54 protein-coding genes (2 of these 54 only partly in view) are annotated in these 57,671 nt (G+C 47.8%); 29 read left to right on the forward strand and 25 right to left on the reverse strand.

The genetic code is table 11. The features are described from left to right. The 3 genes in view from dgoD to LQ567_RS13600 are tightly spaced (at most 12 nt apart) and all read right to left on the reverse strand, a layout consistent with a single transcriptional unit that may run on beyond the window. A protein-coding gene (dgoD, locus tag LQ567_RS13590) for a galactonate dehydratase (protein WP_231005061.1) crosses the window boundary here: on the reverse strand, positions 1 to 631 show its 5' portion. 518 nt of this gene lie to the left of the window's left edge; the window shows 631 of its 1,149 coding nt (coding positions 1–631); its start codon is at positions 629 to 631; its stop codon lies beyond the left edge, outside the window. A gap of 10 nt (positions 632 to 641) precedes the next feature. Next, the gene (locus LQ567_RS13595; RefSeq protein ID WP_231005062.1) at positions 642 to 1,265 is read right to left on the reverse strand and encodes a bifunctional 4-hydroxy-2-oxoglutarate aldolase/2-dehydro-3-deoxy-phosphogluconate aldolase; all 624 of its coding nucleotides are present in this window, start codon (positions 1,263 to 1,265) and stop codon (positions 642 to 644) included. Positions 1,266 to 1,277: 12 nt separating this feature from the next. Further along, positions 1,278 to 2,291 carry an SMP-30/gluconolactonase/LRE family protein gene (locus LQ567_RS13600; protein WP_231005063.1) on the reverse strand — a complete coding sequence of 338 codons (1,014 nt, stop codon included), beginning with the start codon at positions 2,289 to 2,291 and terminating at the stop codon, positions 1,278 to 1,280. A gap of 198 nt (positions 2,292 to 2,489) precedes the next feature. Between LQ567_RS13600 and ispG the strand changes: the two genes are divergently transcribed. Then, the gene (gene ispG, locus LQ567_RS13605; protein WP_231005064.1) at positions 2,490 to 4,517 is read left to right on the forward strand and encodes a (E)-4-hydroxy-3-methylbut-2-enyl-diphosphate synthase; all 2,028 of its coding nucleotides are present in this window, start codon (positions 2,490 to 2,492) and stop codon (positions 4,515 to 4,517) included. A gap of 208 nt (positions 4,518 to 4,725) precedes the next feature. Here the strand turns inward: ispG and LQ567_RS13610 are convergent, their stop codons facing one another. From LQ567_RS13610 to LQ567_RS13620, 3 genes are all read right to left on the reverse strand, one after another. Beyond that, the gene (locus LQ567_RS13610; RefSeq protein WP_231005065.1) at positions 4,726 to 7,530 is read right to left on the reverse strand and encodes an outer membrane beta-barrel protein; all 2,805 of its coding nucleotides are present in this window, start codon (positions 7,528 to 7,530) and stop codon (positions 4,726 to 4,728) included. Positions 7,531 to 7,798: 268 nt separating this feature from the next. Beyond that, a complete protein-coding gene (locus LQ567_RS13615) occupies positions 7,799 to 8,365 on the reverse strand; it encodes a hypothetical protein (RefSeq protein ID WP_231005066.1) in 567 nt (188 codons plus the stop codon). Positions 8,366 to 8,480: 115 nt separating this feature from the next. Beyond that, positions 8,481 to 8,873: a DUF1801 domain-containing protein gene (locus tag LQ567_RS13620; protein ID WP_231005067.1), complete on the reverse strand. Its 393-nt coding sequence runs from the start codon at positions 8,871 to 8,873 to the stop codon at positions 8,481 to 8,483. A 181-nt stretch (positions 8,874 to 9,054) separates the two neighbouring features. Between LQ567_RS13620 and LQ567_RS13625 the strand changes: the two genes are divergently transcribed. Further along, positions 9,055 to 9,567: a hypothetical protein gene (locus LQ567_RS13625; protein ID WP_231005068.1), complete on the forward strand. Its 513-nt coding sequence runs from the start codon at positions 9,055 to 9,057 to the stop codon at positions 9,565 to 9,567. 73 nt (positions 9,568 to 9,640) lie between these two features. On the opposite strand, the gene LQ567_RS13630 is transcribed toward LQ567_RS13625, so the two are convergent. The 3 genes from LQ567_RS13630 to LQ567_RS13640 all read right to left on the reverse strand — a co-directional run bounded on the left by LQ567_RS13630 (position 9,641) and on the right by LQ567_RS13640 (position 11,058). Continuing rightward, positions 9,641 to 10,180, reverse strand: a complete 540-nt coding sequence (locus tag LQ567_RS13630) for a type 1 glutamine amidotransferase domain-containing protein (protein ID WP_231005069.1) — start codon at positions 10,178 to 10,180, stop codon at positions 9,641 to 9,643. A 132-nt stretch (positions 10,181 to 10,312) separates the two neighbouring features. Next, a complete protein-coding gene (locus tag LQ567_RS13635) occupies positions 10,313 to 10,666 on the reverse strand; it encodes a TfoX/Sxy family protein (RefSeq protein ID WP_231005070.1) in 354 nt (117 codons plus the stop codon). Positions 10,667 to 10,677: 11 nt separating this feature from the next. Next, the gene (locus LQ567_RS13640) at positions 10,678 to 11,058 is read right to left on the reverse strand and encodes a nuclear transport factor 2 family protein (RefSeq protein WP_231005071.1); all 381 of its coding nucleotides are present in this window, start codon (positions 11,056 to 11,058) and stop codon (positions 10,678 to 10,680) included. Positions 11,059 to 11,156: 98 nt separating this feature from the next. Between LQ567_RS13640 and LQ567_RS13645 the strand changes: the two genes are divergently transcribed. After that, on the forward strand, positions 11,157 to 11,564 hold the full coding sequence (locus tag LQ567_RS13645; RefSeq protein WP_231005072.1) for a winged helix-turn-helix transcriptional regulator: 408 nt from the start codon (positions 11,157 to 11,159) through the stop codon (positions 11,562 to 11,564). Between the two features lie 3 nt (positions 11,565 to 11,567). Here LQ567_RS13645 and LQ567_RS13650 read toward each other — a convergent pair whose 3' ends face one another. Next, positions 11,568 to 12,461: an alkaline phosphatase gene (locus LQ567_RS13650; protein WP_231005073.1), complete on the reverse strand. Its 894-nt coding sequence runs from the start codon at positions 12,459 to 12,461 to the stop codon at positions 11,568 to 11,570. 203 nt (positions 12,462 to 12,664) lie between these two features. Here LQ567_RS13650 and nadB point away from each other — a divergent pair, with 203 nt between their 5' ends. Both nadB and LQ567_RS13660 read left to right on the forward strand, forming a co-directional pair. Then, entirely contained in the window at positions 12,665 to 14,281 is a 1,617-nt protein-coding gene (nadB, locus tag LQ567_RS13655; RefSeq protein WP_231005074.1) for an L-aspartate oxidase, read from the forward strand. Positions 14,282 to 14,387: 106 nt separating this feature from the next. Beyond that, positions 14,388 to 15,266 (forward strand): lysophospholipid acyltransferase family protein, encoded by an 879-nt coding sequence (locus LQ567_RS13660; RefSeq protein ID WP_231005075.1) that lies wholly within the window; start codon positions 14,388 to 14,390, stop codon positions 15,264 to 15,266. A gap of 61 nt (positions 15,267 to 15,327) precedes the next feature. Here LQ567_RS13660 and LQ567_RS13665 read toward each other — a convergent pair whose 3' ends face one another. Continuing rightward, positions 15,328 to 15,663 carry a cupin domain-containing protein gene (locus tag LQ567_RS13665; protein ID WP_231005076.1) on the reverse strand — a complete coding sequence of 112 codons (336 nt, stop codon included), beginning with the start codon at positions 15,661 to 15,663 and terminating at the stop codon, positions 15,328 to 15,330. Positions 15,664 to 15,913: 250 nt separating this feature from the next. On the opposite strand from LQ567_RS13665, the gene LQ567_RS13670 reads away from it, so the two are divergent. The 3 genes from LQ567_RS13670 to LQ567_RS13680 are packed head-to-tail and all read left to right on the forward strand — an operon-like array spanning position 15,914 to position 17,252. Further along, positions 15,914 to 16,489, forward strand: coding sequence for an RNA polymerase sigma factor (locus LQ567_RS13670; protein WP_231005077.1), 576 nt, complete (start codon positions 15,914 to 15,916; stop codon positions 16,487 to 16,489). Between the two features lie 11 nt (positions 16,490 to 16,500). Further along, positions 16,501 to 16,845, forward strand: coding sequence for a hypothetical protein (locus LQ567_RS13675; RefSeq protein ID WP_231005078.1), 345 nt, complete (start codon positions 16,501 to 16,503; stop codon positions 16,843 to 16,845). Between the two features lie 41 nt (positions 16,846 to 16,886). Continuing rightward, the gene (locus LQ567_RS13680; RefSeq protein WP_231005079.1) at positions 16,887 to 17,252 is read left to right on the forward strand and encodes an Hsp20/alpha crystallin family protein; all 366 of its coding nucleotides are present in this window, start codon (positions 16,887 to 16,889) and stop codon (positions 17,250 to 17,252) included. A gap of 27 nt (positions 17,253 to 17,279) precedes the next feature. Here the strand turns inward: LQ567_RS13680 and LQ567_RS13685 are convergent, their stop codons facing one another. Continuing rightward, complete coding sequence (locus LQ567_RS13685; protein ID WP_231005080.1) at positions 17,280 to 17,867, reverse strand: Crp/Fnr family transcriptional regulator; 588 nt, start codon at positions 17,865 to 17,867, stop codon at positions 17,280 to 17,282. 45 nt (positions 17,868 to 17,912) lie between these two features. Beyond that, the gene (locus tag LQ567_RS13690; protein ID WP_231005081.1) at positions 17,913 to 18,635 is read right to left on the reverse strand and encodes a ThuA domain-containing protein; all 723 of its coding nucleotides are present in this window, start codon (positions 18,633 to 18,635) and stop codon (positions 17,913 to 17,915) included. A gap of 158 nt (positions 18,636 to 18,793) precedes the next feature. Between LQ567_RS13690 and LQ567_RS13695 the strand changes: the two genes are divergently transcribed. Beyond that, positions 18,794 to 19,414 carry a DUF4332 domain-containing protein gene (locus LQ567_RS13695; RefSeq protein ID WP_231005082.1) on the forward strand — a complete coding sequence of 207 codons (621 nt, stop codon included), beginning with the start codon at positions 18,794 to 18,796 and terminating at the stop codon, positions 19,412 to 19,414. Between the two features lie 6 nt (positions 19,415 to 19,420). On the opposite strand, the gene LQ567_RS13700 is transcribed toward LQ567_RS13695, so the two are convergent. Then, the gene (locus tag LQ567_RS13700) at positions 19,421 to 20,503 is read right to left on the reverse strand and encodes a COX15/CtaA family protein (RefSeq protein WP_231005083.1); all 1,083 of its coding nucleotides are present in this window, start codon (positions 20,501 to 20,503) and stop codon (positions 19,421 to 19,423) included. Between the two features lie 221 nt (positions 20,504 to 20,724). Here LQ567_RS13700 and serS point away from each other — a divergent pair, with 221 nt between their 5' ends. The 3 genes from serS to LQ567_RS13715 all read left to right on the forward strand — a co-directional run bounded on the left by serS (position 20,725) and on the right by LQ567_RS13715 (position 23,762). Beyond that, the gene (gene serS / locus LQ567_RS13705) at positions 20,725 to 21,999 is read left to right on the forward strand and encodes a serine--tRNA ligase (RefSeq protein ID WP_231005084.1); all 1,275 of its coding nucleotides are present in this window, start codon (positions 20,725 to 20,727) and stop codon (positions 21,997 to 21,999) included. Positions 22,000 to 22,179: 180 nt separating this feature from the next. Then, positions 22,180 to 22,794: a nicotinamide riboside transporter PnuC gene (pnuC, locus tag LQ567_RS13710; RefSeq protein WP_231005085.1), complete on the forward strand. Its 615-nt coding sequence runs from the start codon at positions 22,180 to 22,182 to the stop codon at positions 22,792 to 22,794. Next, complete coding sequence (locus LQ567_RS13715; protein WP_231005086.1) at positions 22,791 to 23,762, forward strand: AAA family ATPase; 972 nt, start codon at positions 22,791 to 22,793, stop codon at positions 23,760 to 23,762. The genes pnuC and LQ567_RS13715 overlap by 4 nt, the downstream gene beginning before the upstream one ends. Positions 23,763 to 23,782: 20 nt before the next feature. On the opposite strand, the gene LQ567_RS13720 is transcribed toward LQ567_RS13715, so the two are convergent. Continuing rightward, positions 23,783 to 24,574, reverse strand: a complete 792-nt coding sequence (locus LQ567_RS13720) for a porin family protein (RefSeq protein WP_231005087.1) — start codon at positions 24,572 to 24,574, stop codon at positions 23,783 to 23,785. Positions 24,575 to 24,641: 67 nt separating this feature from the next. Then, complete coding sequence (locus tag LQ567_RS13725) at positions 24,642 to 25,421, reverse strand: hypothetical protein (protein WP_231005088.1); 780 nt, start codon at positions 25,419 to 25,421, stop codon at positions 24,642 to 24,644. Between the two features lie 231 nt (positions 25,422 to 25,652). Between LQ567_RS13725 and LQ567_RS13730 the strand changes: the two genes are divergently transcribed. Both LQ567_RS13730 and LQ567_RS13735 read left to right on the forward strand, forming a co-directional pair. Continuing rightward, on the forward strand, positions 25,653 to 25,970 hold the full coding sequence (locus LQ567_RS13730) for a c-type cytochrome (protein WP_231005089.1): 318 nt from the start codon (positions 25,653 to 25,655) through the stop codon (positions 25,968 to 25,970). 98 nt (positions 25,971 to 26,068) lie between these two features. Beyond that, the gene (locus tag LQ567_RS13735) at positions 26,069 to 26,398 is read left to right on the forward strand and encodes a c-type cytochrome (protein WP_231005090.1); all 330 of its coding nucleotides are present in this window, start codon (positions 26,069 to 26,071) and stop codon (positions 26,396 to 26,398) included. Positions 26,399 to 26,576: 178 nt separating this feature from the next. Here the strand turns inward: LQ567_RS13735 and LQ567_RS13740 are convergent, their stop codons facing one another. The 4 genes from LQ567_RS13740 to LQ567_RS13755 all read right to left on the reverse strand — a co-directional run bounded on the left by LQ567_RS13740 (position 26,577) and on the right by LQ567_RS13755 (position 31,635). Beyond that, positions 26,577 to 27,368, reverse strand: coding sequence for a glycoside hydrolase family 25 protein (locus LQ567_RS13740; RefSeq protein WP_231005091.1), 792 nt, complete (start codon positions 27,366 to 27,368; stop codon positions 26,577 to 26,579). A 63-nt stretch (positions 27,369 to 27,431) separates the two neighbouring features. Continuing rightward, the gene (locus LQ567_RS13745; protein ID WP_231005092.1) at positions 27,432 to 28,061 is read right to left on the reverse strand and encodes a hypothetical protein; all 630 of its coding nucleotides are present in this window, start codon (positions 28,059 to 28,061) and stop codon (positions 27,432 to 27,434) included. Positions 28,062 to 28,266: 205 nt separating this feature from the next. After that, entirely contained in the window at positions 28,267 to 30,624 is a 2,358-nt protein-coding gene (locus LQ567_RS13750) for an ATP-dependent helicase (protein WP_231005093.1), read from the reverse strand. A gap of 54 nt (positions 30,625 to 30,678) precedes the next feature. Next, a complete protein-coding gene (locus LQ567_RS13755) occupies positions 30,679 to 31,635 on the reverse strand; it encodes a UDP-3-O-(3-hydroxymyristoyl)glucosamine N-acyltransferase (protein ID WP_231005094.1) in 957 nt (318 codons plus the stop codon). Positions 31,636 to 32,187: 552 nt separating this feature from the next. Between LQ567_RS13755 and LQ567_RS13760 the strand changes: the two genes are divergently transcribed. The 8 genes from LQ567_RS13760 (at position 32,188) to LQ567_RS13795 (ending at position 42,344) form a co-directional block, all read left to right on the forward strand. Further along, positions 32,188 to 33,063 carry a YicC/YloC family endoribonuclease gene (locus LQ567_RS13760; protein ID WP_231005095.1) on the forward strand — a complete coding sequence of 292 codons (876 nt, stop codon included), beginning with the start codon at positions 32,188 to 32,190 and terminating at the stop codon, positions 33,061 to 33,063. A gap of 285 nt (positions 33,064 to 33,348) precedes the next feature. Then, a complete protein-coding gene (locus LQ567_RS13765; protein ID WP_231005096.1) occupies positions 33,349 to 33,822 on the forward strand; it encodes a gliding motility lipoprotein GldH in 474 nt (157 codons plus the stop codon). Positions 33,823 to 33,826: 4 nt separating this feature from the next. Further along, positions 33,827 to 34,816: a sensor histidine kinase gene (locus LQ567_RS13770; RefSeq protein ID WP_231005097.1), complete on the forward strand. Its 990-nt coding sequence runs from the start codon at positions 33,827 to 33,829 to the stop codon at positions 34,814 to 34,816. A 24-nt stretch (positions 34,817 to 34,840) separates the two neighbouring features. After that, a complete protein-coding gene (locus tag LQ567_RS13775; RefSeq protein WP_231005098.1) occupies positions 34,841 to 35,548 on the forward strand; it encodes a response regulator transcription factor in 708 nt (235 codons plus the stop codon). A 16-nt stretch (positions 35,549 to 35,564) separates the two neighbouring features. Further along, positions 35,565 to 37,967, forward strand: a complete 2,403-nt coding sequence (locus LQ567_RS13780; protein ID WP_231005099.1) for a hypothetical protein — start codon at positions 35,565 to 35,567, stop codon at positions 37,965 to 37,967. A 122-nt stretch (positions 37,968 to 38,089) separates the two neighbouring features. Next, positions 38,090 to 41,017, forward strand: coding sequence for a glycoside hydrolase family 3 N-terminal domain-containing protein (locus LQ567_RS13785; RefSeq protein ID WP_231005100.1), 2,928 nt, complete (start codon positions 38,090 to 38,092; stop codon positions 41,015 to 41,017). A 70-nt stretch (positions 41,018 to 41,087) separates the two neighbouring features. After that, positions 41,088 to 41,603: a hypothetical protein gene (locus tag LQ567_RS13790; RefSeq protein WP_231005101.1), complete on the forward strand. Its 516-nt coding sequence runs from the start codon at positions 41,088 to 41,090 to the stop codon at positions 41,601 to 41,603. A gap of 216 nt (positions 41,604 to 41,819) precedes the next feature. Continuing rightward, positions 41,820 to 42,344, forward strand: a complete 525-nt coding sequence (locus LQ567_RS13795; RefSeq protein WP_231005102.1) for a hypothetical protein — start codon at positions 41,820 to 41,822, stop codon at positions 42,342 to 42,344. A gap of 7 nt (positions 42,345 to 42,351) precedes the next feature. Here the strand turns inward: LQ567_RS13795 and LQ567_RS26180 are convergent, their stop codons facing one another. Next, positions 42,352 to 43,074 (reverse strand): LytTR family DNA-binding domain-containing protein, encoded by a 723-nt coding sequence (locus tag LQ567_RS26180; protein WP_231005103.1) that lies wholly within the window; start codon positions 43,072 to 43,074, stop codon positions 42,352 to 42,354. A gap of 395 nt (positions 43,075 to 43,469) precedes the next feature. Here LQ567_RS26180 and LQ567_RS13805 point away from each other — a divergent pair, with 395 nt between their 5' ends. The 4 genes from LQ567_RS13805 (at position 43,470) to LQ567_RS13820 (ending at position 49,692) form a co-directional block, all read left to right on the forward strand. Beyond that, positions 43,470 to 43,946: a hypothetical protein gene (locus LQ567_RS13805; protein ID WP_231005104.1), complete on the forward strand. Its 477-nt coding sequence runs from the start codon at positions 43,470 to 43,472 to the stop codon at positions 43,944 to 43,946. Positions 43,947 to 44,031: 85 nt separating this feature from the next. Continuing rightward, complete coding sequence (locus tag LQ567_RS13810; RefSeq protein WP_231005105.1) at positions 44,032 to 44,460, forward strand: hypothetical protein; 429 nt, start codon at positions 44,032 to 44,034, stop codon at positions 44,458 to 44,460. 54 nt (positions 44,461 to 44,514) lie between these two features. Further along, positions 44,515 to 45,729, forward strand: a complete 1,215-nt coding sequence (locus tag LQ567_RS13815; RefSeq protein ID WP_231005106.1) for a DUF2062 domain-containing protein — start codon at positions 44,515 to 44,517, stop codon at positions 45,727 to 45,729. Positions 45,730 to 45,855: 126 nt separating this feature from the next. After that, positions 45,856 to 49,692 (forward strand): 1-acyl-sn-glycerol-3-phosphate acyltransferase, encoded by a 3,837-nt coding sequence (locus tag LQ567_RS13820; protein WP_231005107.1) that lies wholly within the window; start codon positions 45,856 to 45,858, stop codon positions 49,690 to 49,692. 57 nt (positions 49,693 to 49,749) lie between these two features. On the opposite strand, the gene LQ567_RS13825 is transcribed toward LQ567_RS13820, so the two are convergent. Continuing rightward, positions 49,750 to 50,490, reverse strand: a complete 741-nt coding sequence (locus tag LQ567_RS13825) for an SDR family NAD(P)-dependent oxidoreductase (protein ID WP_231005108.1) — start codon at positions 50,488 to 50,490, stop codon at positions 49,750 to 49,752. 89 nt (positions 50,491 to 50,579) lie between these two features. Here LQ567_RS13825 and LQ567_RS13830 point away from each other — a divergent pair, with 89 nt between their 5' ends. Genes LQ567_RS13830 through LQ567_RS13840 form a run of 3 tightly spaced genes read left to right on the forward strand, consistent with a single transcriptional unit; the run spans position 50,580 to position 54,142 of the window. Continuing rightward, positions 50,580 to 50,966, forward strand: coding sequence for a winged helix-turn-helix transcriptional regulator (locus LQ567_RS13830; RefSeq protein ID WP_231005109.1), 387 nt, complete (start codon positions 50,580 to 50,582; stop codon positions 50,964 to 50,966). A gap of 10 nt (positions 50,967 to 50,976) precedes the next feature. After that, on the forward strand, positions 50,977 to 52,479 hold the full coding sequence (locus tag LQ567_RS13835; protein ID WP_231005110.1) for a phytoene desaturase family protein: 1,503 nt from the start codon (positions 50,977 to 50,979) through the stop codon (positions 52,477 to 52,479). Continuing rightward, positions 52,472 to 54,142, forward strand: a complete 1,671-nt coding sequence (locus tag LQ567_RS13840; protein WP_231005111.1) for a C45 family autoproteolytic acyltransferase/hydolase — start codon at positions 52,472 to 52,474, stop codon at positions 54,140 to 54,142. Before LQ567_RS13835 ends, LQ567_RS13840 begins: the two co-directional genes overlap by 8 nt. Positions 54,143 to 54,572: 430 nt before the next feature. On the opposite strand, the gene LQ567_RS13845 is transcribed toward LQ567_RS13840, so the two are convergent. The 3 genes from LQ567_RS13845 to LQ567_RS13855 form a co-directional block, all read right to left on the reverse strand. Continuing rightward, positions 54,573 to 55,856 (reverse strand): glycosyltransferase, encoded by a 1,284-nt coding sequence (locus LQ567_RS13845; RefSeq protein WP_231005112.1) that lies wholly within the window; start codon positions 55,854 to 55,856, stop codon positions 54,573 to 54,575. Between the two features lie 352 nt (positions 55,857 to 56,208). After that, on the reverse strand, positions 56,209 to 57,090 hold the full coding sequence (locus tag LQ567_RS13850) for a hypothetical protein (protein ID WP_231005113.1): 882 nt from the start codon (positions 57,088 to 57,090) through the stop codon (positions 56,209 to 56,211). An 87-nt stretch (positions 57,091 to 57,177) separates the two neighbouring features. Next, a protein-coding gene (locus LQ567_RS13855) for a M12 family metallopeptidase (protein ID WP_231005114.1) crosses the window boundary here: on the reverse strand, positions 57,178 to 57,671 show its 3' portion. Its footprint extends 298 nt past the window's final position; only the last 494 of its 792 coding nucleotides appear in the window; its start codon lies off the right edge, out of view; its stop codon occupies positions 57,178 to 57,180.

Genomic DNA, 57,671 nt, shown 5'->3' on the forward strand with positions numbered 1-57,671 from the left:
GTTCTTCGATAAACATGGGCCGGAAAGGTTCCAGTTCCTTGGCCAGGATCTTTGCCATCGGTTTGTGCACACGCCCATGAAAATCGATACCGATACCGAAGGCCGGACCCGTAGCCTCGCGCACTGCTGCCATGCGGGCCACCGCCTGGTCTATTTTATCATAGCTATCTACATACTGCAATTCTTCTGTGGCATTCATTTTTACCGCAAGAAATCCCTGGCTGGCCATCTCACGCGCTGCAGCCCCTACATCTGCCGGCCGGTCGCCGCCGATCCAGGAATACACTTTCATCGAATCATGCGCTTTGCCGCCCAGCAACTGGTGTACCGGCGCATTGTAGTATTTTCCTTTTATATCCCAGAGCGCCTGATCGATACCGGCAATCGCACTCATAAGGATCGGTCCGCCCCTGTAAAAACCCGCCCGGTACATCGTGTTCCAGTGATCTTCGATATTTAGGGGATCCTTACCTTCCAGGTATTCCATCAGCTCATCTACCGCAGCCCTTACAGTAGCCGCCCTTCCTTCAATCACCGGCTCGCCCCAACCCGTGATCCCTTCATCCGTTTCAATCTTCAAAAAGAGCCAGCGCGGCGGCACCTGGAATAATTCATAACTTTTTATTTTCATAATTTCCTGTTTAGGATTGCATCGCCTGAATCAATTTCCGGGCATTTTCCTTCAGCGTTTCGAGGTAGACATCGGTTACCGGCTGCCGGGTATCTACCAACGCGCTGCCAATACCAAATCCTACGGCCCCCGTTTTCAGATATGCACCGATATTTTCCGGTGTAATACCGCCGGTAGGTAATAAGGGAATATGTGGCAACGGGGCTCTGAGCTCTTTAATATAGGAGGGGGAGTTTGCCGGGAATACCTTTACAATATCGGCGCCCGCCCGGTGAGCCGTGTAAATTTCTGTTGCCGTATATGCCCCCGGAATGCTAACGGCACCCAATCTTTTTGTGGCAACGATAACGCTTTCATCCACTACCGGGGAAAGAATAAAACGGGCTCCGGCACTATAGGCATCTGCTGCCATTGCCGCATCCAGTACGGTTCCGGCGCCAATTACCATATCATTGCCCAGTTTACCGGCAACCTGCTCAATGGCCTGCAACGGTGCTTCCGAATTCATTGTAATTTCCAGCAGCCGGATACCGCCTTCATATAAAGCGGCGGCAATGCGAACCACATCCGAAGGATCTGCACCTCTTAAAATGGCGATAAGCTTACTACTGGTTATTTGTTGATAAACGGTCATATATTGTTCCTGTTATTTTAACGTTACTTTTAGTACACAATGGTCGGCGGTAATAAAGAGCGTGCGGTAATCTCCTGAAAATGCACAATTGGAAGTGATCAGGCTGGTTTTGATGCGGCCCAGCGCCCGGCCCTTCCTGTTGAAGATCCATACGCCTCCGGGGCCTGGTGCAAAAACAACACCGTTCTTATTGATCTTAATACCATCCGGTGTCCTATGCTCTTTTTGAAAAATGGCCGTACCGTTAAAGAAGATCCGTCCGTTGACAAGCATTCCCTGCCGATCCAGGTCGTAGATGTACCAGTGGGGTTTTTCCGGATCGGAATTCGCAATCAGCAACTGCTTTTCTCCCGGGAAAAAAGCAATGCCGTTCGGACGGGTCAGGCTGTCTGCCAGTAAGGTTACTTTCCCGTTTTTTGCGATGCGGTACACACCCTGATACGATAACTCCCTTGCAGGATCTTCAGGACCCTGTTCCAGTCCATAAGGCGGGTCCGTAAAATAGATATCGCCATTGCTCTTAACGGCCAGGTCATTAGGACTGTTGAATTTTTTGTTTTTATAGCCGCCGGCAGCTGTAATAAACACGGGCTGCGGATCTGCGAGCGCAGCCTGCATTAGGGCTATACGGCGATCTCCATGCTGACAGATCACCAATTTTCCCTGCGGATTAACAGCCAGCCCGTTGGACCCCAGTTCCTTTCCGCGCAACAGGGTTCCTGTATAACCCGAAGGTTCCAGATAAACATGAAGGCCTTGTTCCGCCGTCCATTTATAGATCCGGTTCTTTAATACATCTGAAAACAGCAGCATTTTTTCCTGCTCCACCCATAGCGGCCCTTCCACCCATCCGAAGCCGTCTGCGATCACCGATACGTTTGCACCGCTATCTATAACAGCGTCCAGATCCGGGTGCAACCGCTCAATAACCGCCACGGGTGGCTGTTGCTGTGCCGGAACTGCTCCGGCAAACAATAGCAAAAAAGCGATAAGCGTAAATACGGTCACAGGTCTTTTAATAAACATGAAGCGCATCGTTAACGAGGGGGAAAGATAAACAGAAAAGACGGAAAAGCCAATGCCCCTCCCCATCATACAGATACACTACAGAACCGAACCGGTCAATGGCCAACCAACAGGAAAACGGCGCCGGTGATGCAGCGGAAGCGCAGCAAGGCAGCAGCCCTATATGAACCACACTCAAACATTGGTTATCTTTGCACTATGGAACTATACGCAGCATCGCTCACTTCATATAAAAGACTGTTAACCAAAGAGGTAAGAATCGGAGATTTGCTATTAGGCAATCATCATCCCATCCGGGTGCAAACCATGACCACCACCGACACGATGGATACTATGGGTACGGTGGAACAATCCATCCGGTGTATCGAAGCCGGAGCTGAGCTGGTCCGCATCACAGCTCCTTCCAAAAAAGAAGCGGAGAACCTGCTCCATATCAAAAATGAATTGCATAAAAGAGGCTATAATACCCCGCTTGTGGCCGATATCCATTTTACACCCAACGCGGCTGAAATTGCAGCACGTATTGTGGAGAAGGTACGGGTGAACCCCGGCAATTATGTTGATAAAAAGAAATTTGAACAGATCGAATATACCGATGCGGAGTATGCAGAAGAGATCGACCGCATCCGCGACCGGTTTACCCCGCTCATCAAGGTGTGTAAAGAATATGGCACCGCCATGCGCATTGGCACCAATCATGGCAGCCTGAGCGACCGGATCATGAGCCGTTATGGCGATACGCCCATGGGCATGGTGGAAAGCGCGATGGAGTTCCTGCGCATTGCGCGGGACGAAAGCTATCACCAGATCGTTCTCAGCATGAAGGCCAGCAACCCCATTGTAATGGTACAGGCTTACCGCCTGCTGATCAAAACCATGGATGAGGAATTTGGCGAGATTTATCCCCTGCACCTGGGCGTTACGGAGGCGGGCGACGGCGAAGATGGCCGCATCAAATCGGCAATAGGGATCGGCACCCTCATGGAAGATGGCATCGGTGATACCATCCGTGTTTCGCTGACCGAAGACCCGGAGCTGGAAATTCCGGTATGCCGCGATATCGTGAAGCGGTATGAGGGAAATCAGCCAACGGGTTTCAATGCCGGCAAGGATGCACCGGTGCTCCCGCCAACGGGTCAGGCGATCGATTTCTCCAATTCAACCTATAATCCCTTCCAATCGAAAAAACATAAGACCACGGGTGTCGGAAACATCGGCGGAGAACAGGTACCCGTGGTCATCGCAGATCTGAGCAAGCTGGAAGCAATTACACCGGCATCATTACAGGCTGTGGGTTATACATATGATGCCGGAAATGATAAATGGCATATTGCCGATGCTGCGGCCGATTATATTTATACCGCTAAAGCCGAACTGGATTTTCCGTTACCGGGTCTCCTGAAGGTGATCACCACACCGGAGCATTGGAGCAAGGCTGCCGATGAGACAAAATATTTTCCCATATATGAGGCCGGTGCATTTGCTGCCGCGGCTGCAACAAGCGGAATCCTGAATTTTGTGATGCTGGATGCCGGCGATTTTCAGCACCTGGACGCTTTAGCCGGTAAGTCCAATATCGTGCTTTGCCTGAGCAGCCAGCAAAAAAATGCCATGCAATCGGTACGCCGCATGTGCGTTGAAATAACACAACGGGGTATGCAACATCCGCTGGTGTTTATTACAGACAGCCACTGGAGCACGGCCGATGAGCACCTGATCCATTTTGCTACAGAAACCGGCGCCTTATTCCTGGATGGGTATGGCAATGGTATTTGCCTGGGTATGCATCAGGCAACTTACCATCAATTTAACGATGCCCAGCTGAGCGGGCGCCGCTATACTTCCGCAACAGATACAGGTGCTGCCGAGCAGTTTATGAACAACACGGCCTTCAGCATTTTACAGGCCACGCGCACCCGCATCTCAAAAACAGAATATATTTCCTGTCCCTCCTGTGGCCGTACCCTGTTTGACCTGCAGGAAACCACTACCAAGATCCGTTCGGTGACCAATCATCTCAAGGGCGTAAAAATTGCCATCATGGGATGTATCGTTAACGGACCGGGGGAAATGGCCGACGCCGATTTCGGCTACGTAGGCAGCGGGCCCGGAAAGATCACCCTTTACAAAGGCAAGGATGTGGTAAAACGGAATGTGAACAGCGATATCGCCGTGGAGGCACTTATCGAGCTGTTGAAGGAGAATGAAGCCTGGATTGAGCCGTAAGGGAAGCGGGGTTTAGCTTTCAGCAGTCAGTCATCAGCAGTCAGTCATCAGCAGTCAGCGGTCAGCCATTCGCTAAAAGGCTAATCACCGGATGGCTGTTTGACGATAAAAACACAAAGACAAAATCGTCCTGGAATTTATCGCAACGGGCACATCGATCCCGTTATCTAAACCAACCTGGAATTTTAAACATTAAACCTGGAACCATTTAGAACAACAGCAGCGACTGCCCGCCTACTTTTTTCTTCGCCCCGGTTGGACGTATATTGTAGGTAAATGTAGCCATGTAATAATTACCCAGTACATTTCCCCGGCTGTATCTAAGCATATTCTGCGACAGCACGACATCCGTATTATTCATTTTCCGTAAGATATCGTAAACCCCCAGCCGCAACACACCTGCTTCGTTCTTCAGCATCGTAATGTTGAGTGCTGCATTCCAGCGTACAAACCGGCGCAACGAAGGGTCTACAATGGCGCTGTTCTGTATAAAGGCCACATTGTTCTCCAGGATAATATGCTTGGGCCAGCGCAATATCTGCTCCGAGCTGATTTCATAATTTGATACGCGGTACGACTGGAACAGGGCCGTATTGGAGTTCCGGACGCGCTGACCACCGTAATTGACATTATTGTTCCATTCAAATACATCATTCCAGTTTAACCCGATACCGGCCCAGAGGTTGGTATTGTTCCGGTATTGTTTGCTCAGTTCATTGTTATAGCTGAAAAAGTTTTCATTATACTCATAGTAAAAACCGATATTCGAGTTCATCGTAAACCGCTGCGAAAATTTATTTTGTTTATTGATGCCTCCATTGCCGGAGATGCTTTTACCACCATTGGCATTTACCGGCATAATGATCTGGGTACCGTTATCCTGCAACAGGATATTTTGGATCACGTCATTTTTAACCTTCGCTGCACGCGCCCATCCCCATACATTCAGGCTCAGCTTGGGATCATAGGTGTACATATTTACCTGCAAACTATGCCGTATCGCCGGCAGCAGGTTCGGGTTGCCATTATTGATCACATAGGGATTGGTATTATCAAAAACCGGTATCAGGTAGCGGTAATCCGGCAGGATCACCTCTTTCCGGTAATCGATGTTCAGTTTGCCCAAAACGATGCCGAGTTCCGGCAAAAAGGTATTCAACCGCTGCACCACATCTTCAGGCATTGACACGAGCCTGTTTGTAAAACGCTGCGACTGGTAGCGGACCCGCGGTGTAACAGTTAATTTTTTGTATTTGTACTCCAGCCCCATAGCGGTGGAAAGGCTGTTGCTCCTGCGTTCAAACCGGTTACTGAGATCGTTGTTCAACCGGGTAAAGCCGCCCGATCCATCGAGGTTATAGGTTTCGATCGTATTGGTGAGGTATTCATATTCATACCGTGCATCTACCCGGGCGGAAAGATTTTTAACCAGGGGTTCGCTGTAGTTGCCATTGATGCTGGCATTGAGCGTGGGCACCTTCTCATGCCGCAATTGGTCAAACAGACTGTCCTTCAGCTGCGGATACCGGTATTGGATGAGCGAATGGGTAGTGGCTGCATTATCCCGCAGCTGCCAGATGAGCTGGTGGTTTATAGTAAACCGGCGCCCCTTGCGCGTGCGGGATAACCGGTTATAATTTATGTAATGGCGGTAATTCCTGCTGATGTTATCGCGGTCCAGGTCTATCCGGCCGTCGCTCAGGCTGCCCAGTACCGAGTGCGTGCTTTGCGCCAGCGTATAGCGGTCATCGACCGTATTCCCCGTCATATAATTGATGCCGGCCTGGATATTGGTTACAGAATCCGGTCGCAGCTTGGCCCCCAGGCCTATATTGTGCGCGTTGATCAATACCTTGGCCTTTTCATCTTCGGTTCTTTTTAAGAGCGTATCCCCATTGTTGTATTCCGTATAGCCGTCATTTTTTACATCCACTTTTACATTCCCGTAAAAATATTGCCCAAAGATCGATTGTTTACTATTTGGAGAATGGTTAATGTTCAAGCCCAGTCCCGAACTGGTACTGATGCCGCCGTACTCTGTGATACCGCCAAAATTGATATTATTGATCCGGATGCCCGTACCGCCGCTGGCATTGCGCCAGATACTCACACTGCGATTGCTGTTTACATCAGAGTTGCGTTGCATGCCACCGGTCTGCATCAGCTCAGAAAAGCTGAATCCCGCACGGTTGAGGTTATTGGTATAGCCCAGTGCGCTTACCTGTAACGTATCTCTGAATATATTGGCAATGGCCCCTGCTTCATAGGTACCTTCTGTACCACCGCCTGCATAAGCTTTTCCAAACATGCCCTTCTTTACGCCCTTTTTAAAAGTAAGATTGATGACCTTGCCCACGTTATTGAGATTATCATCGCCTCTCCGCAACAACTCTTCTTTGTCATCGGTTACCTGCACCTTATCAATTACGTTGGAAGGGAGATTGCGTGTGGCCATTTTCGGGTCATCGCCAAAAAAGGCTTTACCATCTACGGTAATACGGTTGACCGGTTTTCCGTTTACCGTAATATTACCATCACGGTCCACCTGTACCCCCGGCAGTTTTTTCAACAGGTCTTCCACCAGTGCATTGGGCAGCGTTTTAAATGCCGCTGCATTAAATTCAATGGTATCCTTGCGTACCGCCATCGGCGGGCGCTCGGCCACTACCAGTACTTCATCCAGTGATGTACTGTCGGGTGCCATCCAAAGCGTGTCCAGGTTAAGGGCGCCCGAGGTCAAGGTAAAATCTTTTCGCAGTACTTTATACCCGGTAAAGGTAGCAATGAGGCGCAGCGGTGTGTTCAGCGGCAGACCCGGAACCTTAAACGCTCCGTCGGTAGCTGACAACCGGTAGGTGATAATACTGGTGTCTGCAGCTTTGTATACGGTAACGGTGGCCAGATAAAGCCCTTTTTTGGTTTGAGTATCCAGCAGCGTTCCGGTGATGCTGCCCTGTGCCTGTACCCATAGGGCGGCCATCAGCAGGAAAACGATCATTCCTGTTTTCTTCATGAGCATTCTTTTAAGCAAGGTTATTAAAAAACACCTCCCGCTGTTTGTACCCTGTGACGAAACGGCAAAACAATGGTATCAACTAAAGAAAGTGCCGTGCGAAAATATACGACATTATTCGTATTAAAAAATCGTAGATGCTTTTTAGGAAATCAATAACATTTTCGCCTGATCCTTACCGGATCCATTGAAAGTGCGAAGTATGCCCTTATTTTAGGTAATAAATGCCTGCAGCGCCTGGTATAGATAACAGCGGGATACGTTATCCTTAAAAGAAATAATGCCGGAGGATATAGGAAACTTCATACAGGATGAAAAGCAGCGCCAGTGCATATTGAAACCGGATATTGTTAAACCGTATGCCCAGCAGGCATAGCAGAATGTGAACAAGATTGCGCACAGGGTATTCCCAATGCAACGACAGGAAATATTGTTTTCCCTTTAAAAGCGTATCCGCAAAGTCTGCAACAAAAATGACGATCAGGAATGAAAAAAACCATTGCTTTCGTGAAAAGAAATAATCCTGGTATCCCTTATAGTCACTGATACTGTCGGGAAAGATCAGTACAGACAAGGCAAAATACATGGTTGTATAAAGGATCAGGAACAGGTATTCCAGGAAATTCCAGCTCCCCACACCGGTTAACCGCGCTTCCCACCACCAGAAGTGAATGATCAGCAAAAATGTATACCCCACCCACAGTAAATGCAGCGGACTGGGCTTGGGTCCTTTACGAAGATCGATCAACTTCACTGCATTTTTAAGCAACTGGGCGATCCCGAATCCCAGGATAATGCTGATCATGGTTCGTACATGGGTAAAGGTTTCTTCCATAATCGTAAGGTTTATGATCGTTTATTCCAGGGTGGGCATCCCGGAACACCGCTTTTAAAATACATGCCGGAACAATGATTCCGGGATGGGCTGTAACTGCTCCTGCCGTCATCGCCTATCCTTTCAACCGCTCCAGTACACCCCTGCGTTTTACAATATTTTTATAATCCCATTGAATGTCCCTGGCCTTTTTAAGCCATCGTTTCAGATCTTTTTTGTTTACCGCAGTTTCGTTCTTGTAGCGGGCCTCCGCAGCCTTAAAACTGCCCTCCGGCAGTAATCCGGGTTCATCAAACGACTGTCCGCTCCAAAACAATAACCGGACGCAGTCCTTCAGTTTGCTATAACCCGCAACCGGGTTTCCATCAAGGAACCACACGGGGTGCCGGTGCCAGATCTTATTTTCAGCCTCCGGCAGATGGATACAGATCTCCTGTGCCAGCAAATCACAGATCGCCTGATCTTCTTTCGTTTGGGCATTATTATAAGCGGTTATATCCGGGTTCATGGCGCAATTTTACCGGAAGATACTGCATTTATTTTTTCTTCATTCCCACAGACGCAGAAGTTGTTTATCCATTTTATCCGTTGCAGATAGCCCCGAAAGCAACAATCATATCTGCTATGGGTTGTTGCACTACCCTTTCTTTTTACGTTGTAATCATAAACCACCCACAAAAAACAGTGCTATGAAATATCAGTTCCTGATTGTTGTAATACTACTTGCCGGCTGCCTGTCTTGCAAAAAAGCGGCGTTTGAAAACGAGTATCAACAAAGCTACCGTACCTGGCTCAGCTTCCGGGACAGCAGCAGCAATCATTATCGGTATACAAAAATCTTTAGCTCCTGGACCGGGAGCCGTTCGGAGTACACCATTACGGTAAAAGGAGGTGCTATTTTGCAGCAGGAGTATAAAGGCTATGGTTTAACCGCGGATACGCACCAACCAACACTCAAGGAATCCTGGACTGAAGATGCCGCGCATTTGAACACACACCACAACTATGAGCCGGCGCTTACACTCGACCAGGTGTATGCAAAGGCTAAGAATGAATGGTTAAAAGTGAACCGGGATGAGCATACGGTTTATTTTGAGGCTCAAAACCGGGGTATGATTTCTTCCTGCGGCTTCGTACCCAAGAACTGCGCAGACGACTGTTTCACCGGTATCACCATCACCCAAATCCGGGCGCTGCCCTGAACATAGCCGGATAATAAAAAGGAACCGGTCTGCACCAGACAAACCGGATCCTCCTGAGAACAGGGTTTAAGACCTATGCGGCATGCACCCCTTCCTGTATTTCTTCTACCATTTTCTTATTAAAGGCGGGAAGATCCTTTGGCGTACGGCTGGTTACCAGACCCGCATCCACTACCACTTCCTCATCGGCCCAATCGGCACCGGCATTTACAAGGTCCACACGGATCGCAGGTACGGATGTCATTCTCCGGCCGTTTACCACACCCGCATTGATCAGCAATTGCGGCCCATGACAAATGGCCGCCACCGGCTTCTGCTGGTCAAAAAAATCACGTATAAAATCCAGCGCTGCTTCGTTTGTGCGCAATTTGTCCGGGTTCAATACCCCTCCGGGCAGTACAAGGGCGTCAAATGCTGAGGAATCTGCTTCCCCCACCGTTTGATCCACCGGGTATTCTTTTCCCCAGTTTTTCTCTGCCCAGGATCGGATACTGCCCGCTTCCGGGCTGATGATCAACGCCTCCCAACCCTGCTGTTCCAGGTAATCTTTCGGAGATTGCAGTTCACTTTCTTCAAAGCCATGCGTAGCAAGAATGGCGATTCTCTTTTTCATGTTACTGTGTTTTTGTAGTTCAACAATTTTTAACGGAATGGAATCCTCCTGTTTCCGCTACAAAAACCAGTCCTGAAGCCCGACGCACTATTAGGATTGTGTTAAAGAATCTACTGGAGCAGCTCGAGGAAATCAACGCCTGCGAACTTTTGAAGGTATGGCGGTTGCGATCGTTTTGTTATACTCCAGGGCCAGTTCAACCCAGTAATCCAGGGCCGCTTTTGTTTGAAGCTGCGCCTCGGCTACATGCACATATCCCTTATAGATGCGCCCCTTCATAATCACATCACTGCACCCTTTTTTTGCCACCAGTGCATCATGCATCGCCGGTTCCACCCGGCACATGATCCGGCCGGGACCCACTGTGAGACACATTTTCCCATTGATCATAAAGGCCAGTCCGCCAAACATTTTTTTTTCCTCAACATGCGGAATAGCCGCCAGGGCCTGCCGCATACGCTGTGCAAGAGATGTGCTATATGCCATGGTACCGGGAATTAAGCGGGTGTGTTCTTTTGAAATGTGAGCGTGTCAAAAAATATTGTAAGGGCCTGCAATTTTCCGTCCCGTGCTTTCCAGATCTCCGCCACGTCGCCGGTTATACGGGCGCCATTGGGAAAGGTAAAATCGTATGTACCAATCACACAGGCGTTTTCGCCGTCCACGATCATTTCTTTAACCCGCATGGCATCAAATACCCTGGAAAACCGGTCAATCACCTGCCGGTAGGCGGCCTTTCCAACAAGCGGCTCCGGACGTGTCATATCTCCGCCGGTAAATAAAAAATCATCGGAAAGCACGGTTTCCCATCCCTCCTTCCGGGCAAACCCGCTGTAATACTGTTCCAAAAGTTGTTTTGTGGTAGCTGTTTGTTCCATCGTTGTTGTTTTTACATTTTAAGCAATCCGTATCTTTGTGCTTGCATTTTGCAAGTACTAAGTTAGGAAAGTTATTGCAAATTGCAAGTACTTTTAAAATGAGCAAACAAAGATCCGACTGTCCCATCAGCTGTTCGCTGGATATTTTCGGCGACAAATGGTCGCTTTTGATCATTCGCGATGTAATGCTGCGCGGCAAATGTTCGTATAGCGAGTTTTTGAAATCGGAGGAAAAGATCGCCACCAATATCCTTTCCAACCGCCTTGCCCTGTTGGAAGCCGCACAGATCCTGTCAAAAGAAACAGCCCCCGACAACCGGTCGAAATTCATCTATCACCTTACACAAAAGGGGGCCGACCTGCTGCCCATTATTATTGAACTGATGGATTGGGGCGCCCGCTACCATGATCATTGCCCGCGCAGGGAGCTGGGGAAAAAGATAAAAAAAAATAAAGCCGCTGTCATCGATGAATATAAGCAGCGGCTTAAGGAACAACTCCGTTAGCGATTACCGGAAGGCCTCTTTTACCGGCAGTCCTCTCCAGCTTTCGGGCATCTTCAGTTTTAACAACCAGGCAATGGTAGCCGCCGTATCGTACGTAATAATGGGCCGTTTTAAGGCATGTCCCTTTTGCACACCCCGGCCATAAACCACCCAGGGAATCTGTACTTCATCCAGCGACTTACCGCCGTGTCCCTTGCCCTTTCCGCCATGATCCGCTGTTACAATAATTACCGATTCATGGGCGATGCCGGCATCTTCCACCGCCTTTACAATGCGGCCGATACGGGCATCCACTTTTTGCAGCTCTTTATAATACTCCGGCGTACGATGACCAATATTATGTCCTACCCCATCCGGCTCATCCAGGTGTACAAAAGTCAGTACCGGCTTTTGCGTCCGGATGATGGTAATTGCTGTGTCCACACAAAAATCGTCCTTATCCTTTCCGGCCACCCGTATGGTGGTGGCCTCCTTTTCCACCAGCGGACCAATGCCCTGCCAGCTATAAACCAATGCAGACACGGCGTTCGGCCGTTGCTCCTTCAATAACGAAAAAACAGAAGGAAATAAACCAAACCGGCTGGTATCTGCAGAGCGAATTTCCGGAACCGCGCTGTTCCATTCTGTATAACCATGCACCGTAGGCCCGGCGCCCATTAACAGGGAAGCCCAGTTTACCGCACTGGAAGAAGGAAGCACCGAACGGGCCGTTAAGGACCAGGCTCCATCCTGCATCAGCTTTTTCAACTGTGGCATCTCCGCTTCCGGAAGGGCATACGCACCAAATCCATCGCATCCGATCAGGATCACATGTTTTACTTTGGATGGCTGGGCCATTGCAGCCAGGGACAGCCAGATACTCATCAACATCATTGTTATAGCACGCATATTGCTCATAATCGTTTTTTTTTATTTTGTATCCGGACGAAGATACAGAAGAAGCCCTACCGGAATCAGCCAGCAACAGGACAACCGGTTGCATTGTTGGGCCGGAATCAACGATGCGCCGGTATAGCCGCAGCGGTAAAATTTATGAACGGTTCGCGGCCCGTTATGCCCCAAACCAAATAAATCCTATTTTTACTGTTTAAACAACGTACATGCAGCAGGTAGACTTTCTGGTGATCGGAACGGGTATTGCAGGACTTACATACGCTTATAAAATGGCGCATCAGTTTCCTGATAAAAAAATACTGGTATTGACCAAGGCGGCCGCAGATGAAACCAATACCAAGTATGCACAGGGCGGTGTGGCCGTGGTAAACGATCTGGAACGCGATAGTTTTGAAAAACATATTGAAGATACCCTGATCGCCGGAGACGGTCTTTGCAATAAAAAGATCGTGGAAATTGTGGTTACGGAAGGCCCCGAGCGCATCAACGAACTGATTGCCCTGGGTACCAATTTTGATAAGGAAGCCGATGGCGACTATAAGCGCGGAAAAGAAGGCGGGCACAGTGAGTTCCGCATCCTTCATCACAAAGACATTACCGGATGGGAAATGGAGCGGGCCTTGCTGGAAGCCGTAGCCTCCTGTTCCAATATTGAGCTTATCAAGCATTGCTTTGTGATTGATTTGATCACCCAGCACCATCTGGGCTACCTGGTTACCAAGGCCACGCCCGATATTGAATGTTACGGTGTGTATGTACTGAACCTGCGCACGAATGAAATAGAAACCATCCTGGCAAAAACCACTTACCTGGCTTCCGGTGGCAACGGGCAGGTGTACCGTACCACCACCAATCCCGGCATTGCAACCGGCGACGGTGTAGCCATGGTATACCGTGCCAAGGGACGTATTGAAAATATGGAATTCATCCAGTTTCATCCCACGGCGTTGTTTGAAGCCGGATTGACCGGTCAGGCTTTTTTAATTACGGAAGCCGTCCGGGGCGATGGCGGTATCCTGCGCAATAAGGACGGAGAAGCTTTTATGGAGCAATACGATGAGCGCAAAGACCTGGCCCCCCGCGATATCGTGGCACGTGCCATCGACAGCGAAATGAAACGCACCGGTACCGAACATGTATGGCTGGACTGCCGGCATTTTGAACTGGAAAAATTCCTGGAACATTTTCCCAATATTTACGAAAAATGTAAAAGTATTGGTATCGATATTACACAACAGATGATCCCCGTATCGCCGGCGGCTCATTACAGCTGCGGCGGTATTAAGGTAAATGAATGGGGCCAAACCTCCATCCGCAACCTGTATGCAGTAGGTGAATGCAGCAGTACAGGGTTACACGGCGCCAACCGGCTGGCCAGCAATTCGCTCCTGGAAGCGATGGTATTTGCACACCGCTGTTTTGAACATGTATCTGCCAAAGCCCTGAATAAGGAACTGAATGATCATCATTACGAAGGCCATATTCCGGAATGGAACGCCCGGGGTACCATGCAGCCCAAGGAAATGATCCTGATTACCCAAAGCCTGAAAGAGCTGCGGCAGGTAATGTCGGATTATGTAGGTATTGTACGCAATAATATCCGCCTGGAGCGGGCATCCAAACGCCTGGATCTTTTATGGGAAGAAACGGAGCAATTATACCGGTCCAGCAAAGTATCACCGCAACTGCTGGAACTTCGCAATCTGATCACCATTGGTTATCTGATTGTAAAAGGAGCCATATTCCGCAAGGAAAGCCGGGGCCTCAATTACAATACGGACTATCCTGAAAAAAGTGTGCTGGTTCAGAATGTGGTGTTGTGATGTTGTTGAGGTTTGAGATTTGAGAATCGAGAATCGAGAATTGAGATTTCAGATTTCAGATTTAGAGATTAGGACTTAGGATTTAGAACTTGAGATTTAGGATTTAATGTACTATATCGTTTACGGCTTTTTGTATGTATGCTCCCTGCTTCCGCTGCCGGTGTTATACCTGTTGTCGGACTTTTTTTATGCCGTGGTATACTATCTTATCGGATACCGCAAAAAAGTGGTCATGGACAACCTGGCCATTGCCTTTCCGGAAAAAACAATGGAAGAGCGGAAGCGTATTGCTAAAAATTTCTATCACAACCTGATTGACTCCTTTATCGAAACGGTGAAGCTGCTTTCTGCACCGGATGCGTTCTTTGAGAAACGCTTTACCGGCAACTGGGAGGTGGTAGACCGTTATTATGATCAGCACCGGAGTGTGCAGCTGATACTGGGACATACGTTTAACTGGGAGTGGGGCAATGTACAGATCGTGCGCAAGATCCGGCATACATTCCTTGGCGTATACATGCCCATCAGCAGCCGGCCGTTAAACCGGGTTTTTAAAAAGCTGCGCTCCCGCAGCGGGGCCGTGCTCCTGAGTGCGCACCATATGACCCGCGAATTTTTACCCTACCGCAAGGCACTTTATTGCCTGGGCCTGGTAGCCGACCAAAGCCCGGGACATTTAAAGAATGCCCGTTGGTTTTATTTCTTCAACCGGAAAACCGCCTTTACCGTTGGGCCTGCAAAAGGGGCCATTACGAATGATGCGGTGGTGGTGTTTGCCTCCATTGAACGCCGCAAAAGAGGGTATTACGAGGTTACCTTTACAGTGGCAGACGAACATCCCAAGGCCCATGTGGATGAAAACCAGCTCACGAAAAAATTTGTGCAATTCCTGGAAGCAACCATCCGCCGGAGCCCGGACATGTGGCTATGGAGCCACCGGAGATGGAAGCATGAATGGAAGGAGGGAGATAAAATGGGGGAATGAGCCGCGGTGCTATTGCACCGCCATGTACAAACGAAAATAAAGCGGGTAGCCCATCGCAGGCTTAAAGAAAATCTTCCCGGCAGGGGCTGAATGCATCAACCAGCATCCCTGCTTCCAGGCAGGTGCAACCATGCAATACATGCGGGGGCACATAAAAACCATCACCCGCAGCCACCACTTTTTTTTCATCACCAATGGTTACTTCAAAAGCACCGCTCGCCACATAGCTCGCCTGTGCATGCGGATGCTGGTGCACTGCGCCCGCCGCGCCCTTCTCAAATCGCACTTTTACCAGCATCAGGTTTTCACCAAACCCGTATACCTGCCGCTGTGCGCCCGGCCCGGCGTCCTGCCAGGGTGTTTCATTTTCCGCCTGAAAAAAACCACTTTGAACCATTCCTGCTATTTTAAGATGATCGGATGTTGACATTCCATTAAAGGACGAAGCCCTGTTGGACAACGGCCGTTGAAATGCACGGTTGCAAATGTATTAAACCCCACGGTTTCCTGTTCAAAAACAGGATTTTTGACCGGGTCACCCCGGAAAATATGCGCCTGCCCGCTGTAACTCGTGGTTTTCAACAAAAATTTAAAAATCAGGGCTTTTTTTTAAAGTAATTAATCCGTCCATTCGTCTTATCTTTCTGATGCAGGAGCAAAAACTGGCAATATTGGCGGAGGAAAGGAAGCAAAACGTCATCCAGACCGTAAAGGATTACGGTAAACGTCTCTTTGGTTTTATTCGTAAAAACGTAAACACCGATGCGGATGCGGAAGATATTTTGCAGGATGTCTGGTACCAGTATACCAATGCTACTGCCACTCAAACCATCGAACAGGTCAGCGGCTGGCTGTTTAAAGTGGCCCGCAATAAGATCACAGACAAGTACCGGAAGAAAAAAGACAACCGGATCGATGATTTCCAGTATGAAAATGAGGAAGGGGAACTCCAGTTCCGGGAACTGTTCTTTACCCTGGATAACGACCCCGAACTGGCAGATATCAAGAAGTTATTCTGGGAAGAGCTGTTTGCGGCCCTGGAGGAGCTGCCAGCCAGCCAGCGGGATGTATTTATCCTCAATGAGCTGGAGGAAAAGACCCTGCAGGAGATCGCCGATGCAGCCGGTGAAAATCTGAAAACCATCATCAGCCGGAAGCGGTATGCGGTGCTGCACCTGCGCAGCCGGCTGCAGTATTTATATGATGAATTAATGAACTATTAAACAATATTATTATGAATTATAGAAGAAAAGGCCGGCGGCCCCGTGTTTTTTTATTTGTGCTGCTGGGATTACTGGCCATCCTTCTGTTTGGATGGATCGTGATGCTTTTATGGAATGCCATATTGCCCGACCTGCTGAACACAAAGCAGATCAGCTTCTGGCAGGCCGTAGGATTGTTGGTGCTTTCCAAGATCCTTTTTGGATTTGGCCCGGGGGGAAAGCCGCATCATCACAAGGGTCCGTCTGACCGCCTCCGTCAGAAATTCCGCAATATGAGCGAAGATGAGCGAAAGGAATTCCGGGAAGCATGGCGGCAGCGCTGCGGCCAGTGGCGGCGCTTTCCCAACCAGGAATAGCAGGATCAGGTAATTTCAAAATACGACAAACCCTCCCTTTTATGTACACACAGGAATACAGAAGGCCCAGATATAATGTGCCCATTAATATTGAAGAGCGGGACGATTGCTACCGGTTAACGGCCTATGTGCCGGGTTATCCGGAGGAAAACATCCGCACACATATCATCAACGACACGCTGGTTATTACCGGAAGCCGCGACGAAGACGATGCGATCATCGAATTTCTGAAACAGGAATTTCCCGTAAAGGATTTTGAACGCAGTTTGCATTTGAACGGGCTGGTGGATACGGCTTGTATCAATACGCGGTTTAATGCGGGTGTGCTCACCATCTTTTTGCCCAAGAAGCAGGAAGCCTCCCTGCATCATATCCGGCAGCAGCTGGAAGCATCACTGGCAGGATAACATATGGTTACGGCATCGAACAACCGTTTACGCTTTTGTTTGAAGACGGGCCGTCCGCTTCCGGATCCGGCTAAGACTTTCCGGTTCGATCCCCAACATGGAAGCAATGTATTTTAAAGGTACCCGGCGGATCATCTCTGCATCATGTTCCAACAGCTCCAGGTAACGGGTTTCCGGCGACTTAACCATAATATCCAGGGTTCGCTGAACCGTGGTTAAAAAAAGCGATTCCGCCATCTTACGTCCAAAACGCTCAAATACCTTCGCCCGCTCATATCCTTTTTGCATTTCATCGTAATGCAGCTGGATCAGCACCGTATCTTCCAGCGCTTCTATATGCATTGCCGATTTGGAACGGGTTAAAAAGGCCGCGTAGTCGCTGGCCCACATATTTTCCCGGAAGATCTTATACGTATGTTCCTTCCCGCCGATCTCATGATAAAAGCGGATCAACCCCTTATCGATGTAATAAACATGGTTTACCACTTCACCCACCCGGCTTACTTTTTCGTTCTTCCGCACCGTTCTTACTTCCATATCCGCAGTCAGAAAAGCCAGTTCGTCTTCATCAAAATGAAGATACCCCTCCAGGTTTTTAATCAGGTTGTTGAACATATCGTTTGTCTTAGTTAACAGGTGTAGCAGCAACCGGGATGCCGGTTATTTCCATCTTTTCTTTCCGATGGCATACCGGATACCGCCTAAAATATGTTTCAGGAACAGGGGGTCTGTATAGGATTCGTTTACATGGCCCAGTTCTGTATAAAACACCCGGCCGCCTTCAAAATTGTGATACCATGCCATGGGATGAAAGGCTCCGTTTTTCCCTCCTTCATAGCTTTTTTCGTCGATCGTGATCAACACTTTTACATCCTTATTGATATTCTTAAAATTGTACCACTCATCCTTACGGATCCATTGTGCCGGCAGGTGCTTCGTGCTGATATGGGTTCTGTCGGTAATGTTTAGGGTGGCCGTTTGCTGTTTGGGATGACTGAGGAACCAGGCGCCCATCATCTGGTTGTACCAGGGCCACTCATACTCTGCATCCGTGGCCGCATGAATGCCTACAATTCCGCCGCCCTTGTGCACATAATCCTGAAGCGCAGTTTGCTGCGCCGCATCAAACAATGTGCCTGTGGTACTCAGGAAAATGATGGCCGCATATTTTTTGAGATTTTCTGTTGTAAACGCCCCCGAATCCTTCGTGCTGTCTACTGAAAAGCCGTTCTCAACGCCCAGCTTATAAATTGCCGGCAGCCCCGCTTCGATGGATTGATGATAAAAACCGGCTGTTTTGTAAAAAACAAGTACCCTTGGGCTGGCCGCGCCGGCTGCTGCCACCACTACCAGCAGCAGTAATAATATAGCTGTCTTTTTCATGTCAGAATTTAAACCGTTACCAAATCGGTTTTAAAGATAACACGCCTCGTTTAAATATAACCCCATAAGGCTCATAAACTTATCAATAAAATAAGAATTCGTTCCAAAAAATCCCCTGGGATTCGTTATTTTTGCGCTTTATATAAATTTTATTGAATATGAAAGATGTCGTATTCTCGCTTCCGGGCGAGGCGCTGGGAACCGCAAACTCGGCTGTTCTGCTGGGAGATTTTAACAACTGGGATATTGATCAAGCAATTGCTTTAAAACCTCATAAAGACGGAACATTAAAGGCTAAAGTTAAACTGGAGCCTGGACAAACATATGAATACCGCTTTTTGCTGAATGACGGACGTTGGGTAAACGACTGGGAAGCCCAGGGCTATGTACACAAACAGCATTTTGGGATCGACAATTCAGTGATCACGGTTGAGGTGGAACTGGAGGTTGAAAAAAAGGTAAAGACCAAAACCGCAGATAAAGCGCCCAAAGCGGCAGCCAAAGCAGTTAAAAAAGTAGCAGAAACCGTAAAGAACGATCTGACCAAGATCGAAGGCATCGGCCCGGCCATTGCTAAATTGCTGGAGCAGGAAGGCATTCAGAACTTTAAAGACCTGTCCAAGGCTACTATCAAAAAACTTAAAAGCACCCTGGATGCTGCAGGAAGCAAGTTTGCAATGCACGATCCGAAAAGCTGGCCCAAACAGGCAAAACTGGCCGCCGCTGAAAAGTGGGAAGAGCTGAAAGCCTTACAGCAGGAGCTGATAGGCGGAAAATAAAGAAACTCAGGAAACAGTCGTTGGTACGCCCGCGACTGTTTTTGTTTGCAGCATCGGTACCTTCCTTACCAGGAACAGGGTAACAACCATACAAATCAGCAACAGCATGCCCACCAACTGATGCAGGATGCTGAGCAACAGTTTATCGGGAGTAAGGTAATTCACCAGTGCCAGTATGCCCAGTACCACCTGTACCAATACCAGGGTCATGGGCAGGAAGCGTATTTTATACAGCAATGCCGATTTCGGAAGCTTTGTCAGCCGCAGGGTAAAAAATACCATCAGCAGGGTGATCAGGTAGGCCAGTCCGCGGTGGATGAACTGGATCGTAACCAGGTTATGGGTGATATCGCTCCAGAAACCACCTTCATTCAGCATCGATGCCGAAGGGATCATACTGCCATTGATGGTTGGCCAGGTAACGGACGCTTTACCGGCATGTGTTCCGGCCATAAAGGCACCGTAGGTCAGCTGCAGGGTGATGACCACCAGCAACAGGATATTGAAACTGCGTGTACCGTTATCGGTGGCCAGCTGGTCCTGCCGTATGGTTAGTTTCAATGCAAACCAAACTACATAACACAACAGCAGAAGGGCCGCCAGGAAATGGACGGCCAGGCGAATATGGCTTACATATACCAGGTCGGTACCTACACCGCTGCTAACCATGATCCAGCCGATAGCCCCTTGCAGGCCTCCCAGCAAAAACAGGATGATCATCGGCACCAGCATGCTGCGGTCTATTTTCTTTTTTACAATAAACCAGATAAAAGGGATCAGGAATACGATGCCGATCAGCCGGGCCCAGTCGCGGTGCAGCCATTCCCAGAAATAAATGCCTTTAAAATCCGACAGGGTAAAATGGTTGTGGATGTACTTAAACTGCGCGATCTGCTTATATTTTTCGAAAGCCTCGTTCCAGGCTTGCTCATTCATGGGGGGCAATGCGCCCAGGATCGGTTGCCATTCGGTAATGGAAAGTCCGGATCCGGTAAGTCTTGTAAGTCCGCCTAATAAAACCTGGATGATGAGCATTCCGGCGCCGATAAACAACCAGGTGGCCACCGGTTTATTCTTTTGTAATTGCATAACGCGCAAAATTATTAAATTATTTGGTTCGGGATTTGAGATTTCAGATTCGAGATTTCAGCATTCAGGGGAGGGCTTTCAGCGTTCGGCCTTCAGCTTTAGCCTTCAGCAATCAGCTTTCAGCGTTCAGGAGCCTGATATCCCGTATTACCGGGCTAAATGCGGCTCGCTGATAGCTGATCCCCGTTTCTGGTTTATCTTTGCAAAAATTTTTTTGAAGCATGTTGCAATTACAGGTATTACGACAGGACACAGCGGCAGTTAAACAGCGGCTGGCAGTAAAGAACTTTAAGGAACCCGGGCTGGTGGATGAAATCATTTCGCTGGACGATCAGCGTAAAAAATCGCAGCTTGAGTTTGATACCACGCAATCCCTTGTAAACAGCGCTTCCAAAGAGATCGGTCAGCTGATGGCCAAAGGCGATAAAGAAGCCGCCGAGGCAAAAAAAGCGGAAGTGGCTGCCGCCAAGCAAAAATTACAACCCATCAGCGAGCAATTGGCAAGGGTGGAAAAAGAGCTACAGGAGAAACTGGTGTTGCTGCCCAACCTGCCCTCTCCCCTGGTTCCACCAGGTAATAGCCCGGAAGATAATGAGGTAGTACGGGAGAACGGCGTTAAGCCGGTATTGGGTGCCGATGCGGTTCCGCATTGGGATCTGATCAAAACATTTGACCTGGTTGATTTTGAAACCGGCGCCAAAATAACCGGCAGCGGGTTCCCTTTATATAAGGGCCAGGGTGCCCGGCTGCAGCGCACGCTGGTACAATATTTCCTTGACCAAAATATAGCGGCCGGGTATACCGAGTACCTGCCACCATTTATGGTAAATGAAGCTTCCGCCTATGGTACCGGACAATTACCGGATAAAGAAGGGCAGATGTATCATATGCCTGCGGATAATTTTTACATGATCCCCACCTCGGAAGTTCCGGTAACCAATATTTACCGCGATACAATTTTAAAACAGGAGCAGTTGCCCGTAAAGATGACGGCCTATTCGCCCTGCTTCCGCCGCGAAGCGGGCAGTTTTGGAAAGGATGTGCGCGGCCTTAACCGGGTACACCAGTTTGAAAAAGTAGAGATCGTACAACTCACCCACCCGGATAAAAGTTATGAGGCCCTGGAAGAAATGGTAGCCCATGTAGAACGGTTGTTACAAAACCTGGAACTGCCTTACCGCATCCTGAGGCTTTGCGGCGGTGATATGTCATTTACATCGGCCCTTACGTATGATTTTGAAGTATACAGCGCAGCCCAGGAGCGGTGGCTGGAGGTAAGCTCTACTTCTAACTTTGAAGCATATCAAACCAACCGGATGAAGATCCGCTTCAAAGATGAAAACGGCAAAACCCAACTGGCACACTCCCTCAATGGCAGTTCCCTGGCCCTGCCACGCATTGTAGCCTGTTTGCTGGAAAATAACCAGCAAGGCGATAAAATCGTATTGCCAAAGGCACTGGTGCCTTATTTTGGAAAAGAGGCCATTACAAAGTAAAAGACCGCTGAGCGCTGAAGGCCTATAGCTTTCAGCGCTCAGTCTTAATATTGGAGCTGGAAATTTGAAATTGGAGCGCAGGCAATACCCGGTGCAGGGGAATCAATATGACAAAAACAAATTGCGCTGAAAAATATTTTTGACATACAAACCGAGCTCTTCCAGGTACTGGGCTACTCCATGAGCTACCTCGAATTTTTTGGAGTATTAACCGGGCTTGCAGCCACCTGGCTTTCTGCCCGGGCCCATATTATCAGCTGGCCTGTAGGCATCATAAATGTACTCCTTTCCTTTTGGCTGTACTACCAGGTACACCTGTATCCCGATATGCTGCTGCAGATCTTTTTCTTTATTACCAATATACTGGGCTGGTGGCGCTGGGCGCATCCCAGGGCATTTGAAGCAGATATCAAAAAGCAACTGAAAGTAAGCTTTATGAAACCGGCACAGTTAACCCGCACGATCCTGATGGCAGGCGCCGGCACTTTTCTGCTGGGAAATTTTGCAGGCCGCCTGCATGAATGGTTTCCCAAAATTTTTTCGGCACCCAGCTCGTTTCCTTTTGCAGATTCTTTTATTATGATCATGAGCATCCTGGCCACCTTTTACATGATCCAGAAAAAGATCGAGTGCTGGATCATCTGGATGCTGGTAGACATCACCGCCACGGTGCTTTATTATGTAAAGGGCATCCGGTTCTATAGCCTGGAGTACCTGGTATTTACCGGTATCGTGCTCTTTGGCTTTTTGCACTGGATAAAGGAATACCGCTCCTATTCATCACAACCAACATGAAACGCGGACTGGTCATAGGAAAGTTCATGCCCTTGCACAAGGGGCATATAGCGCTGATTGCCTTTGCTGCACAACACTGTGATGAGCTGATCGTTTCCATGAGTTATACCGATGCCGATCCGATCGACGGCCATCTGCGTTTTTCATGGATCCGGGAGCAATTCGGCTCCGCTCCGAAAATTAAGCCCCATATTATCAAAGACGATTTTGATGATGAAACCCTGCCGCTTGAAGACCGCACCCGTATCTGGGCGCAAAAGATGAAAGCGGTCTATCCCCTCATTCATGTACTCATCAGTTCAGAATCGTATGGCCCGCCCTTTGCCCGCCATATGAATGCGCAACATATCTGCTTCGATGCGTTACGGCAACAAGTGCCGGTTGCAGCAACCGCTATACGAAACCGGCCGCTCACCCACTGGGATTTTATACCAGCACATATTCAGCCCTTCTTTCTCAAAAAGATCTGTTTTTATGGGCCGGAGAGCACGGGAAAAACAACCCTTGCCATAAAAATGGCCCGGCATTATCATACGGCTTATGTGCCTGAAGCAGCACGGGATCTGCTCACGTCCAATGCGTTTTCAGAAACGGACATCATTGCTATCGGCCGGCTTCAGCATCAATACATACAGGAACAATCCCAAACAGCAAACCGGCTCCTGTTCTGCGATACGGATGCCATCACCACCGCCATCTATTCCCAGTTATATCTCAACCATGTTCCTGCAGTCATCTATGAACTGGAAAAACAAACCCGCTTTGACCTTTATTTGTTACTGGATATCGACACCCCCTGGGTTGCCGATCCGCTAAGAGACCAGGGACACCGGAGAAAAGAAATGTTGCAGCTGTTTGAACAGGCATTGCAACAGCGGCAGCTGTCTTATCAAAAAATCAGTGGTAGTTACCATCAACGGGAAACACTGATAAAAAGCATTATCGACCAATTATTACAATCCTGGTGATCGCGCGTCAATGCACCTCCTTAAAACCGGTAACCGGCCCCCAGTTGCCATTGCCACAAAATATCCCGGAACGGAGCCTGCCGATAATAGTTTTCACCGTCACGGAAAATAAACGCTTCATTACCCCATATGGGGCGGCCAACAGCAAACCCCGGCGACAGGCTCAGTTTTTTGCCGGTATTTAATTTAAATTCAACCTTTGCCATCACACCACCTCTGAAAGTACGCTCCTGAATATATTTTTGTATGAACGGCTGACCTACCGTTGAAGTGCGATTCAGAAAGGTTTCTTTTTCTGTCCACATCAACAGTACCGGCCCCACCCGGAAGTTTACCGGCAAATGCGGAGCGACCGTATAAAAAAGTGACACTGCTGCCCCCACCGACTCCCGGTTAATACCGATATGTGGAGCAATGCCCAACCCCGCCAGGTTATGCAAAAACCGTTGCTCGTAATCCACGTATATTGCTGTTATGGTAGACCGGAGACCAAATGATTTTATGCCGGTACCCACCAGGTTATTGCCCTCCTGAAATGGTGGCCGGTTTAACCGTACCTGATTCCGCTCCCGGAACGTGGTGCCGGCAAGAGGAGCTCCCGATACCTTCATCGTTACCCCATTCGCATAACGAAGCTCCCGGATCATTCTTTTATTTACTTTATGAATCACTTCCGCCGTATCACCGGCAATTATATACCATAGCACAAACCGGTGCTGTTTCTGAATATGTACCGGTATCATTTTCTGATTCAAAAAGAGCAGTGTATCCTGGGCATTACCCCTCCCCGGCAGGAAAAGCAAGCACATCATCAGCAACCTTTTTTTCATAATAACTACTACATAAGTATTATACATTGAACAAGCGCGCCTTCCTTTATCAGAAACGGTAGCCTACTCCTATTTGTGCCTGCCAAACCGTTTCCATCAGCATTTGCTCCCGTTGATATTGCAGCCCTTCTTTCCAAACGGTATTCGTACTTTTCCAAAGTGGTATTCCCCCGCCTAATTCCGGGGCGACAACCCATTTTTTGCCGGCATTTATTTTACATCCGGTGCTGAACAACAGTCCGCCCCTGTTTACTTTTTTTGTAACAGAACGTGTGATATAGGTTTTATCCGGAAGATGTTCCATGTTATAATACCGCTGATCCTCATTCCAGATCAACAGGTCATTCCCTACAAAGAAATTAACACGGGCCTGCGGGTTAGGCGAATAGCGGATACCGGCGGCACCGCCGATCGCAGCCTTGTTCAATGCCACCTGCGGAGCGATAACAGCGCTAAGGCGGTTAAAGAAAAATCTTCTTTCATAGCTCATATAAACGGCTGTAATACCATCATTAATGCCAAACCTTTTGATACCGGATGCCAGCAGATTGCTGCCCGCTTCAAAAGCAGGACGCCGGAGCCGGCCATTAGCCCGCTCCCTGAACGAACTGTGGGGGCCGGTACGTGTATCGACCGGCCGTACCCATTGCCTTCCAATGCGATAACGCCGTCCGCTGCTGTCGCCCGGCAAGTTGTATACAATGGAGTGCCGCCCCCTTTTTATAACAAATGCATTGATCGTATCGTTTTTCAGCGTAATCAGTTGCTCCTGGCCAAAAGCACAGCCTGCAAGCACAAGCAGGCAGCAGGTCAGCATCGGTTTTTTCATAAATAATAACATAACAGGAAGCCGGATTTTAGGTATATTATTCAAAAACGCAGGAAAAAGAAAATTCGCAACAGGATGCGAGGGTCTTTCCTTCCTCAAGATCGTATTTCCCGGCATCTCCGGCCATACCTGTTTCCTGGTATTTTAAATGATATTCTTAAAAACATAAAAATATTGTCATAGAATTGTAAGTTGGCTTATTTATTGCTAATTTTATAGAAACCATCGTTTATGAAAAAAATAATTCTTTGCGCATACATCGTTCTGGCAGCAGCTGTTGCCTGTACCCCCAAGGCATCTCCTTCAACTACAGACGCCGTGATTCCTGAAGCCTCCAGCGTGAGCAGTAACCAGGCTACCATTGATGCCGGACATACCATTTTTACCACAAAATGTACCAAGTGTCATGGAGCAAAGGACAAGGCTGTTGCTTCCAAATCATACGAAGAGTTGCGGCCGATTCTGGCATCTATGTCGAAAAAGGCTAAACTAAGCAGGGAAGAAGTAGAGCAGGTTTCTGCTTATGTATATGCCAATGCAAAAAAATAATACCGCCTTATTATAAAAACAGTAAACCTCCTTTTAACAGGAGGTTTTTTATTTTTTAACCGCTTATGGTTAATATTGCATAAACCATTCCAGAGTATATGAAGAAATTAGCAGGTCTGTTTTTTGTAGCCGCTGTTGTCATTTTTAGCTGTACCCGCAAGGCAGCGCCTACCATACCCAACAGGCCGGTGGAGCCGGTAGCCGGCAACAAGGCCGATACTGCGGACTTTAGTTCCAGTAACCCGATGGTGGCCGGAAGAGCCATTTATGAAATTAAGTGTACCAAATGCCATAAGGCAAAGAATGTAGCCGACTGGACGCAGGACGAATGGAAACCGATCCTGAATTCAATGGTAAAAAAAGCGAAGCTCAACGATCTTCAGATATCCCAGGTAACGCAATACGTAAATGCGAACGCCAAGAAATAACGGATAGGCGGCTGTTTCCAGCCATCCTTTCATAACTATAGCGTTCGGGAAACATCCTGTGGGATGATGAGAAATAGCGCCGGCATCCATACCCGGCGATTCCGTTGCTTGTTGCCGTTTTGATACCACATCCATCTTTATTGGCACAGTATAATAACGCCCCTTTTTTAGGGCCTGTTTACCTGATCAAAAAAGCACGGAAGGCAACGGAATCCCCGTTAAAAACATTAAAGTCTACGTTTGCATCAATGCCGTTCACATGCCCCGCATCGTTGTGCTGCCACAAGGTCCAGTCGCGTTTTATACGTGGTTTTCGCTTTTCATAATAATGCGCCACCCACAGCGGGTAATCATCAAAGGGCTTCCCCAGGTATTTTTCATAAAAATCGGCGTTGGTATAAATAACAGGTTTAACGCCGTAATGCTGTTCCACCAGTCGCAACCATACTTTCGAACGGGCCTGGATCACCGATGCCGGAAGATTATTGGTTTGTTCCACGTCCAGCACGGGTGGCAGATCGCCCGGTTTCAGCGTTACATTTTTAATAAAGTTTACCGCCTGTTTTACCGGATCCTTAGACGGAATAAAAAAATGATAGGCCCCTGCAGGCAATCCGCTTTGGCGGGCCTGTTTCCAGTTGCGTTTAAACTGTACATCCAGGTCTTTTTCTCCTTCGGTAGCCTTAATAAACGCAAAACTGATGCGGATGTTCTGGATATCCATGGTCTTTACTGCTTCCCAGTTAATCCGCTTTTGATACCGTGACACGTCAATACCGTGCAGGGAGTAATCTACCGGGATCTCGATTCCAAACTCCGGGTACCGCTTTACCTCAAGCTCAAACCGCCGGCTCCAGTCCAGCACAAACAATCCTCCCACCAGCAAGGCCAGCACCAGCAGGGATAGGACCAGTTTCCATTGGTACGACATGCCTTTTTTCTTTCGCCTTCTTTTTTTCCTGACTGCCATAAAAAAATTTGCCGGGTTCCTGAACGGACCCGGCAAAAATATTTGTTTACGCGCTGATATTTTTTATCGGCGATTAAATTTTGTCTTAAACATGCTTTTACGGTTTTCAATATCATCCAGGGCCTGTTCCACGGAGCTTAACCGGGCGATCTTTACCAGTCCCTCGGTACCGGTTTCATAATCAGAAGCCGAACTATAAATAAAATCCGATGCGTACCGTACGATCCGTTCCTGTACCGGGATATTGTGAAGCAATTCCAGGTGCTCTGCCATAATCTCCGGGCGCGCCAGGTCAATAGAAAGCATTTCCTTTACCCGTTTCCATACTTCCAGTTTTTTTTGCGCGCCTAAAAAACCATAGTTTCTCTGGAAGTGTTCTATCAGCCATTGCCGGCGTTCTTCAGGTTCATTATAAATAGCCTCTATTACCTTTTCGGTGGTGAATTGTTTGAAAGCTTTCCGGAGTTCTTTAAAAGATATGTTTTTCTGTACCTGGCAGATGATATAGAGCTTGCTTGGCATCAGGCACCAGCCATATACGATCAACCCTTTACTGCTGATATAATGATTGAGCGTGTGTACAATAATCTGTTTGTACACCGGCCTGATAAAAATATCAGTAAGATCAACGGTTTCCAGCGTTAAAAAATAACAACCGTGATCGTCAAATGATATAACCCGTTCATTATCCATGACTATTATTCCAACATTTGATTCAACTACCCATGCTGCCCATTCAGCGAATGTTCAGTAAATGTTAATATTTCTTTGAGGGCAAAACTTGTTCCAATTATTGTAAACTGATTCCAAATTTTATGCAATAGTAATCGCCCTTGATTTTATTTAATTAATAATCAAGGAGTAAGAATAGAACTTTTTTCTAATATTAAGAAAAAAATCAGGATAAAATTTTCAGCCGGGCGTAATTCAGAAGGATTTTCTTTTCGCCGTTTGCGTCAAACCGGATGATGGCCATCCGGTTATGCTGGTTGCCTTCCAGTTTCAGCACCTCGCCAAAGCCAAATTTCTGGTGTTCCACCTTTTGGCCTACGGCAATATCGTTGATATCGCTTGCCTGGAAATCGACAGAAGGCGTATGTTCCACCACTTTTTTGGCTTCCGGTTTGGGGCCCAGATATTCCGGCGTTGTTTTCTTTGCGGGTGGCGGGCCATATTTCTTTTCAGCTGAAAGGGCACTTTTACCGGAGCTCCATCCGCCGCCGTTCATCCGTTCATATACAGAACCGGTACTGCCAAAGCCAAAAGAGCTTTGCATTTTAGTGCCGCCCCCGGCATAGGTATTATCGATATGGTCTTTGGGCAATTCCTCAATAAACCGGCTGGGTTCATTCTGCACCAGGGAACCAAATTTATAACGGGTGTTCGCATAGGTGATCCAGAGTTTATTTTTAGCCCGCGTAACCACTACATAAAACAAACGCCGCTCTTCTTCCAGTTCTTCCCGGGTATTAATGGCCATGGCATTGGGGAACAGCTGTTCTTCCAGGCCGGCTGCAAAAACACAGGCAAACTCCAGCCCTTTGGCCGCGTGAATGGTCATCAGCTTTACTGTATCCGCATCCGGGTCCTTATTATCGGAGTCCGTCAATAAGGTGATCTGCTGCAGGTAGGCCCCCAGGGTTTTATCAATCACCTCGCCTTCTTCATTATCCGGGCTTTCCACCCACTCTTTAATTGAGTTCAGCAATTCCTGGATGTTCTCATAACGCTGCAGCCCTTCGGTACTTTTATCATTAAAAAGCTCCTTTACCAGGTTGGTTTGTTTTCCCACATGAAAAGCCACATCATAGGCATTCTGTTTTTGCAGCATACTGGAGAAGCTCTTGATCATTATCACAAAATCCTGGATCGCACTCAGCGTACCCGCCCGGAATCCCAGCTGATCGGCCTTTTCCAGTACTTCCCACATGGTGATCTGGTGCGTATTGGCCAGCAGCAGCACCCGGTCGATGGTGGTTTTACCGATGCCTCTTACGGGATAGTTAATGATCCGTTTAAGCGCTTCCTCATCCCGGCTGTTTACGATCAGCCGCAGGTAGCCTACCAGGTCTTTTATCTCTTTACGCTGATAGAAGCTTACGCCCCCGTACATGGTATAGGGAATATTCATGCGGCGCAGTGCTTCTTCAAAAGCACGGCTCTGTGCATTGGTACGGTATAAAATAGCGAACTCTTTATTAGAAAAATGATTGCGCAGCTTTTGTTCCTGAATGGTATCTGCCACAAACTTTCCTTCATCGTTATCCGTCATGGTGCGAACGATCCGGATCTTTTCCCCGCTGGCGTTTTCGGTAAACAATACTTTGGGGATCTGTGCCTTGTTATTCCGGATCACTTCGTTGGCCGCATGAATGATGGTTTGGGTACTCCTGTAGTTCTGTTCCAGCTTTACCACTTTTACATCGTCATAGTCTTTCTGAAACTGCAGGATGTTCTGGATGGTTGCTCCCCGGAAGCTATAAATACTTTGTGCGTCATCTCCCACCACGCAAACATTTTCGTGCATGGCCCCCAGCAGTTTTACGATCTCGTACTGGGCAGGGTTGGTATCCTGGTACTCATCAATCATGATGTACCGGAATTTATGCTGGTATTTGCTCAGCACTTCCGGAAAGGTTTTTAAGAGCTCGTAGAACTTCAGCAGCAGGTCGTCAAAATCCATTGCCCCGTTCTTAAAACAGCGCTTGCAGTAGGCATCATATACCTTGGCGATGGCCGGCCGGTTGGCCCGGAGGTCTTCCTGTTGTATATGATAATCCGTAGCATACTCCATCGGGCTTACCAGCGCGTTCTTCGCCGACGAGATCCGGTTATATACCGTAGCCGGTTTATACAGCTTGTCATCCAGCTGCATTTCATTCAATACCGTTTTAACAACGCTTTTGGCATCATCGGTATCATAAATGGTAAAGCTATTGGGATAGCCCAGGCGGTGTGCTTCCGACCTTAAGATTCTTGCAAATACACTGTGAAACGTACCGATGTACAGGTTACGCGCTTCATTGTTGCCGAGTATCCGCTCGATCCGTTCTTTCATTTCCCGGGCGGCCTTATTGGTAAATGTAAGCGCCAGTATATTAAATGCATCAATACCCTTTGCCATCAGGTGGGCGATGCGTGTGGTGAGTACCTTGGTTTTTCCGCTACCGGCTCCGGCGATGATCATCAAAGGGCCGTTAATATGTAATACGGCCTCTTTCTGCCGTTCATTCAATCCTGCTAAATAGTCCTGCATGGCCGCAAGGTACGAAGCAGAACGCGGGTATAAAAGGAATCCTCAAGTTTTTTGCTAACTGGATGATTCGCTTTTGTTTAACTGATCCCACATCTGCGGGATCCGTTTGATCCACACGAGCTCCTTCATTTTTTCCCGAGCCGGAACGGCCGGACTTCCAAAATAAACCTTGCCACCTTCCAGGGAGGAGGGTACCCCGCTTTGCGCATTCACCACCGTATTTTTACCAATGGTCAATGTTTTACTTACACCTACCTGTCCCCATAAGATCACCTCATCTTCAATAACAGATGCACCGGCAATTCCTACCTGGGCAGCAAACAAACAATTTTTTCCTACCAGCGTATCATGCCCGATATGTACCAGGTTGTCCATTTTGGTACCGGCACCAATCCGGGTTACGCCGGTAACACCCCGGTCGATGGTACAACCGGCGCCAATTTCCACACCTGTTTCTATTTCAACGGTACCGCAACTAACCATGCGTTTGTAATGTATCGGGCGATTGGTTTTTTTATTATAGTAGAACGCATCGCTTCCGATAACCGTTCCGCTTTGTATCACCACATCGTCGCCAATGGTACAATAATCCATAATGGTTACGTTGGGATAAATGACGCAATTGGAACCAACAGTAACATGATTGCCCAGGTATACATTGGGCATAATAACGGTACCGGGTCCAACCGTTGCTGTTGCCGCAACCGCATCCATAGAAGGACGGAAGGGCCGGAACGCCGATACGATTTTCAGATACGCCTCAAACGGTTCTTCAACAATCAGCAAGGCCTTACCTTCGGGTACTTCCCGCTCCGCATTAATGATGATGTAGCTGGCTGCCGAATGAATGCTGGTATCGTAATATTTGGGATGATCCACAAAAACAAGATCGCCCTTTTCCACCTGATGAATTTCATTAATGCCCGTTGCCTTTGCACCGGAATCACCAACAACTCTTGCAGCGATCAAGGTTGCTATTTCTGAAAGCGGAACCGGATTTTCAAATCGCATATCTTTTTTTTCAAAGGTAGGCGTAACTCTTTGTTCCCATACAAAACGTCAAAGTTTTTCACATTCCTGAAAATTTCCCACGCCGTTCCGAAAGATTTTTATGCCCTTGCATCATGCAAAATCAGCAGCCACAGCTGCATCAAATAATCTTCAAAACTTCAACCCGTATAAACTGTATAAAAAAATTCAATCCGCTGAAACCCTTTATTCATCAATGTTTCAGCCTTATCACAAAAAACAAAGCACTAATGCATCGTGCTTCCTGGTTTTTATAAGACGCTGTCATCATCCCTAAACGGGTACCACATATCCACAGGCCATTTTAAAATGTGAATAAAATTTGTACTAAATAATTTTTATATCGACAAAATAATAATTAATATTGTGGTGAGAAATTTTGTTTCTCATACTTACTAACCCATCTTTATAAAATAATCCCTTCCCTTTCGAAGGGATTTTTTTATGTAAAGAAGGACATCATTACCCCGCCGGCGGCTTCTTTTTATTTTAAAAAGAGATGCTGCGAATAATTATCTTTACAAAAATCACGCTATGTTCAAATCAATGACGGGCTTTGGCCGTGCTGAAAAAACGATTGGCAATAAAACCTTTCTTGTAGACATCAAATCGCTAAATGGTAAACAGTTTGATCTGTCGTTAAGACTACCTGCATTGTTAAAGTCGCAGGAATTTAATATCCGCAAAACACTGGCAGAGGGATTGAGCCGGGGTAGTGTGGAATGCAGCATCAGCCTCAAGGACACCGGGGATGCAAAACCGGTAACCATCAACACCGATCTTGCCAAAGCTTATTATCATTCTCTATCTGCGCTTTCGCGCGAGCTGAATATCGATACGTCCAATATCCTGAACGCGCTGATCAAACTTCCGGAGGTGATTACACCAACCAGTGAAACCCTGTCAGATGAAGATGCCGCTGTTTTTATCGAACTGGTGAAAGCAGCCATCGCCGATCTGAACCAGCACCGCGCCAATGAAGGACGGATCCTGGAAGACGAACTGACCAGCCGTATCCGGAACATTGAAGCACTTCAGACCGAGGTAGAAAAGCTGGACCCCTCCCGCAAGGAAATGATCCGGGAAGGCATTGTAAAGCTGCTGGAAGAAAAAGTGGGAAAAGACAATTTTGATACCAACCGGCTGGAGCAGGAGCTGATCTATTATATCGAAAAGATCGATATCACAGAAGAGCTGGTGCGGTTGAAAAACCATTGTGACTACTTTATGCAAACGGTTAAGGAAGATTCCGACATTAAGGGCAAAAAACTCTCCTTCATTCTCCAGGAGGTAGGAAGGGAAATCAACACCACCGGATCTAAAGCCTATCATGCTTCCATTCAAAAACTGGTAGTGATGATGAAGGATGAGCTGGAAAAAGCAAAAGAGCAGGTATTGAATGTATTGTAACCAATATCTGTTCCAGGGATTCCGTTCACCGGTTACAACGCTAAGTATACAGGTGTTAAAATACCGCCGTTAAATAGACCGCGGCACCGGAGGAGTTGCTCCCCACTCCGTAGCCTGATCCCGCAGGCAGGCCCACAGCATTGAAGCCTTGTTAAACACCTGGCACCCTCAATCATATGCCCGGGCTAGCTCGGCAGCATCCGCACACTTAAAAAACGCGGCGTGGCCATATCCGGTGACGGCAGATGCCCCGTATAATAGTACATTTGCAAAAATGCACTCCTGATGAATCGGTTCGTTCCTGTTATACTTATTATATCCGTAATCCTTGTTTTTTCCTGCAAGCATATTGAGGTAAGAGAGCGGGTAGCAGATATCCCCCGGCATGAATGGAGCAAAAAAAAACCGGCGGTTATTGAATTGGACGTAGCCGATTCCGCCACCTATCAGCTTTACCTGATCCTGCGTCATACCCAGCAGTACCGTTATAACAACCTGGTAGCATCTATTTCCATAAAAGACACTTCCGGTCATCCCCTTTCCACCTTCCGGGTAAATGCTTCGCTGGTAACACCTTCGGGGAAATGGGGCGGCAGCAATATTGATGATCTGTACGATCACCGGATCCGTTTAAACATACCCCTTGTTTTAAAGAAGAACCGGTACCGCTTCACCATCAGTCAGCTGATGAAAGATGATCCCCTGCTCTTTATGTTAAATGCCGGTATCGGCATCGAAAAAACCACAGAAAACCGGTAATAAAATGGAACAAAAGCGGAGGCGATATTCAAGGAAAGCGACGATCTTATTCTATTCACTGGTAGTGTATATCCTGGCAGCGCTGGTTTGGTGGTTCATTTCCCTGGAGCAGCAGAACAACCGGCTTTACCAGTCGAAAGTGGAACATTTAAATATTGCGGAGCCCGATGCTCGCACGGCGCATTACCGGGAGCAGCTCAGCCGTCTGCAGGATGAGTACCGGCGCAACCGGATCAAATATGCGGGGGAAGGCATTGTATTCCTGGGGTTGATACTGGTGGGGGCCCTTTTTATTTACCGGTACATTACCCAGCAGGCCCGCCTGCAACAACAACAGCAGAACTTTACCATGGCGGTAACGCATGAGTTAAAAACGCCTATCGCAGTAGCGACCCTTAACCTCGAAACCCTGCTGAAGCACAACCTGGATGAAAACAAACGACGGAAGCTGATTGGCATGACCCTCGAAGAAACCGCCAGGCTTCATTTCCTTACCAACAATATCCTGGTATCTGCCCAGCTGGAAGGCCAGGGACAGAAGATCAGCAGAGAGGACCTGGACCTTTCCAACCTGCTGGCCGACCGGGTTGCAGAATTCGAAAAACGGTTCCATGACCGCCGTTTTGAAGCCGCAATCGATCCCGATGCAGATATAAAAGGCGATCCGCTGCTGTTGCAGATCCTGATCAATAACCTCATTGAAAATGCGCTTAAATACAGCCCCAAGGATGGTGCTGTATTTATCCGCCTGAGCAAACAACTGCAGGCCGTTGTGGTTTCGGTAACTGATGAAGGTCCCGGTATTCCTGAAGAAGAAAAGAAAAAGATCTTTACAAAGTTTTACCGCATCGGTAATGAATCTACCCGGAAGAAACAAGGTACCGGGCTGGGACTTTATTTATGTGACAAAATTGCCAAAGATCACAATGCAGACATTTCAGTGACAAATCATGAGCCGAACGGGAGTACTTTTGCGGTTAAGTTTTATACTTAGTAGTTCGATAAAAGACAATAAATTATGAACGGAGACAAAACGGCTACTATATTATTGGTGGAAGACGAAGAGAACCTTCACGAAGCATTAAAATTAAACCTTGAACTGGAAGGCTATGCTGTTACCTCTGCGTTTGACGGCGTACAGGCGATAGAAGCCATAAAAAACGAATATTTCGACCTGGTTATACTGGATATCATGCTGCCGGAGATGGATGGCATTGCAGTGGCAGAAACCATCCGCCTGGGCAACAATGAAGTGCCCATCCTGATGCTGAGTGCCAAAAACACCAGCAATGACAAGGTGCTGGGCCTGAAAAAAGGAGCAGATGATTATCTCACCAAACCCTTTAACCTTGAAGAACTGCTGCTACGCATACAAAAGCTAATTAATAAAAACCAGAAACTCCAGGATAAAAGTACCGTAGGCAACACGTATACTTTTGGAGACAATATCATCGATTTCAAGGCCCAGGAGGCGGTAACCAAGTATGCCGGCAAGATCCAGCTGAGCAAAAAGGAAGCCATGCTGCTAAAGCTCCTGATCGAAAACAAAAACGAGGTGGTGCCCCGCGAAAAGATCCTCCAGGCCGTATGGGGGTATAACGTGTATCCCACTACCCGTACCATCGACAACTTCATTCTCAACTTCCGGAAATATTTCGAAAAGGACAGCCGCAATCCAAAATTTTTTCATTCCGTACGCGGAGTAGGGTATAAGTATACAGAATAGTTCTGTATTTTGTGGTATGCTTCGCCATGCCATTATACTACTGGTACTGCTGCTTCCCGCTTTTGCAGCTTCGGCCCAGTCGCAGCCGGATATCGCGGCATTGCTTCAAACAAGGCTGGACGCATACAACATTCAAACGCCCCGGCAAACGCTGATCGTTGTTACCGATAAGAATGTATATGCCAAAAATGAAATGCTGTGGTTTGCCGCCTATATCTTTTCGCAACCCGGTTCCGTAAAAGACACCGCCTCGGTGTTGATTGCCACCTGGGTGGATGATGTGACCAACAACGTACTGCTGCAAAAAAAATTCCCCGTCCGTAACGATTTTTCAGCCGGCAATTTCCTGGTTCCCGATAGTACCATGCCGGGGGCGCATCATGTTATTTTCAGCACCAATCTATTACACAACAACCAGTCCATCGGGGAATACAGCCTGCCGCTTTCTGTTAAAACCAATTTGGCACTGGATTACACCACAGCACTTACACTGCCGGACAGTTTAAATACACCAGATAAAACCGGCGTCAGCATTGCCTTAATTCCCACTGTTTATAAGCAGCTGATGCCCGGAGCAACGTTTACCTACCGGCTGAAAGGGCAAAAGCCGCGGCGCATCGAATTAAACAAATTAGGAAAGGGCCTGATCTACATTGACAAAAAACAGATCCGCCATGGAAACAATACCCTGTACACAACAACCCATTTTAATGATGAGACCTATGCCCTGAATATAAAATTGCCGGCAACCGAAAAAAATGAAGATACGCTGCGCATACGGTTTTATCCGGAGGGCGGCGACCTGGTTTACGGGCTGGAAAGCCGCGTGCTCTGCGAAGCCCGGGTTGCGGGCAATCCGGTGCCGGTTACGGCCACCCTCCAGCAGGACGGAAATACGCTTATTCCGGTGCCTGTAAATGCCGAAGGCATTGGTGCGTTCTCCTTACGGCCACAAAAGGGCTCCCGCTATTCCCTGAAAGCCGTTTGGAAAAACCGGAATTATGATGTTGATCTTCCCCCAGCCCTGAATGAAGGCGTTGTTATAAGAATACCCGAGGCCGTGGTTGATGATACGGTACAGATAGCCGTACAAAGCAATACGCCGCGTAATATTTACATCACCATGCACAATGCAACCACGGCCATTGGCACCCCGGTGATTGCCGTAAAGAATGTTTCCAATATTTTGATGCCCATCAAAGAAATAAAGGGCATTTACACCATCACCCTGTTCGACGAGCAGGCACGCCCGCTGGCTGAGCGGCTGATTTTTGCACGATACCCTCAAAAAGCGCATATTGACCTTGTACTCAATAAGGACAGCTTTGGTACCAGGGACAGCGTACACACCACCGTACAGGTTAGCAGCAGTGCCCGTCAGGCGGTGCCTTCAGCCCTGACAGTGAGCTGCGTGGCTATGAACAGGCTTTCAGGCGATCTGCGGAAGGATCTTGAAAGTGTATACTATCTGGAAAATGAACTCAGGGATATTACCCTGTATAATCAACAGGGACGGCTGATGGATAACAAACCCCTGCTGGAGGAAGCACTCCTGCTGAAAGGCTGGCGGCGCTATCGATGGCAGCAGCTGCAACAGGTCAGCGGCGATACGGCCACGATTGTAAAATCAGCAGTAAGCGGTCAACTGCTCCGGTTCGAAAAAAAAGTAAAAAAGCCGGAGCAACTGGTATTGATCAAAGACGGCAACCTGGGTATGGGCGATGCCGATGCTGAAGGATTTTTTTTGCTGCACGAACGCGATCTGCTGATCAAGGACGGAAGAAAATTATTTATAAAGGTAATGGGCAAAGACAAGGAAGGCTTTCAATATAAAATCACCGACAGCCTGACGAAACTTACCGCCGATGCGGCCCGCAATCATACCTTTGACCCGCCCGCTGTAAAGACAGATTTCGAAGAGGACCTGCTGAATGATATGAATAAACAGGAACGAGGCAAAACACTGGAGACGGTTGTGGTAAGTTCCCGGAAAAATTTCAGCGCATATGGTTCCAATGAATGCGGCGACTATGTTTGCCAGTATGGTATTTTAAACTGCATCAACCACCCTTACCCTTTTCAAAAACCGGTATTGGGGCGTACCTATATGACCAATGCAAACAATATTCCCCGCACGGTTGTATACCAGGGATGTAAAGACGGGCCCGTTGTTAATACAGATTACTTAATTTACCAGGCCCGCGAGTTTTATGGCATGGATAGTACCCTTCGGAAACAGGATACAGAAGAGATGATGAGCACCATTTACTGGAAACCCCTGGTGTATACCGACGATACCGGGAAACTGGATTGCTCTTTTTTTACAGCCGATCTTAAAGGAGCCTACCTGCTTACCATACAGGGAATAGCGGCCGATGGCAGCCTCCTCTTCGGGCAAAAATTGCTGCGCGTACAATAAGCATTCACTGCGGACAAGCGCCCCGCAAAAACCCGCAAATACAGGCCCAGCCTCAAATTTACCCCTTTACATACGCAATTACCCTAAATTTGCAACCATCTGTAACTGAAAAATCGCAACGCATGAAAAATAAAAGATTGTATGCACTATGGGTACTGATCCTTTTTACGTATCAATCGATCAATGCTCAATACCACAGCAATCTCCCGGCAAGTAAATGGGTAGACAGCGTATATAAAAGCCTGAGCAAGGATCAGCGTATTGCCCAGCTGATCATTGTGCGCGCGCATTCTAACAAGGGCGCTGATCATATTGCGGCGGTTGCCGGTGATATTAAGAAGTACAACGTAGGAGCCCTTTGTTTTTTTCAGGGCGGTCCCATCCGCCAGGCCAATCTCACCAATTATTATCAGCAACTGGCAAAAACACCGCTGATGATTACCATTGACGGTGAATATGGTTTAGGCATGCGCTTAGACAGTGTTATTAAATTTCCTTATCAAATGACGGTGGGTGCTGTTGCAGATACAGCGCTTGCATATGAAATGGGATTGGCAGTAGGCCGTCAGCATAAACGCCTGGGCGTACATGTAAACTATGCCCCGGTTGTTGATATCAACAACAATCCCAATAACCCGGTGATCGGGTTCCGATCTTTTGGAGAGGATAAGTATAAAGTAGCCCGGATGGGCGTGGCTTATATGCGGGGGATGCAGGACGCCGGTATCATGGCCAGTGCCAAGCACTTTCCGGGACACGGAGATGTAGCAGTAGACTCGCACCTGGACCTGCCGGTGATCAATAAAACAATGGACCAACTACAGGAGCTGGAATTATATCCTTTTAAAGAGTTGATCAAAGCGGGTGTGCAAAGTGTAATGATCGGCCATTTATTTGTGCCGGCCATCGACAATACGGCACACCGCGGAACCTCTATTTCTAAAAATGCCGTTACCGGCCTGTTGCGTGATCAACTCGGATTCAGGGGCCTTACCTTTACAGATGCACTGGAGATGAAAGGGGTTGCCAAATACTTCCCCGGTGGTACCATCGCCGTTGAGGCGCTCATTGCCGGTAATGACATGCTTTGTCTTCCGGAAAGTGTTCCCGGTACCATTCAGGCCGTAAACGAAGCCATCAAAAAGAAACGTTTGAACTGGAAAGAACTGGAAGCAAAGGTAAAACGCGTGCTGCTTGCCAAATACAACCTGGGCCTGTATCACCTCGATCCGGTAAACACCAGCCATCTTACCGAAGATCTGAACGAAGCCACCAACCCCGTTCGGGAAAAAATAGCACGTCAGGCATTGACCGTTGTCAAACTCATTAACCCGGACGGTTTCCGGAATGATTTTTTTGCGCGCCCGTTAACCGGCAAAAAAGTGGCCTATGTTGGCTTTAATGACAATGGCTCCACCGCATTAGCGCAACAGTTGCAACAGGACCTGAACGCAGACATTTATTATATCCGGTACAAGGATGCCGCAGGCCAGGGTGGCACGATTGTAAAAAAAGTACTGGCGGGTAAATATGATGCGGTGATCCTGGGCTTTCATGATGTAGCCCTCCGTAAAGGCAGTACTAATTTCGGTATTTCGCAGGCGGCGCTTCAAAGCTGGCAGCAACTGAACCAGAACAATGCGGTAACGCTTGTTTTTGGAAACCCGTTATCACTGGGGAGCTTTTGCATGGCCAAATCGCTGGTAGCGGCCTATGAAGACGATGCTGTTTTTCAACGGGTAGCTGCAGATTGGCTGGCTTCCCGGTTCAACGCTTCCGGAACCCTGCCTGTAACTGTGTGCAACTGGAAATACGGCACCGGTGTTATTCAGAAAGGTACTGATGTAAGCTATATGCAGCCCATTGGCGATGCACGCTTTGCGGCAGTTGACTCCATCGCTGAAGAAGGCATCAAAAAAAAAGCCTATCCCGGTTGCGTGGTGCTCGCCGCTAAAGACGGGCAGATCGTATACCACAAAGCCTTCGGCAATTATGCCTACGACTCATTGGGGGCCACTGCACTAAACAGCATTTTTGACCTGGCTTCTGTTACAAAGGTTTCGGCCACTACCGTTTCCGTTATGAAGCTGTATGAAGAAGGTAAGATCGATCTGAAAAAAAAACTGGAAGATTATCTACCCTGGACCAAAAAAACCAGTAAAGCCAAACTGACACTGGAAGATATTATCCTGCATCAGGCAGGGATGGTGCCTTTTATTCCATTTTATAAACAAACCCTCAATCCAGACGGAACGGTGCAGCAGGAACTGTACCGGAATGCCGCTACGCAAGGCTTTACCACCCAGGTAGCCCGGAACCTTTACATCCGGGATGATTACAAAGACACTATTTGGAAAACGATCCTGGAAAGCCCGGTGGAAGCTCCCGGCAAAAAATACATTTACAGTGATAATGATTTCTGGTTCCTGGGCAAAATTGTAGAAGCCATTTCTAAAATGCCGCTGGAAACTTATGTACAAAAAACGTTCTACGAGCCGATGCATATGACCACTACCGGCTATCATCCGCTGGAGCGTTTTCCGTTAGCGCGTATTATGCCTACCGAAAATGAAACCGGTTTCCGCAACCAGTTGATATGGGGAACAGTGCATGACGAAGGCGCCGCGCTGGGTGGCGGTGTGGCCGGGCATGCCGGCCTGTTTTCCGATGCCTACGACCTGGGCAAACTGTACCAGATGCTGCTGAATGGCGGGGAGCTGAACGGTCAGCGGTTTCTGAGATGGGAAACCATCCAGTACTTTACCGGCTATCACAGCGCCATCAGCCGCCGCGGGTACGGATTCGACAAACCGGAAAAAGATCATGCCATCAGCAACGATCCCTATCCCAGCAAGTACGCATCCCTGCAAACCTACGGCCATACAGGCTTTACCGGCACCTGCGTATGGGTAGATCCCAAATACAATATCGTATATATTTTTCTTTCGAACCGGGTTTATCCCACGCGCAATAGTCCGGGCCTCGGCCGTCTAAGCATTCGCGGTCATATACAGGATGCGCTTTATAAAGCGCTGATCCCCTCCCTTTAATTTTTTCTTTGTGCAAAAACAGGAGCTTGGTATGTTTATTGATAACTGGTCCCTGTTAAATCCTGTACAAATGAAAAGAATATTTTTTTTGGCAGCAATCGTTGCCACTGCAATTGCCGGTCATGCACAATCGAGCTACCGGCAGGCAATTGGTGCCCGCCTGAGCACCCAAACCGAGTATGAAGCCTTTGCCGCTTCTTATAAATTTTTTGTTTCCCGACCGGGCGCTATTGAATTAAACCTGGGTTTTGGGGATCAGCGCTACTGGTATCATAATGAGCGGAAGAAGGCTCCCGGCGTTAGCTTTTCCGGAACCTACCAGCATCACTTTCCTATTAAGCCGGTTGCGGGTTTGAAATGGTTTGTGGGTGGTGGTATGGTATTTTTTAATACCAGTTCCAAGCTGGACCGCTATGATGGCTTTGGTATGGGTATTTATCCTACCGGTGGTATTGATTACAAGTTTGCAAAAATTCCGCTGAACCTTTCTGCAGACATCCGCCCTACGCTTCATATAACTGCACCGGATGGCTATCATACGTTTTATGGCGATGCCGTTGGAATTGCCGCCCGATACACATTCTAAACAAATCATTATGCAAGGGTGCCTCAGCGGCACCCTTTTCTATTTATTTTCCGAAGCAACGGGCGTATCTTTTTTTAACCTTTTAGTTACCAATTACATAGGGTTTAGCCGGCAAAAAAGCGTTCATGGCAGGGCCCAAAATCCATTTTTGCGCAGGGCAATCGCCTATATTTGCATTGCCGGTATAGCCCTGTAAACCTCCGCCGGCACCCTTCAATGAAACAACTCGTGCTCTGTCTTGTTGCTTTTGCAGCAATGACCACTCCGCTCCATGCCCAGGAAAAAAACAGCAAAGCCCTGGGTATACGCATCAGCTCGCATGTGGATTATGCCACCCTGGCGGCTTCCTATAAATTTTATATTTCAGCACCCGGTGCGATAGAACTTAACGCCGGGTTTGGACAACGGAACCGTTATTCTATTTATGATGGTAAATACTGGAACACTACAGGTATCAGTCTTTCCGGTGCCTACCAGCATCATTTCGATATTGCTGCGGTTCCCGGTTTAAAATGGTTCCTGGGCGGAGGACTGCTGGTTTTCAATTCATTCTCCCGGCAAAGTTATTATGATGGCTTTGGTGCAGGCATTTTTGCAGACGGCGGTATCGATTACCAGTTCACCAATACACCGCTCAATCTCTCAGCCGATTTCAGGCCGGTCTTGCATATTGCCGCCCCCTCCGGCTATGGCACCCTGCATGCCCATACGTTTGGCCTGGCGGCACGGTACTCCTTCTAAGTACAATTCAACGGCTACCGGCCAGTAGTTTTTTAAAGGCCGGCACACTGGATCGCGCCACTACAACCGGCGCCAGATCCGGATGCAATAACACCTGGTAGCCTGCGGCATTGCCCTGCACCTGTAGCACCTTATCAAGATTGATGATAAACGAGCGGTGGCAGCGAAACAGCGGGTCAATATGTGCGTTGGCCCGTGCAAAATCATTCAACGTACTCCGCAGGGTATACTGCTGGAGCCGGTTGTTCAGGCACACCTGTATCACCAGGTTATTGCCCTTTGATTCAGCAAACAAAAAATCATTCACGTCAATAACCTGATCCAGCCTGGGAATGGTTAAATACCCGGACACGGGCTGTGCGAAAACCTGTTCTTCTTTTTGCGCCTGCAGCCCCTTCAGTTGTACATTAAAAGCAGCCACTTCCTTCAAATGATGTCGCAGCAAATAATTATGCCTGCCAAAAGTGGCAATCATATACGGTAAGATCCCAATGGCAATGGCCAGGAAAAAAGATTTTCCAAAACTTGCATCCTCCGGCCCGAGCGTTCCGCGCAGATGATTGATCAGCCAGATCGTAAGCCCGATACAAAAAAACTGGTACACCATTACGATAAGCTCTTTTCCCAGTGTCCACCGTTCCGGCCGGAACCATTTAACGAATATCAGCAGCCAGGCTCCGTTCAAACTCATCGCTAAAAAGGCACCTCCGGCATACACGGCTGCCGTCACATAAGGATTTCCCGCTATATTTCGTTCCCCGATTTTGAAAGGCTGTAAAATGCTTAATATCAGAAAAACGACCAATACGATACCCAGCACCGTACGAAAATAAATACGCAGGTTCCCATAGCCCGGGTGCGGTTGTTTTAACGTATGGATCAGCCGTTTCAGGAAATGCTTTTTATAAACGAAAATAATATTTTTTATAACGCCTGTTATTCCTGCAGATCAAAACCACTTTGCAATCCGTCACATGGACTTTGTTATTGGTCACAACGCCTTGTTATCTGTCACAATCCCTTGTTATTCATACATAAAACTATGAATCCATCCTTTTCGATCCTATTATTGTAAAACCATCCGCCGGAATCAAAACGGCTTTTCCAATCATCAAAGACTCGTATATGAAAAAGATCATGTATTTATTTCTTTTAGTAGTAGGCACCACAAGCCTGTTCAGCTGTAGTAAAAACAAAAAAGAAATTCCCCAGCCCGGCCGGTTAACAGGCTTATGGTCTCAAACATCGTTTCATTACACGGCCCATAAAGGCACAAGCATTATTGAGGAATATACAACCGTAACCGAAACCGGGAAGCAGATCACCATCCGTTTTTTTGAAGACGGCCGTTTCGAAACCTATGAGCGTAGCCTGGAGGAGGACGTATCGGAAATAACGGCGCATGTTGAAGGAACCTATCACTACGATGCTGAAACAGGCGTTCTCACTATGGATGACACGGAAAGCGGGGAGCATGCAACTGCAACGGTACTGACCCTTTCCGATCAGCAACTGACATTTTCCCAATCGGCCTCCCCTGCGCTTCATAATACTGAAGCAGATAAAGAAGTATTTACACTTTACTTTAACAGGGTCCCTTGATGCAACGCTTATAGCGCTGTACGATGCCTACCTTTCAAAAGACGATTCCACATGTTAGAAACCTGCCGGCCGGCATGAATAAAGAATGATGAAACCACTTATTTTTCTATCGGTCACATTATTGCTGGCCGGCAGCCCTCAGCCCTGTGCTGCGCAAAAGATGCATGCTCATTTTTCTAATATACATGCCCAAATCCCCGTTACGGCGCCCGCCGGAGACCTGAACCGCACAGCATTCTATAAACGGTCCGGGGAAGTTAGAAAATGGCAAAGACGCCGGGTCTTCGGATATTGCAACCTGGTTTCCGGCGGCGGACACTTTGCTTTTTTTACATATACCGCGCTGAAGGAAAAGGATCCACGGTGGGCGTTGCTCGCATTGCCCTTTGGTGCCGTGGGTTATCTCGGGTTTCATTCGATCAGGAAAGCCAATAAAAACCTGGGGCGCATCCGGCAGGATCGGTTGATGCTGAATGTTGCACCCGGCTCCGTAACACTCCGCTTAAAAATGTAAAACAATCGAAGAAGCAGCTGAATAATTGCATTTATGTTTTATTTTTGGGGCTTCGTGAAATCAGATATCCCAATTATACCTGCTGATATTTCAGCGCGTTTTTCTGTACTGGACGTATGTGTGATGATCCCCACCTACAACAATGCCGGCAGCATTGAACAGGTGATAACAGCCGTGCTTCAATATACGTCGCAGGTGATCGTGGTCAATGACGGTTCCACCGATGACACACCGGCGATCCTCGAAAAATTTCCGCAGATAACATTGGTGTCCTATCTCCCCAATAAAGGCAAGGGCATGGCCCTGCGCACGGGGTTTAAAAAAGCCATTGAGCTGGGATACCGCTATGCCATCACCATCGATTCGGACGGGCAGCATTTTGCAAAAGATCTCCCGCTGTTCCTGAACCAGCTGGAAACCGGCGGACCAGCATTGATCATGGGCAGCCGGAACATGGCTACCGCCGACAATGTTCCGGGCAAGAGCAGCTTCGGGCATAAATTCTCCAATTTCTGGTTTAAGGTAGAAACCGGCATCGACTGCCCGGATACCCAAACCGGATACCGGCTTTACCCGCTGGAGCCCATTCGCCGGATGAAGCTCTTTACCCGGAAATACGAACTGGAAATTGAAGTGATCGTACGGCTGGCCTGGGCAGGCGTACCGGTAACCTCGGTACCCATCACCGTTTATTACCCTCCCAAAGAAGAGCGCATTACGCATTTCAGACCGTTTAAAGATTTCAGCCGCATCAGCGTATTAAATACGGTATTGGTGCTGATCACTTTTTTATACATAAAGCCACGCGATTTTTTCCGGCGCTTTACAAAAAAAAACTGGAAACAGGAGCTGAAGCGACTTCTCCTGAACCCCGGTGAGTCCACGGTTACCAAGGCCAACTCCATGGCCTTCGGAGCATTTATGGGCATTGTACCCATCTGGGGCTTCCAGTTGCTGGTAGGCATTCCCGTAGCCCATTGGATGCGGCTGAACAAGGCGCTTTTTATTCTTGCCGCCAATGTCAGTATTCCGCCAATGATTCCGTTGATCGTTTTTCTCAGCTATAAAATGGGAAAACCCTGGATGGGCAGCCGGGCGGTAGACCTGTCGTTTACCCGGCAGCTGACCTTAAAATACATCGGTCATAACCTGGAGCAATACCTTTACGGAAGCATTACGCTGGCAGTTGTTGCCGCTGTCATCTTCTGGCTCTTTACCTTTTTGCTCCTGAAAATTCCTTCAAAACAAAAAAAAGTGAATGCCGGATAATGTTCAGGACGGCCGCACCGTTCTTTCGGCTTCTTTTTTCCAACGGCTCAAAAAGACCGGCGGTTCTTTTAATGGCCCCGGGATGTTAGCCGGCACTCATTCTTCATTTATCTTTGCCGGTTAAATATGCAGAAAATCTTTCTTACGATATACCAGTATTTTCTTACGCGTAAACCGCTGCTGTATATACTTTTTTTAGGTACACTCGGTTTGTTCCTGCTACTGGCCAGCCGCATCCGGTTTATTGAAGATGTGTATGCCATCATTCCAAAGGACAAAAAAACTGAAAAAGTTGCCGCCATCTTCAGCAACTCAAAATTTGCCGATAAGCTGGCCGTAATGGTTTCCCTGAAAGATACGGGGCAGGTTGCCCCCGATAGCCTGCTGGCTTACGGCGATGCATTGGGTGCCGCCCTGGAGCAATCTGCAGCCCCTTATATAAAAAATATCCGTTACCGCATCGATGACGATTTCACCCTGGAACTTTTTCAAACCATCCAGGAGCACCTTCCTGTATTCCTTTCAGATAAGGACTATGCAAAAATCGATACCCTTATCCAGCCGGCGGTTTTAAAAACAACACTTGAAAACGACATCAAATTATTAAGCAGCCCCGGCAGCTTTGCCATCAATGAAGTTATCAGCAAGGATCCCAGCGGTATTTCCTTCATTGCATTGAAAAAGCTACAGGAATTGCAGGTAGACGATAATTTTGAATTGTACGACGGTCATATCCTCACCAAAGATCAAAAGACCCTCCTGCTGTTTATCACTCCCAATTTTACCGCAGGCAACACCGGCAAAAACCAACTTTTATTTGAGGTGCTGAACCGGAGCATCGACTCACTTGGAAAAGCCAATCCGCAGATCCGGACCCGTTACTTTGGTGGTGCCCTCGTTTCGGAAGGCAATTCCGCCCAGTTAAAAAAAGATACGCGGCTAACGCTAAGCATCACCATCCTGTTCCTGGTATTTTTTATCAGCATTTATTTTAAAAAGAAGCGTGCGCCGGTGCTTATCCTGGTACCAGTGGCCTATGGTGCAGCCTTTGCGCTGGCTTTTATTGCGCTGATCAAGGGAAGTATTTCCATTATTGCCCTGGGCACGGGCTCCATTGTACTGGGTATTGTCGTTAATTATTCGTTGCATGTGTTTAACCATTACCGGCATACCGGTGATATGCGCCAGGTGATTAAGGATCTTTCCTTTCCGTTAACCATCGGCAGCTTTACCACCATTGCAGGATTCCTGACCTTACAGTATGCCACTTCAGATATGCTGAAGGACCTGGGGTTATTTGCCGGTTTAAGTCTGATCGGCGCCGTGCTCTGCTCCTTGATCTTTTTGCCGCATTTTATCGGCAGATCAGCCGCAGGACCTGCCCATACACATTCCTGGATCGACCGGATCGCGGGCCTCCGGCTGGAATCGAACAAGTGGCTGGTAGCAATGATCCTTTTGCTAACCGTTGTATTTGCCTGCTTTGCTGGCAAGGTTCAGTTTGAACCGGACATGATGCAGCTGAATTATATGTCGCCCGAATTAAAACAGGCGGAGCAGCAACTGAACCACATCAGCGGCGGCGCATTAAAATCGGTATACCTGGTTACCGAAGGCCGCAACCTGGATGAAGCCCTGGTAAAAAGCGAACGCCTGCAAACGGAGATCGATCATTTCCGGTCGCAAGGCCGCATCAGCAGCGCCGGAGGAGTTTCCTCCCTCTTTCTTTCAGACTCATTACAACGCATCCGCATCGCCCGCTGGAATACTTACTGGACGGCCGATAAGAAAGCACAATTATTATCAGCCATCAAAACACAGGGAACCACCCTGGGCTTTAAGGCCGATGCCTTTCAAAACTTTGAGCAGCTATTGCACGCCTCCTATGAAACCCTGAACCCTGCACAATTATCCGGTATCCGTAAAAATTACCTGGACGATTACATTACCGAAACACCGGGCCACGCTTCGGTAGTCACGGTGCTTAAGGTTCCCCAGGCACACCGGCAAGCGGTTATCGACAGCCTTGAAGCAGGCAATGAAGCAACGATCCTGGACCGCCAGTATCTTACCGCCCGTTTAACACAGATGGTGAATGAAGACTTTAACCGCATTGCCTGGATCGTTTCCATCCTGGTAGCCGTAGTACTCTTCCTCACCTTCGGACGGATAGAGCTGATGTTGATGGCATTCATACCTATGTTCATCAGCTGGATATGGATCTTGGGCATTATGGGGATCACCGGCATCAAATTCAATATTGTCAACATCATTGTATCCACCCTTATTTTCGGGCTGGGCGATGATTACAGCCTGTTTGTGATGGACGGACTGTTATCGGAATACAGAACCGGAAGAAAACTGCTGGGCTCGTATAAATCTTCGATCCTGATCTCCGCCATTACCACTATTGCCGGACTGGGCGTACTGATTTTTGCCAAACACCCCGCCCTGCGTTCCGTTGCCTTTATATCTGTAACCGGTATTGTATGCGTGGTCCTGATGGCCCAGGTACTCATTCCTTTTTTCTTTTCGTTGCTGATCCGGAACCGGGTTCGAAAACAATTCCATCCCTGGACCTTATGGAGCTGGCACCGGTCGTCTTTTTCATTTGTATACTTCACATCTACCAGTGTATTACTGACCATCGTTGGATTTTTCCTCGTAAAGCTCAATCCCTTTAACAAGGAAAAAGGAAAATACATCTACCATGTGTTGCTGTCCAAATTCTGCATGTCTGTATTATATATTATGGGCAACTTCCGGAAAAAGATCAACAACCCTTTAAATGAACAATTCAAAGCACCGGCGGTGGTTATCGCCAACCACCAGTCTTTTTTAGATATCCTGAAAATGGCAATGCTGAATCCCCGGCTGATTTTATTAACCAATCAGTGGGTATGGCGCTCACCGGTTTTTGGCTGGGCCATCCGTATGGCCGATTTTTACCCGGTTGCCAACGGTATTGAAAACAGTGTATCCTTGCTGAAAACGCTTACCGACAAAGGTTATTCGATCGTGGTATTTCCGGAAGGCACCCGCAGCACAAAGCCCCCCATGAAACGCTTTCACAAAGGAGCATTTTACCTGGCGGAAAAACTGCAGCTGGATATTGTGCCCGTACTGTTACACGGCCTCGGCTATACCATGACCAAGGGCGACTACCTGTTAAAGAACGGACCGATTACCGCGCAATACCTGCCAAGGATCAAGGCTGATGATGCAAGTTGGGGCAGCAACTACCAGGAGCGTACCAAAACCATTTCAAAATATTTTAAAGCGGAGCATACGCAACTGACCAAAGAACTGGAACAGCCGCGGTATTTTAAAGAACAATTATTTTTTAATTATATCTACAAAGGACCGGTACTGGAATGGTATTTAAAGATAAAGCTGCGGTTGGAAAATTATTATCAGCCTTTTCATGAGCTGATGCCGGTGGAAGGCCGCATCCTTGACCTGGGTTGCGGTTACGGCTTTATGTGTTATATATTATACTGGAGCAGCCAGGAAAAGCGCAGGATTACGGGTGTAGATTATGATGAAGAAAAGATTGAAACGGCCAATCATTGTTTCAGCAGAACATCCGATGTACATTTTATGCATGCCGATATCAGTCAGTTTGTTTTTGAGCAGTATGACGGCATTGTGATCAGCGATGTGCTCCATTATCTGCAACCGGAGCAGCAGGTGGCTGTTATTGAAAAAGCCATTCATAGCCTGTTACCGGGTGGCATACTGGTCATCCGCGACGGCGATAAAGATCTGAAGGAAAAGCACAAGGGTACAAAGCTAACGGAGTTCTTTTCTACCCGGGTATTCTCTTTCAATAAAACCGTAAACGAGTTGCATTTTCTTTCCGGTGGAATGATCAACGCACTGGCAGACAAACACGGGCTTTCCTTCGAACGGATCGATCATACGAAGTATACCTCAAACATCATTTGGGTATTACGAAAATAAGAGCGGTACATGGTACCACTCTTATCCTTACGGTTCTGCTGCCGCGGCAGAACACATTTAAATATTGGTGCCGCCATCGATCAAAAAGCCGGCCCCCGTTATATACCTGCTTTCCGGTCCGGCCAGATAAGCAACCAGCGCGGCAACTTCATCTCCGGTACCAAAAGTATCCAGGGCCATCAGCGAACGTTGAAAATCCGCTGTAGGTCCGTTTGCCGGATTCATATCCGTATCCACCGGACCGGGATGTACCAGGTTGGCCGTAATCCCCTTCGGTCCCAGATCTCTTGCAATACCTTTTGTAAAACCCACAAGCGCACTTTTGCTCATTGCATAAAGCGCTCCGCCCGGTCCGGGCATACGTTCGGCCTGGCAACTGCCGATCGTAATGATCCGGCCGCCGCTCTTCAAATAAGGCAGTGCCGCCGATACCGCCATAAAAACGGCCCGTATATTTACCGCAACGATCTCATCAAAATCATCGATGGTAAATTCACTAATGTCTTTATACATACCAATACCCGCATTATTGACCAGCACATCCAGTCCGCCCAATTCCCGTACCGTTGCTTCTACCGCATTTACAATTGCCTGGGGATCGGCACCGTCTGCCTGAATGGCCATCGCCCGCCCATTTTGTGCTTCTATGGTTTTTACCACTCCGGCTGCCTTTTCCGGGGAAGTCTTATACGTTAGCGCAACCTGCGCGCCCTCCCTTGCCAGCCGCTGTGCAATAGCAGCGCCTATTCCCCGGCTACCACCGGTTATCAATACTGTTTTACCCGCTAATTGTTTCATAGTAATTTTTTTGAGGCAGTAAAATTGAGTAGATATTTATACTTTTGCAAGTACTTATAAAATTATCAGGTACTAACAAAAAAGTAAGTATGCGTAAAATAAACTCCACTAATGCACTGAATGAGGCGCAACTGATCCGGAACTGCGGAGTTGTACACGCGTTATCCATCATTGGCGGCAGATGGAAACCGACCATTCTTTTTAACCTCCTATACGGAAAGATGCGGTACAACGAATTATTAAAATCGATTCCCGGTGTATCCGAACGCATGCTGATTGCACAGTTAAGGGAACTGGAGCAGCACGGTCTGATCCGGCGCATTGTTTATCCTGAAGTACCCCCAAAAGTAGAATACGAACTCACCACGCTCGGAAAGTCGGCAGGCCCGATGCTGCAGGGCATCTCCGATTGGGGCAATAAGCTGCGGAACAAAAAAACCGCTACCACCAAAAACACGGCTGGTATTTCTGCGTGATCTGAAACTTATGCATTACGACGTTATCATCATCGGAAGTGGACTTGGCGGGCTTTTATGCGGCAGCATGCTGGGCAAAGAAGGCCTGCGGGTATGTATCATTGAAAAGAATAAACAACTGGGTGGCAACCTGCAAACCTTTGCGCGCAAAAAGCAGATTTTTGATACCGGCGTACACTATATCGGCGGGCTGGACAAAGGACAGAACCTTTACCAGGTGTTTCAATACGCCGGTATTATGGACGGCCTGCGGCTTGAGAAAATGGAAGAAACCTTTGATCATATCCTGTTGGAAAATGATCCGAAGGTATATGTGCAAAGTCAGGGCTATGCTGCATTTATCAACAACCTTGTGGCCGATTTCCCGGAGGAAAAAAAAGCCATCCTTCGCTATTGTGAGCAGGTAAAGGCGGTTTGCAGCAAGTTCCCGCTCTATCAATTAACCACCGATGATGCGGCGGTAAAAGACGAAGTGCTGGGTTTAAGCGCACAGGAAACCATTGCATCGCTTACGAATAATAAAAAATTACAGGCCGTGCTCGCCGGCAACAACCTGCTCTATTCGGGGGTTGCGGATAAAACACCCTTTCATGTACATGCGCTCATCGTAAACAGCTACATCGAAAGCAGCTGGAAATGCGTGGATGGCGGCTCACAGATTGCAAAACTGCTGGCAGCGGAAATAAAAAAACAGGGGGGCACTATTATCCGCAATTGTGAAGTGAAACGGATCGTGGAAACCGGCGGCACCATTTCCCATATAGAAACAGCAAACGGAGACACCATTACCGCCCGGTATTTTATCTCCAATATCAATCCCGCAGCCACCTTACAGCTTACCGATTCGGCATTGCTAAAAAACATCTACCGCAAGCGGATCACCGGTTTGCCCAACACAGTATCATCTTTTTCCCTCCACCTTGTTTTAAAGCCACATTCCGTTCTTTACAAAAACCACAACTACTATTTTCATAAAGAAGGATATTTATGGAACATGAACGACTATACGGAAGCCAACTGGCCCCTGGGTTATGGATTGTATGTTACCCCCGACCGGAAAGATCCCCGTTATGCCGCTACGGTTTCCATCCTCACGCCCATGTGGTTCAGGGATGTAGCGCAGTGGAAAGATACCTGTAACCGGGTGGGCAAAGAAGCCGCACGGGGAACGGATTACGAAGCCTTTAAAAAGCAAAAAAAGGATCAGCTGCTGGCCCTGGTAAACGGGCGGTTCCCGGAAATTGTAGCCCATATCCAGCACAGTTATGCCGCCACCCCGCTCACCAACCGCGATTATATAGGGCTGGAAGATGGCTCGATGTATGGTATACAAAAGGATTATAAAAATCCCTTACAAACGGTGATCAGTCCGCGCACTAAAATTCCCAACCTGTTTTTAACAGGCCAAAGCCTCAATTTGCATGGAATTTTAGGAACTTCGCTTTCCGCGGTATTGACCTGCTCTTTATTATTGAATGACGATACCCTGGTGGATAAAATAAGAAATGCTTAAAAGAAGTAAATTTTTACGAAGACTGTTGCGGGTACTGGCGGTGATCGTTTTACTGTTCGGTTTACTATTTGCCTACCTGGTATGGGTTTCCGATATCCCGGAACCCAAAATAAAGGATACGGCTGCTTTGCAATTACAACGGCAACAGCCCGATACCGGTTTATATACGATCGGTAACAACTGGTTCCGGAAAAGCAGTTCCGGTTTGTATGAATTGTATGTAGAAGGAGCGCCCTTTGAACGCGGGGTGATCAACGGGAAACTAAGCAAAGAGCTGGTGCAGTTACAGGAAGATTATTTCAGTGCACAGATCAATAAAATGGTGCCTTCCAAATTTTACCGGCATTTCCTCAAATATTTCATCGGCTTTTTTAACCGGAAGTTACCGGATTATGTGGCAGAAGAATTTAAAGAAGAGATCTATGGTGTATCCCGGTCGGCCTCGGATCATTATGGGTATATCGGTGATAAATATCAGCGCATCCTGAATTATCATTCGGCCCATGATATCGGCCATGCCCTGCAAAACCTGGCACTGGTAGGCTGTACGTCTTTTGGCACCTGGGGCGCGGCTTCAGAAGACAGCACGATGATCATTGGCCGCAATTTTGATTTTTATGTGGGCGACGATTTTGCCAAAAATAAGATCATTGCTTTTGTAAATCCTTCCGGTGGTTATAAATTTATGAGCGTTACCTGGGGTGGGTTTACCGGCGTGGTTTCCGGTATGAACGAAAAAGGCCTTACCGTTACCATTAATGCCGCCAAGAGCAGCTATCCTACCGGCGCCGCCACACCTGTTTCCCTGGTGGCACGCGAAATCGTTCAATATGCAAAGAACATTCATGAGGCGGTGGCCATTGCTCAAAAACGGAAAATGTTTGTATCGGAATCGTTCCTGGTTGGATCCGCTGCCGACAATAAAGCAGTGATCATCGAAAAAACACCAGACTCCCTGGCCATCTATGATCCGCATAAAAACGAGATCCTGTGCACCAATCATTTCCAGAGCGGTGCTTTCTGGAATTCGGAGCCCAATAAAGAAATGCGTGAAAAAAGCTCTTCGGTTTACCGCTACAACCGGTTGAACCAGTTATTAACCGCAAACGGGAAGAACTCCGTGCAAAAAACCATTGAAATCCTGCGCGATTACCGGGGCCTGAATAATGCCGACATCGGGCTGGGAAACGAAAAGGCGGTGAACCAGTTTATCGCGCACCATTCGATCGTATTTGAACCGCAGCAATTACGGGTATGGGTTTCCACCACTCCCTGGCAGCTGGGGCCCTTTGTATGTTACGATCTCAAAAAAGTATTTGCCCTGCAGGGCATGAAACAGAACCGGGAGATCAATGAAGTTCAGTACGCAATTCCTGCCGATCCGTTTATCTATACGCCCGAATTCAGGCGCTTTGAAACATTCCGGAATTACCGGGCTGCCATCCTGGATGGGAAGAAAATAAATACCGATAGCCTGGTAGCAGAAAATCCAACGCTCTACAATAGCTATATCATCGCCGGCGATTATACTTTTAAGAACAAGGATTATAAAAAAGCCATTCCATATTATCAAAAAGCGCTGACCCTTGAAATTGCCAACCATGGCGAGCGGGAACATGCAGAGGCCATGCTGAAGAAAGCACAACAAAAAATTGCACGGTGATGCGTTGCCAATAGCTTAAGCAGCTCTTTGTTTCCCGCGAATCTTCGACGATGACACGTAACGCGATCTTCGCTGATTTATTTTTCCATGCTTATCAGCAGCAAGTTCAACATGAAAAGATTTAAACAAATGTATTCCCTTAGGCGTCATCCCCGTGAGCTATGAAGACGATACCTATGCCACGGATACACAGTTAGGCAGGGTTAATATCGAAAATTGTAAAGAATGATCTGCGCGTTTATTGCTGCTCCCTGCGAAAACATTGCTGCATGCTTTTTACAGCAATGAATAACCAACCTGGCAGGGATACCCGATCTCCGGCATCAAGGGCTATGACAATACATTGATTACCCAGGCGTAACCTGCGCATCTCTGGCAATAAAAGCAAGGCATTGGCCGTAGGCGGGCCATCCTTACGTACCATAAATGGCTAAACGTCCGTTGGCATCCGGCTCAGTTGTGCCGGCGTTTTAAAATAGGCTTCCAGTTTGGAAACCGCTACTGCGGCCCCGTTCTCCTGTTCCATCATATGGCCTACCTGCTGCACGGAAGTGCTGATCGCTTCCTGGTCGGCAGCGCGGATAGCGTGTAAAAGTTTTTGTGCTGTTAGCTTCTTAAAAGGAAGATGTGTTCCCCAACCTTTCCTTTTAACAAACCGACCCCAGATCGGCTGATCGCCCAGAACAGAAACGACCACCACCGGTATCTTCGCCCGGAGCCCGGCGCCCACCGTTCCGATTCCGCCGTGTACAACAGCCAGTTTGCACTGGGGAAATAACCAGGAATGATCAATGGCTTTTACCTCGAAAATCCGTGAACTTTGAGGCAGCTCTGTGGGCTTACTCCAGCCCTGGCAGAAAATATAACGCTCGTCTGTATGGTTTAGTAAATGTTCCAGGATACCATAAAAAACAGAAGGGTCCGGCACCGGGAAACTGCCAAAACCAATATAAATCGGTGGCGTACCCTGCTCCAGCCACTGGCGGATCGCATGCTCCGTACCGGAGCTCTGTCCGGCGGCCTTAAGGTCCAAAAATCCGGTGATATCGGCGCCCGCCGGCCAGTCGGAAGGCCGCTCAAGAAGAAAACGGCTGAATGCATGCAATTGTAACACCTGCTGCTCATCGATCTTTTCCGGCAACGGTTTTTCAAGCGGCGGTAAATTTAAGAGCACCCGTTGTTCCTGGATATCTTTTTTATGCTCTTTCCAAAAAAGCCAGCGCATCAACCGGTAAGTAAACCGGTTATAGACGGGTGCATTAAAAAAATCAAGTCCCAGGTACGGGAAGGCTGCCGTTGGCACTGAAGGAACGGTTAACTGAACAATGGCCCACGGTTTGTTCAGGCATTCCGCCACAGAAAATACCCATGCCACGGTAAGCGGGGTTGCGATAAGCACATCAAACGTTTTACAGTCACCCACCATCTTTTGCAGAACTGCCGCCTGCCCTTTCCGGATGATCTTCCCCAATGCCCTTAGATAGGTGATCACATTTCCCGATTTAAGAATTCCGGCTATTTCAGGTGACTGCAGTATTTTTTGCGAATCCACCGGAAGCGGATAAAACGGGATCCCGTAGGTAGCTACAAAATCAGTAAAATTTTCATTTCCTACTATGCTAACGCTGTGGCCTTGTTGAATAAGCTCCACCGCCAGGGCAATATAGGGCTGTACATCGCCCCTGGAGCCGAAAGTAATGATTCCATAATGCATCGTTCTGACTATTAGGTTTGGTTTGATAAAATATAATTCAGACAGCCTTATTATAGTTAAAAATAGTATTTATTCATAAATATGACGAAATAATTAATTTTATCTAAAAAATAGTCAAGCACAAGAGTTTGAGGACAGCCCCATTCACCAGGTGTATGAGCATACAGGGAGCCCACACACAGCTGTCCGAAAATGAGGCAGCCTCATTCGTAGAAAAAAAATCTTAAAACAGATGTGAATAAAAGCATGCGGCGCGGGGAAACTATAAGCACCACACGTTCGACCCGGGATATGGGTAATATAATGCCTGTATCTTCTATTAAAAACACAGGCGGTATTCCCAACGTCTGCGTTAAAACAGGTAGCCCAGTCCGGCTCCAAAAGCAGTGGTAGTGGTGGTTACCCAGTTTAGCCGGGTATCGATAGAGCTGCCATCGCTGTAATAAGCCCGGTCGGTGCCCTTCCATGCATCGGCATGTGCAATGCGGTAATAACCCATGATGCGTAACCGTTCTCCTAAGGTATAACCAACTTCCAGTTTTCCTTTTAGCTGGTATGCCTCAGTATAATGCCGGAAACTTACCGGCTTTGCAAATTTATCAATCAGGTTCCACAGCGCCTCCGCCCGGTAGGCCAGCAGCCCGGATGCAAGATCGATCCGAAGATCCAGCCGGTTAAAGGCCCGCGTTGCATTTACGCCGGCCTGTGCGCCCATCCAGGTGGTTTTATAGGAGCTGTGCAGATCCCGTTCCCGCTCTTCATCGCCTAATAGCAACGCTTCCTGCTTTTGCAGGGTATAACCAACGAAAGGACGGATCTGGAAGCCGGATATGTTCCCAACATGATAATGTAATACGGCATCTGCAGTGAGCGCTTTTCCCTGGCTGTTAAATTGTTCGTTGTAATAATTATCCTGCCGGTCGTCCTGCGCATAATCCTGATCCGTTACCCGCCCTTTTGTGATATGATGATACCCGGCTTCAAGCTCCAGCCCCCATTTCCTGTTGAAGGAATAGCGCAAACCGGCATTCCATACCGCACCCCTTAACCGGCTCCAGGCCAGCTCGGATAAAATGTTCGGGTTTTTACCTTCGGTATTACCCGCAATGGACCAATGCAGGTTGGAATTACCGTAACCGGTTGACAAACGGATTTCATTTTGTTGTGCACAAAGCGGAAAAATATTCCAGCATTGCAGCAGCAGCCCCATAACCAGGATCCTTAATACAGCCATATCACCTAAAATTACGGTTTTACACCTATTAAAAAAAAGTACCCGGCAACGGTGTTGCGTTGTCCGGGTACCGTTCCAGAAGGGAAGTTATTTTGGATAAACCGTACCGATAAATGATTTATCAGTGGGAGAAAGTACCGTATTCCAGCCTACAGAAAAATTGCCAATAGTCAGTTGCTCTTCTACCGGGTAATGCATGATGGATGCCTGATCATAAGTGCTGTAATTCGTTTGTGAGGTACTGTACTTTTGAAAAATGTTGACATCCACCTGTTGGGTACTCCACCCTTGCGTTTGTTTATAATAGGCATATACTTTGGGCTTATCCCAGGGGATATTGGCCAGGGGGTGCTGATGTTCGTGGATCATTCCCAATGCATGGCCGAATTCGTGTATGGCCACACGGCTGAACTCATTATCCGGTGTAGAACTGTTGAACCACCCAAAATTCATTGTGGCGCTACCGCCTTTTATGGCGTACGCATCAGTGCCGATATACGACCAGGAACCACCGGAAGAAAAGGTAACCCGGATGGGCGCGCTCCGGTCGTTGGTCACAAAATTAAATTTGATGTTGGCAT

Source organism: Niabella pedocola (assembly GCF_021044425.1).
GTDB classification, from domain to species: Bacteria; Bacteroidota; Bacteroidia; order Chitinophagales; family Chitinophagaceae; genus Niabella; species Niabella pedocola.

Coding starts and splice junctions, on each gene's coding strand:
- LQ567_RS13620 (WP_231005067.1), bottom strand. CDS start 8,873: ATGAACCCGGATATAACCGCTTATAATAATGCCCAAACGAAAGAAGAT.
- LQ567_RS13810 (WP_231005105.1), top strand. CDS start 44,032: ATGATGAAACCACTTATTTTTCTATCGGTCACATTATTGCTGGCCGGC.
- LQ567_RS13765 (WP_231005096.1), top strand. CDS start 33,349: ATGAATCGGTTCGTTCCTGTTATACTTATTATATCCGTAATCCTTGTT.
- LQ567_RS13745 (WP_231005092.1), bottom strand. CDS start 28,061: ATGGATAATGAACGGGTTATATCATTTGACGATCACGGTTGTTATTTT.
- LQ567_RS13840 (WP_231005111.1), top strand. CDS start 52,472: ATGCTTAAAAGAAGTAAATTTTTACGAAGACTGTTGCGGGTACTGGCG.
- LQ567_RS13645 (WP_231005072.1), top strand. CDS start 11,157: ATGAGCAAACAAAGATCCGACTGTCCCATCAGCTGTTCGCTGGATATT.
- LQ567_RS13690 (WP_231005081.1), bottom strand. CDS start 18,635: ATGAAAAAGACAGCTATATTATTACTGCTGCTGGTAGTGGTGGCAGCA.
- LQ567_RS13670 (WP_231005077.1), top strand. CDS start 15,914: ATGCAGGAGCAAAAACTGGCAATATTGGCGGAGGAAAGGAAGCAAAAC.
- LQ567_RS13760 (WP_231005095.1), top strand. CDS start 32,188: ATGTTCAAATCAATGACGGGCTTTGGCCGTGCTGAAAAAACGATTGGC.
- nadB (WP_231005074.1), top strand. CDS start 12,665: ATGCAGCAGGTAGACTTTCTGGTGATCGGAACGGGTATTGCAGGACTT.
- LQ567_RS13725 (WP_231005088.1), bottom strand. CDS start 25,421: ATGAAAAAACCGATGCTGACCTGCTGCCTGCTTGTGCTTGCAGGCTGT.
- LQ567_RS13740 (WP_231005091.1), bottom strand. CDS start 27,368: ATGGCAGTCAGGAAAAAAAGAAGGCGAAAGAAAAAAGGCATGTCGTAC.
- LQ567_RS13625 (WP_231005068.1), top strand. CDS start 9,055: ATGAAATATCAGTTCCTGATTGTTGTAATACTACTTGCCGGCTGCCTG.
- LQ567_RS13680 (WP_231005079.1), top strand. CDS start 16,887: ATGTACACACAGGAATACAGAAGGCCCAGATATAATGTGCCCATTAAT.
- LQ567_RS13665 (WP_231005076.1), bottom strand. CDS start 15,663: ATGGTTCAAAGTGGTTTTTTTCAGGCGGAAAATGAAACACCCTGGCAG.
- serS (WP_231005084.1), top strand. CDS start 20,725: ATGTTGCAATTACAGGTATTACGACAGGACACAGCGGCAGTTAAACAG.
- LQ567_RS13780 (WP_231005099.1), top strand. CDS start 35,565: ATGCTTCGCCATGCCATTATACTACTGGTACTGCTGCTTCCCGCTTTT.
- LQ567_RS13775 (WP_231005098.1), top strand. CDS start 34,841: ATGAACGGAGACAAAACGGCTACTATATTATTGGTGGAAGACGAAGAG.
- LQ567_RS13820 (WP_231005107.1), top strand. CDS start 45,856: ATGCAGAAAATCTTTCTTACGATATACCAGTATTTTCTTACGCGTAAA.
- LQ567_RS13720 (WP_231005087.1), bottom strand. CDS start 24,574: ATGATGTGCTTGCTTTTCCTGCCGGGGAGGGGTAATGCCCAGGATACA.
- LQ567_RS13730 (WP_231005089.1), top strand. CDS start 25,653: ATGAAAAAAATAATTCTTTGCGCATACATCGTTCTGGCAGCAGCTGTT.
- LQ567_RS13595 (WP_231005062.1), bottom strand. CDS start 1,265: ATGACCGTTTATCAACAAATAACCAGTAGTAAGCTTATCGCCATTTTA.
- LQ567_RS13830 (WP_231005109.1), top strand. CDS start 50,580: ATGCGTAAAATAAACTCCACTAATGCACTGAATGAGGCGCAACTGATC.
- LQ567_RS13695 (WP_231005082.1), top strand. CDS start 18,794: ATGAAAGATGTCGTATTCTCGCTTCCGGGCGAGGCGCTGGGAACCGCA.
- LQ567_RS13825 (WP_231005108.1), bottom strand. CDS start 50,490: ATGAAACAATTAGCGGGTAAAACAGTATTGATAACCGGTGGTAGCCGG.
- LQ567_RS13635 (WP_231005070.1), bottom strand. CDS start 10,666: ATGGCATATAGCACATCTCTTGCACAGCGTATGCGGCAGGCCCTGGCG.
- LQ567_RS13630 (WP_231005069.1), bottom strand. CDS start 10,180: ATGAAAAAGAGAATCGCCATTCTTGCTACGCATGGCTTTGAAGAAAGT.
- LQ567_RS13845 (WP_231005112.1), bottom strand. CDS start 55,856: ATGCATTATGGAATCATTACTTTCGGCTCCAGGGGCGATGTACAGCCC.
- LQ567_RS13770 (WP_231005097.1), top strand. CDS start 33,827: ATGGAACAAAAGCGGAGGCGATATTCAAGGAAAGCGACGATCTTATTC.
- pnuC (WP_231005085.1), top strand. CDS start 22,180: ATGAGCTACCTCGAATTTTTTGGAGTATTAACCGGGCTTGCAGCCACC.
- LQ567_RS13650 (WP_231005073.1), bottom strand. CDS start 12,461: ATGAGCAATATGCGTGCTATAACAATGATGTTGATGAGTATCTGGCTG.
- LQ567_RS13660 (WP_231005075.1), top strand. CDS start 14,388: ATGTACTATATCGTTTACGGCTTTTTGTATGTATGCTCCCTGCTTCCG.
- LQ567_RS13715 (WP_231005086.1), top strand. CDS start 22,791: ATGAAACGCGGACTGGTCATAGGAAAGTTCATGCCCTTGCACAAGGGG.
- LQ567_RS13835 (WP_231005110.1), top strand. CDS start 50,977: ATGCATTACGACGTTATCATCATCGGAAGTGGACTTGGCGGGCTTTTA.
- LQ567_RS13735 (WP_231005090.1), top strand. CDS start 26,069: ATGAAGAAATTAGCAGGTCTGTTTTTTGTAGCCGCTGTTGTCATTTTT.
- LQ567_RS13790 (WP_231005101.1), top strand. CDS start 41,088: ATGAAAAGAATATTTTTTTTGGCAGCAATCGTTGCCACTGCAATTGCC.
- LQ567_RS13640 (WP_231005071.1), bottom strand. CDS start 11,058: ATGGAACAAACAGCTACCACAAAACAACTTTTGGAACAGTATTACAGC.
- LQ567_RS13700 (WP_231005083.1), bottom strand. CDS start 20,503: ATGCAATTACAAAAGAATAAACCGGTGGCCACCTGGTTGTTTATCGGC.
- ispG (WP_231005064.1), top strand. CDS start 2,490: ATGGAACTATACGCAGCATCGCTCACTTCATATAAAAGACTGTTAACC.
- LQ567_RS13850 (WP_231005113.1), bottom strand. CDS start 57,090: ATGGCTGTATTAAGGATCCTGGTTATGGGGCTGCTGCTGCAATGCTGG.
- LQ567_RS13805 (WP_231005104.1), top strand. CDS start 43,470: ATGAAAAAGATCATGTATTTATTTCTTTTAGTAGTAGGCACCACAAGC.
- LQ567_RS13755 (WP_231005094.1), bottom strand. CDS start 31,635: ATGCGATTTGAAAATCCGGTTCCGCTTTCAGAAATAGCAACCTTGATC.
- LQ567_RS13600 (WP_231005063.1), bottom strand. CDS start 2,291: ATGTTTATTAAAAGACCTGTGACCGTATTTACGCTTATCGCTTTTTTG.
- LQ567_RS13750 (WP_231005093.1), bottom strand. CDS start 30,624: ATGCAGGACTATTTAGCAGGATTGAATGAACGGCAGAAAGAGGCCGTA.
- LQ567_RS13785 (WP_231005100.1), top strand. CDS start 38,090: ATGAAAAATAAAAGATTGTATGCACTATGGGTACTGATCCTTTTTACG.
- LQ567_RS13795 (WP_231005102.1), top strand. CDS start 41,820: ATGAAACAACTCGTGCTCTGTCTTGTTGCTTTTGCAGCAATGACCACT.
- LQ567_RS13675 (WP_231005078.1), top strand. CDS start 16,501: ATGAATTATAGAAGAAAAGGCCGGCGGCCCCGTGTTTTTTTATTTGTG.
- LQ567_RS13610 (WP_231005065.1), bottom strand. CDS start 7,530: ATGAAGAAAACAGGAATGATCGTTTTCCTGCTGATGGCCGCCCTATGG.
- LQ567_RS13685 (WP_231005080.1), bottom strand. CDS start 17,867: ATGTTCAACAACCTGATTAAAAACCTGGAGGGGTATCTTCATTTTGAT.
- LQ567_RS13615 (WP_231005066.1), bottom strand. CDS start 8,365: ATGGAAGAAACCTTTACCCATGTACGAACCATGATCAGCATTATCCTG.